Genomic DNA, 57,671 nt, shown 5'->3' with positions numbered 1-57,671 from the left:
CATTGAAAATACCTATAAAAAAGTAAATCAATTAAAAGATTTAATTACAATTTCAGGGTCAAATACTTTAATAGAAATTGACGGTGGAGTTACAAACAGAAACGCAAGACAATTAACAGAAGCTGGTGCAGATGTACTAGTAGCCGGAAGCTATGTTTTTAAAAGTGAAAATCCTACTGAGACAATTGCTGGTTTAAAATCGCTTTGTAATTAAGCATTTTTTCAATCTTAAAAAATAATTCAGGAAAATTTCTCTTTAAATCTTCAGGAGTTTCAAAAAAGTGCTCCATAATAACTGAGAGAAACTCTAATGCATTTGTATTTGCATAATCTCGAAAATAATTCGATCTAACTATTACAGTTGAATTGGCAGGGTTTTTCATGAACTTCAAAAGCTCAAGAAAAACCCTGTAAAATATCTTAGAACTTTTATCCTTGGACTTTTTTCCGTGAAATGTTAATGCATGCGTAAACTCATGAATACCCAAATTTAAGTTATCATTTGTAACTATTTCTCCCAATAGAAAATCTTCCCATGAGAAAACTATCATTTTCATTGCTGGATTGAATTCTCCTTTATGATATTTATTTGTTATCGTTGAATAATAAGTAGTCGGATAAATCAATATTTTATTAAAAGTAGAACAATTATAATTCCTCATACCAAAAGTCAACTTAATATAAGAGGACGCAATTAAAACTTTTACTTCTGGAGTTAATTCAAAACCATCTCTTACTATAAAATCATATCTTCTGAAAAAATTAACAAGTCGATGCTCAAAATACGATTGATACTGTAGTGACAAATTCTTGTAGAAGGCAACATCATTTAAAAATTCCTTCTTTTTTCGTGGTAATTTTTTCTTTCTAAAATATAAATGAACAAAAATTGGTTTATTAAAAATACTTACATAAATAGACTCGAAAATATTAGCAAAAATCGTAAGGCCACTTATAACAAATGTTGCTACTTTAAAATAAAAGTAAGATTTCATAATACGATTCTACTTTAATAATTAAGAATTCTCTTATCTAAAGATTTGGCCATGGAGAAACCCTTTTTATAACTAGTTCTAAAATCAATACCGGCAGCCTCTTTATTATTTAATCTTAAATGACATAAGCCTCTATTATACTCAGGTTTTCCATTAGTAACTTTATTTGATTGAATTACCATATCTAGTTTTTGAATTGCTTCTTTATATCTCTTCAATTTAATATCAGTAAGTGCAAGACTTAAACGAATATTCTCATTTTTAGGGGACATTTGAAGACCTTTATTAAACTCTAAATATGCATCATTGTATTTTTTCTGACTAAATAATTTACTTGCATTATTTAAAACGGATTGAAGCTTTAACTTTTTAATTTTAACACCATCTCTTCCTGAAATAATTTCTGTTTTTGATTTATTACCAAAAATTTTTAATCCTTGAACTCGCTCACTATCTGGTAAAACTACCTTCGCCGAATCAATTAGCTCAAAAGCTCTTTTAAGGTTCTTCGGATATTTCAAATAAAAATTAATCTTATCTATCCAGGCATCTTCATTTTTGGGTAGGAAACTATGATGCTTATTGATTAAGTCTAGTAACAATAATGTATCCTTTTCTTTAACATAATACTTCTTAAGAATTCTATATTGATTTATAAGCCCTGGTCTTTGATAAAACACTTTTTGAGCATAGTGTATAGAACTATCCTGATTTCGATACAATTTATTTGATCTAAAAATCATTGATTTAAAAGCATAGTGTTCTAAAGAATGTGGTGATTCTTTTATTGCTAAATCTAGATGATTCATAGCTTGTATATACTTACCTTCACTGTAGGCCAATACTGCCTTCGCGTAATCGATTGGTTGCCCCATGAAATTTAGGGTAGGAAAAGAAGGGTATAACTTATTCATTTGATCATATCCTATTTTATACTTATCCTCGAGAATATTTTTCCCTCGAATATTATTACTAACAATCATTTGATATTTAGCAGAAGTAAACATTTGATGATTCAAATAAATAAGAATAATTCCTAAACCAATTAATCCGTATTTTAAATACTTATGAATTGAAATTCTATCAGTTCTTTTTAATAAACTCAGTGCTATAACGATTAATAGAAATCCTAATATTTGAATTGGTGTTCGTTCGGATGGGAAGTTAATTAGTGAATCTAAACTATACGCTATAAATCCTGAAAATGTAACCAAAACTATAAGTTTTAAATCTTTATCTTTCTCTTTGAAAAAACTTATTATTAAAACATAATAAACTAATCCAAATAGACCAATAAACAATAAAAAACCTAAAACCCCTACTTCCGATAGCACTTGTAAAAAATCATTATGTACTCTTCTAGGATAAAAATGGTTGCCATTTTTATTACTTTTAATAAGTTCTTCCTTTTTAATTAATTTCCAATTACCCAAACCAACTCCTAAAACTGGATTGGATTGAAAACCATTCAATGCTGCTACCCAAAATTCTTTTCTTCCACTATCACTAGCAAAAGATATTTCAATATCTTCTCCCCTATATAAATCTTTCTTTTTTTTGGTAAAAACTAAATCAGCAAACTTATTGAACTTTCCTTTATGAATCTTATTAATAGATAAAGCACTTATAAGTGACAAAGAAAGAATTATCAATAAGGGAGTTAGATACTTTTTCAATTCTGAAATAGCTTTATGCTTATCAACATAAAACTTGCCAGTAATTAGGATTAAAAAAATAATTGGTAAGCTATAAATAGCAGTTCTTGCTCCAATAATTAGAATAGCAAACACAGAAATATAAATAACACATAGGCTCAAAAAATATTCAAATTTATTTCTAGCTCTAAAAAACACATAAAATGTAAAAGCTAATTTTACAATTAAACTAGCAGCTAAAATATTTCTATTTCCATAAGTAGGATTTAGCTCCAAAAACAGTTCTCCACTTCTTGGCTCACTTCCATTTAAAATTGCAAAATGGTGAATTACTTGAAGTGATTCAATCACTAAAAATCCAATGACCGTGTAAACAATAAACAGAAATAATTCTACTAGTTTATCCTTAACAATAAGGTATAAATTAAAAAACGCAATCAATGTATTTAAAAGTATGCAGATGAAAACAATACTTTCGGAAACAGATATTGATTTTACAATAGATAGACATGAGATAAATAAAAAGAGTAATGCTCCCAAAAAAGTAAATTTTGCAATTTTGTGATGAAAATCAACTTCTATAAAATTCTTGTAAAACTTAAGATAAACTAATGTTATTACATTAACAATCGATATATAATACCACTGTGTTATGGCTACATCAAAAGCGTTCATGTGAGGGAAAAATCCGACTGCCAAATACAGCAATATTATTACTTTATCAAGAAATAAAATTCTTTCTTCCTTAATGCCCTTTCGAATATGCAGCTTACGTATTTTAGAAACTGCTCTTTTCGAATTTTTATGATATACCTTTTTACTCATATTATGAATTTTGTGACCTACGGAGGATTAATGAATAAATCATAACGAAACATAAACAACATCTGAAACAATTAAATGAGAAGTTTATGAGAATTAGCAATACATATCAATAAGAGGTCAACATTTGTTTTATCTAATAAATTATACGTCAATTAATGTTTTTTTAAATTACCTACTCTAGATATGCCTAAATTCAAAAATAATTAAAAAACAACTATTATAATATTTAATATAGTCCACAAATGCGAATACAAATATTTATACTCCAGTATTTCTCAAATATCAGATTTTAATCTAATTGATTCCTAATTTTACTTAATATTATTTTGTTTTCATAAAGGCTAGAACTACCAACTTTAAAAATTAAACTATAAAAGATCTAAAAATGAAATAAGCCTTTTTTATTAATATTAGTTTTTACTTCACTTTTAATGACTCCATGTTTATAAGACAACAATATTGAATATGGAGAATTGACTCATGGTTAGAGTTTCTAGTAAATAACACAGACATGATCGGTTCAAAACAGCAATATAAATTCAGCTATTGATAATATTTGAGTTAATCTAAATATTGAGATAAAAGGTAATCAAATTTTGATTGAACATGAAAAAAGATGAAAAAAATTCGCTCATTAAAAAGCTACTTCGATTCCAAAAGAAACTCCTGTAAGTCACAAATTACTGAGGTGAATTGAAAATTTCTAAAAAATATTCAATTCTTTGAGGAACTGATCATTATCAAAGTAAATAAATACTCCTGTAAAAATCAATGAGCAATAAATTTAGCAAATAGCTTTAGAGCAAAAGAAAAAACAGAGAAATAGTTTAGAATTTACCGAAAACATCTTTGAAAAGAAAGCGACTTTGCCAAAGGATAAAGTATGGATAATATAATTCTTCAGTTGTGATTATTATCTTTCTCATATACATTATAAAAAACTGTTCAGAATATTTTTTATGTTTTAAAAATTAATTTGGAGTTAATTAATTTTTGCTTAATTTTATTTTTCAACCCGAAATATGAAATCACTAAATACAATAATCATCAGAGCCAACTGTAAGAAACTAGTTAATCAATATTAAAAATTCAATAATATTGAATTCAGCCCTGAAAAAAGACACGAATTAAGTAGATATATTTATAAGTTTTAATTCAACTTTCAACTCCAAAGAAGAATGGAGCAAATAATATCAAAACATTTTACTTGTTCATGATTTATTTTTCTTTATAAATTTAAATTTTATTTACAGTGCTAAAAATGGTAAAGTAACTATTACGATCTGATTGCAAAATGGGCAAAACTTAAAAGTATACTTTACAAAAGGTTTTAATTTTACAGAATTAAAAATGGATATTCAAAACAATAAAATAGTTCGCAAACCATTACTTTGATTGAATTGCAGACAATTGAAAAATATTCGAAAGATTCTTTCTTAAAAAGAGATAATAAGAATTTAAAAATATTTTCCTCATAAAACTAAACCGATACCGGTTTATAAAGGCTTACAAAAAAGAAAAACAAACATTATAATTGCTAATGGAACAGTTAAAGAGGTATTTTTGACTGCTATTAGGACTGAGCTTCAAAAATAAAAGCACTAGTCAAGTTATAAATGAATATGATTAAGATCAAAATAAATTTAATTTGTAAATTAAAAGTAGATTTTTCTAATTGATAAAAAAACAGAGTATCACATGAGATTTTTTTTGAAAATCATATTATTCTTTAGTGTTTTGGTACACTTAAGTTTTACGGTAAATCTAAATAACAAAAAGGAATTACCAGAGTGTACGGGAATAACTTTAAAAAGTAAGAATGGGGCTTTTATTCAAGCAAGAACCATGGAATGGGGTGCTTACGATATGCAACCCGAGCTATTGGTCTATCCTCGAAATTATACTTATCGAACAGAGTTACAAGATAAGATTATTGGTATGACATGGGTTGGAAAATATGGATTTGTAGGCATTAATGCACTTCAAGATCCTCGAGTTGCAGATGGTCTTAATGAAAAAGGACTTGCTGTTTCTGTTCTCTATTTACCTAGATATGCCTCATATCAATCATTTATTAAGGATAAAGCTGATTCATCAATAACCCCTGGTGAAATGGCCTTATTATTACTTTCTAGTTGTAAAACAACTCAAGACGTAAGAGATCTACTTCGAAAGGTGCGAGTAGTTCCAAAACCTGAAAAAGAAATAGGAGGAATTACCGCTCCATTACACTACATGGTTTCAGATAAAGATGGAAATAGTATAATTATAGAGTATACTAACGAACAACTACATATATATGATAATTCTGTTGGAGTTTTAACCAATAGCCCCGATTATCCTTGGCATTTAACCAATCTTAAAAACTACATTTCAATTGGTGTTGAAGAAATATCACCTGTAAAAATAGGTACACTCGAAATAACTCCAACAGGAGCAGGTAGTGGTATGTTGGGTTTACCAGGAGATTATACCCCTCCATCTCGATTTGTTAGAGCTACAGCGATGCGAAATTCTGTAACCGCTCTCGAAAATGGAGAGAGAGCAATTTCCGAAGCTTTTAGAATTTTAAATAATTTTGATATTCCTATTGGTACCATGGGCACTAAACACGATCCTTCAATTTTAGGGGACACTCAATACACAACAGCAGCGGACACAAAATCTTTAAAATACTATTATCGCACAATGAATAACCACAGGATTCGTGTATTAGATTTGAAAACTATAGACTTCGAAAGAAAAAGACTTGTAAGAAGAAATCTTGATGTCAGTAAAGCTCAAGATTATAAGACAATTACAATTGATAACAAAAAGGGTTAATGAATTTGAAATAATTTTGATTAAAAATTTCGAAATGAGAAACTAATGTAAACAGAACTTGCTATACATAGAAATTCTGTAATTAAACATTTAGTGCATTTCAAAAAATATTTAGAATGATACGAAATTATTGGAACGAAGAATGGAAGAAAATTAAATTCGACGCAGGAATTGCCGACAACGAAAAATTTAAAATATCAAATTACGGACGAATTATAAACTGTAAGGGTCAAAATGAATTTGAAGTAAAAAAAACATACATTAACGGCTATCAAAACTTACCACTCAAACAGAAGCGAAACGGCAAATCAACTAGCAGATATGTTCATAAACTCGTAGCTGAACATTTTCTAGATCAAAATGATGGGGTTTACGTGATACATTTAAATTATGATAAAACAGATAACCGATTAGAAAATTTAAAATGGGCCACTAAAAGAGAAAAAGAACTTCACCAATTTAACAACCCTAACTGGGAAAAAATCGTTGAAAACAGAAGTAAAAAAATAGGTAAACTTAACGAAGGAAAAGTAAAAATAATAAAACGACAATTAAAAAATAAAAGAAACAAAATAAGTAAGATTGCAAGACGTTTTGGTGTATCCGATACTCAAATTCATAGAATAAAGAGGGGTGAGAATTGGAGTTCTGTGAGCGAATAATTCATAAAATCAAACCCAAAACATCCGCAATTAAAAACACAAGCAAGCTCAATAACTTCATTTTTAGAAATGAAGAATGGAATAGTATTATGCTTTCGTTCTAAAATAAATTGATTCATAACCTGTTCTGAGAAAAATTTAATAATCTAACTTTTTAAAAAACTTCCCAGATAAATTTTCTGGGTAGTTTGTTAGGTCATTTTTATGCTCGTTTTTTTTCATCTAGCAAATAAAAAAAAGAAAACCAACAATAAATTGTTGGTTTTCAATATTTAATAAAAATTTTATTGTTTGCAAAAAATATATTGGTGACCTAGAGAGGATTCGAACCCCTAACCCTCAGAGCCGAAATCTGATATTCTATCCAGTTGAACTACTAGGCCGAAAACTATTCTAAGATAACTTTTGTTTTACAATTACAGAAATTGTTTTTCCGTCAGCTTGACCAGCTAATTTCTTAGATACAATCCCCATTACTTTTCCCATGTCTTTCATTCCTTCAGCACCAGTTTCAGCTATAACTTCAATAACAACTTTTGATATTTCATCTTCACTTAATGGTTCTGGTAAAAACCGTTCTAAAATCTGAGCTTCAGCTAATTCCGGATCTGCTAAATCTTGTCTATTTTGTTCAATATAAACTTGAGCACTATCTTTTCTCTGCTTCACTTGTTTTTGAATAATTTTCAATTCTTGCTCAGCAGTTAATTCACCAGCACCTGCTTCTGTTTTAGCTAATAAAAAAGCCGACTTTAAAGCTCTCAGAGCAGTTAAACCAACTGTATCTTTAGCCTTCATAGCCTCTTTCATTTTTTCTGTAATTTCCTTCTGTATGCTCATTTATGTAATTTCTTGTTCTGCTTTTCAAAAATACAAATAAAACAACCCTGATTCATCTAGATTTCAAATTTGTGTTTGCTATATATTAATCTACATTATCATGTAGAAACGAATTATTTGAGCGAAGCGGAAAATCATCCGAACTTGTATCCAATGGAGTTTCCGTTTTACTAATTTTAGTATTAGTATCTAAATCTACGCCTAACCTTTTATAAGCAGGTTGACGCTCAATATCATCAATATTCTTATTAACTTGATCAGAGAATTTATAATTAAATCCTTTCATCTTTTCCCTACGCTCCTTTGCTCTTCTCTGTAACTCTGTAATCGTTAAACTCAAAGGTGAAGCTTCATCACTTGAACTATCTTCACTTACAGTTCCCTCTGATTTTGTTCGAACCTCAAATTGTAATGCTTCCTCTTCCTTCGCCTCTACTTCGGGAACAGAACTTTTTCCTATTGTTGGTTGTATATCAAAGTCGTCAAGTACATATCTTTTCTCATAAACTGGTTTTACCTCTTCAGCAACTACCTCAATATTCCTGATAGCTTCAGTTGTTTTTAAAAGTTCATTTTCTATCGTTTGAGTTGACTTAATTTCTTCATACGAATTTAAGGGTAAATCAAATAATAAGTTTTGTTGAATCGCAGGAGTCACTTCTTTTCCCTGTGTAATTTCTTGCTTTTTTTTAACATTAGTTATTACAAATTCAGCTGCTGGAACCGCTGTAATATTTTCATACGAAACTTCTTCAAAATCAACTTCTATGTTTTTTATAGTTTCTGTAGTTTTCACAATATCTGACATTGGAAGAACTACTTTTTCCTCCTCATTCAAATCTAAAATATGAACAACTTTCTCTCCTGTTTTTTTAGTTGGTTTAGGCTGATCCAATGTTGGAGATTTTAAAACAGGTTTTTGATCGAAATCATAAGTAGCTTTTTGATCTTCTTCTAATGTATGAACAATCTTTTTTGTTTCTACATTATTAATAGTTTGTTGCTGATCTTGAGCAAAACCAGTTGCTACAACAGTTACAGAAATTCCTTCTTCTAGAGCTTCATCTTCACCAATACCCATAATGATATTTGCATCATACCCCGCTTCTGTTTGAATATAATCGTTAATCTCTCCGATTTCGTCTAAAGTAACCTCGTTTGAACCTGATACAATTAACAATAAGACATTCTTTGCTCCTGTAATTTTGTTATCATTTAATAACGGAGAATCAAGTGCTTTAATAATTGCATTCTTAGCACGATTATCTCCTGCTTCTCTTGCAGACCCCATAATAGCAGTTCCACTATTTGCTAATACTGTTTTTGCATCATGTAAATCAATATTTTGCTTATAGTGATGTGTAATTACTTCTGCTATTCCTTTCGCTGCAGTAGCTAAAACTTCATCTGCCTTCGAGAAACCAGATTTAAATCCTAAGTTTCCGTATACTTCGCGTAATTTATTATTATTGATAACTATTAAAGAGTCAACATTTCTTCGAAGTTCATCAATTCCTTTTTGAGCTTGTTTTGAGCGCATTCTTCCCTCAAATTGGAAAGGCATTGTTACAATTCCAACAGTTAGGATATCCATATCCTTCGCTATTTTTGCGATAATTGGAGCAGCACCAGTTCCGGTACCACCACCCATTCCAGCAGTAATAAACACCATTTTTGTGTGTGTATTTAACATCTGCTGAATTTCCTGGATACTTTCAGCAGCAGCTTGTGCTCCAACTTCAGGATTGGCTCCAGCACCTAAACCAGAAGTTAAGTGCGCTCCTAATTGAATTTTATTAGGTATTGGACTATTTTCTAATGCTTGGGAATCAGTATTACAGATTACAAAATCAACACCGTGAATTTGTTTATTATACATGTAATTTACTGCGTTGCTACCTCCACCTCCAACACCAATCACTTTTATTGTGTTTGATTGTGTTTTTGGCATATCAAATGAAATGTTATCAAATTCTGCGCTCATAATAACTCTTCTTTTTGTTTAAACTCTTTATCTCTTAATTAATTTTTTACTCTGCGTTGTCTAAAAACTCCTTAAATCTTTCTGTAAATTTCTCTAAGAAAGATTTACCTCGTTTCACAGTTTTCTCCTCTTGCTTTTCTTCCACAACTTCTTGTGATTCCTCTGCAGGATCTAAATCAGCATTCACTTCTTGTTTCTGAACAATTACTGGTTCCTCTTCGATAATTGTTGATTGTTTTTCTAAACCTTCCATTAAAAGTCCTACAGCAGTTGCGTAAGACGGGCTTGATAAAACATCATCACTATCACCAGCTAAATGTTCATTCGGATATCCGATTCTGGTATCCATTCCTGTAATATATTCGACTAACTGACGTAAATGCTTTAACTGAGATCCTCCTCCTGTTAAAACAATACCAGCTATCAATTTCCCTTTTTGGGTTTCGTGTCCGTAATTTTTTATTTCTAAATATACATGCTCAATAATTTCTTGAACTCTTGCATGAATTATCTTAGAAAGATTCTTGAGTGTAATTTCTTTAGGTTCTCTACCTCTTAATCCTGGAATGGAGACAATCTCTGTTTCTTTATTTTCTCCAGGCCAAGCCGACCCGAATTTTATTTTCAATAATTCAGCTTGTTTTTCAATAATAGAACATCCCTCCTTGATATCTTCAGTAATTACATTTCCCCCGAAAGGAATTACTGCTGTATGACGGATAATCCCATCTTTAAAAATTGCCAAATCTGTTGTTCCTCCACCAATATCAATTAAAGCAACACCTGCTTCTTTTTCTTCTTGACTTAAAACCGCTGATGCAGAAGCTAAAGGCTCTAATGTGATATCGCTTAAATTTAACCCAGCACTTTTAACACATCTTCCGATATTACGAATTGACGAAACTTGTCCTACCACTACATGAAAGTTTGCTTCTAGTCTGCCACCATACATACCGATTGGTTCTTTGATATCGGGCTGACTGTCAACTTTAAATTCTTGCGGCAACACATGGATAATTTCTTCACCTGGCAACATTACCAATTTGTGAACTTGGTTTACCAAATTCTCGATATCGCTTTCTTCAATTACTTCATCAGCATGTTCACGAGTGATATAATCACTGTGATGCAGGCTTCTTATATGTTGACCCGCAATACCTACAACTACTTCATTTATTCTTTGTCCCGAAACACTTTCTGCCTCATCAACTGCTTGTTGAATCGACTGTATTGTTTGAGTAATATTATTTACTACACCACGCTTTACACCCAAGCTTTTCGCTTTTCCAATACCAAGGACTTCAATTTTACCATATTCGTTCTTTCGTCCAATCATGGCAACAATTTTGGTCGTTCCGATATCTAAACCAACTGCGATTTTATTGTTTTCCATCTTGATTTTGTTTTGTGCAAACCACTTGGTTGCGGTACTTTAAATTAATTGTCTCGTATTTATTAATCGATTTGTCTTTTAACGATTTATTATAAAAAGCCTTTAACTTTTTAAACTTCACATTCACGTTGTCAAACTTTCCAAAATGAATGGTATAATCTCCACTTCGTACATGTAAGATGTACTCTTTAATATTCGTAACTCGAACACCTGTAATTTCCTTTTTAAGAAAATCATCTTTAGAAATAAATCGAATTAACTTCGTGATTTCTTCAATATTAGAAGATAAATTTTCTCCTTTTACCAATGGCACTCGCGCAGAATAATTTGTTGACAATGGAAATTCATATCCTTCATCATCAATATAAAACATCTGGTCACCAGAAATAATTCTGGCTATAGGTTCCTTTTGTGAAATATGAGTTTTAATTAATCCCCCTGGTGTGACAAAAACTTTCGCCTTATCTACATATGGATTCGCCAACACCTTTTCCTCTAGACTATGTAAATCTATGATTCTTTTTGCTTTGTTTATAACAGCTACCTCACTTTGTATTAACAATTTATTAACCGTCTCGTGTGTTAAAAATGAATTATCACCATCAGCAAAATTAACCTGAATAGAATACACATTTCTGTCTAAATTTCTATTTTTTGAAAAGCCGTATAATATCGACAAAACAAGCAGCAAAGAAACAAATATTGAAGAAATAATTATCTGTCTATTCATACTTTTTTTACACGATTTATCATTACTTCTTTTACTTCTTTCACTAACAGACCAATATCTCCGGCTCCCAACATCAAAACAACACTTGCATCTGACTCTTTCACATAATTTTTCATCTTTTCCTTAGACAACAAACACTTATTTTCAGATTTTATTTTACTCAGTAACCATTTTGATGTTACTCCTTCCATGGGTAATTCACGAGCAGGATAAATATCTAACAAAACCAAATCATCAAATTTTGACAACTCGTAGGCAAACTCTTCAATAAAATCTTTAGTTCTTGAATATAAATGAGGTTGAAAAACAGCCAAGACTTTCTTATCAGGATACATTTCCCTAACTGCTGACGCAACTACTTTTATCTCTGTCGGATGATGTGCATAATCATCTATTAAAACTAAATTATCTTCTTTTATTTTATATGAAAAACGTCTCTGAACTCCAGCAAACGTTTTTAACTGAGATTTAATATCTTCTAAAGAAACACCATAACAATTTGCCATCCCCAAAGCAGCCAAAGCGTTCATGATATTATGCCTTCCTGGTAAACTAAACTCAATATCAGTAATAATTCCTTGTGGAGTAGCAACATCAAAAAGATACGCACCATTACCCACTCTTAAATTGAAAGCTTTGTAATCAGCATCCTCATCAATAGCATAAGTTAACCCTTCTAATTCAAGTCCCTTAGCTACAATTAATTTCTCTGTGACTTTGTTAGAAAATTCTTTAAATGATTCTAACAAAGAATTATGTTCTCCATAGATATCTAGATGATCAGCATCCATAGAAGTTACACATGCAATATTCGGTGATAACTGCAAAAAAGAACGATCATATTCATCTGCTTCAACAACAGAAACTTCATCTTTTCCAAGAATCAAATTTGAATTATAATTCTCCGTAATTCCTCCTAAAAAAGAAGTTGCATTAAACGGCTGCATGATATGTCCTAAAATAGAACTTGTTGTTGTTTTTCCATGAGTACCAGCTACCGCTAAACAAAATGTATTCTCGGTAATTTTCCCTAAAACTTCCGCTCTTTTCAAAACATGGAAATCGTTTTGCAGGAAATAAGACAATTCTTTATGACTATTTGGAATAGCAGGCGTATAAACTACGATACTATTTTCTTTATTTAGAAAGTTTTGAGAAACCAAAGAGAGATTATCATCATAATGAATTTCAATTCCTAAATTTTCAAGTTCTTTTGTTAAAGGAGAAGGTGTTTTATCATAACCTGCTACTTTTTTATAGTTTTTAAAAAAATACCTTGCCAAAGCACTCATTCCGATACCACCGATACCGATAAAATAAACGTTATGTATATTTTTTAAATCCACTACTCTATCAATCTTTCAATTTCATTTACAATATGAGTTGTTGCGTTTGGAAGCGCCAACTCTTTTATATTCTCACTCAAACTTTCTTGTTTACCTTCGTCCTTTATCAGAGTTTCAAAAACTACTGAAAATGTATTTAAATCACTTTCTTTTAACAATAAAGCTCCATGTTTATCGACAATTGCCTTTGCATTTTTAGTTTGATGATCTTCTGCCACATTCGGAGAGGGAATAAATATGGTTGGTTTTCCTACAATACATAATTCCGACACAGAACTCGCTCCAGATCTTGAGATAATAAAATCCGTCGCAGCATAAGCTAAATCCATACGATTTAAAAACGGATACACTTGAATTCCTTCTACATCATTATACTGCTTGTACTCCTCATAATACAACTTTCCACATTGCCATAGCAATTGAATATTTTGTGCTTTTAAAAAGTCTGACTCTAATTCAATTAGTTGATTAATCCTTTTGGCTCCTAAACTTCCACCGATAATCAAAACAGTTTTCTTATTTCTATCAAGTTTAAAAAACTCTATCGCTTCTTCTCTTTTAGAATGAATCAACAACAAATCTTGTCGAACTGGATTCCCAGTTTTAATTATTTTCTCTTTCGGGAAAAACCTCTCTAAATTATCATAAGCAACGCAAATCTTATTAGTCTTTTTACTCAATAACTTATTGGTAATACCAGGAAAAGAATTCTGTTCTTGAACCAATGTTGGTATTCCCTTTTTATTTGCAACCATTAACGTTGGTCCACTGGCAAAACCGCCAGTACCAACAACTACATTTGGCTTAAATTTTCTTATAATTTTATAGGCATTCCACAAGCTACTAATTAACTTTATTGGAAATAATAAGTTCTTTAACGTTAGTTTTCTTTGAATCCCAGAAATCCACAAACCTTTGATCTTATATCCCGCCTGTGGAACCTTTTCCATCTCCATTTTGTCTTTCGCCCCCACGAACAAAATTTCCGCATGAGGATAACGCAGCTTAATTTCATTAGCTACAGCTATAGCAGGATAAATATGACCTCCTGTTCCTCCACCACTCATTATGACTCTTAAAGACTTTTCCATTTCTCTTTAATTATATAGTTTCATGCAATATATCAAGTGGATTATCATCCAAAATAGATTCTTCAGTTTCATTTTTAGAAGCACTCACACTTAAAATCATTCCTAAGGCAAAACAAGTCATCCAAATAGATGTACCCCCACTACTGATTAACGGTAAAGTTTGCCCAGTTACCGGAAACAAATTTACTGCTACCGCCATATTAATCATAGCTTGAAATACAATAGGCAAACCGACACCTATTGTTAACAGTGTAGCAAAAATTGTGGTAGCTTTTCTTGCTGAAATAACAATTCGAAACAGCAATAAAAAATAAATAAATAGTACAAATACCGCCCCTACCAAACCATACTCTTCAACAATAATTGCATAAATAAAATCCGACGAAGATTGAGGCAAGAAATTCTTTTGAACGCTTTTACCAGGACCTTTACCTGTAACTCCCCCAGTTGCTATTGCTATTTTTGCCTTTTCAACCTGATAATTCTCCTCACTCTCTCCCGATAAAAATCCTGAAATCCTTTTCTCCCAAGTATGAATTCTGTTTGGCATTAAATCAGGAAAAGCCTTTGCTACCAGAATAAACAATCCTAATGCTACAATTCCAATCCCAACTACATTGGCAATATATTTGATCGGATACCCCCCAATAAAAGTCAATAAAATAATCATGAAAAACAAAATTGCCGTTGTTGAAAAGTTTGCAGGAAGAATTAATATCAATACTAACCCTACTGGCAGCCACAACTGAATCACACTCTCTTTAAAAACAATCTGCTTCTCTTTATTTTTTGCTAAATATCTAGCTACATAAACCAACAGCACCAAACCAGCTAATGTTGACGTTTGAAAACCTACTCCAACAAAGGGAATACGAATCCATCTACTGGCGTTTGCTCCTCCAATAGTATTGCCTTGCGCAATTGTAAAAATTAGTAACAATATAACAATTGGCAGCATTAATACTGAACCTCCACTAAAATATCTATATGGTATTTTATGAACTCCATATAAAATAACAAAGCCCATAATCAATAGAGCTACGTGCTTGATTAAGTGCCCTGTAGTAGAACCATTCCCAACTACATACACAAGATTTGTACTAGCACTATACACAGGCATAAAAGACAATATTGCCAACATAGCAACAATTGCCCAAATAGTACGATCTCCTTTGATATGTTTAAATATCGTTTTCAATGCTTACTATAAACTTCTTACTGCACTTTTAAATTGACGTCCACGATCTTCGTAATCATCAAACAAATCAAAACTTGCACAAGCTGGAGACAACAATACTACATCGTTTTTCTCTGCTAACTTATGTGATACTTTTACCGCTTCTTCTGCTCCAGCAGTTTCCACAATAACCTCTACCACATTCTGGAACGTATTTATGATTTTCTGATTATCTAAACCTAAACAAATAATTGCCTTTACTTTTTCTCGAACTAAAGGCAACAAATCACTATAATCATTTCCTTTATCAACTCCACCGACAATCCATACTGTTGGTTTATCCATGCATTCTAGTGCGTAAAATGTAGCATTTACATTTGTCGCTTTACTATCATTTATGTAAGACACTCCTTCCACTTTGAGTACTTTCTCCAAGCGATGCTCAGCTCCTTCAAAACTCGACATACTTTCAGTAATTGATTGATTTCTTACTTTCAACAATTTAGCCGCCAACATTGAAGCCATTGCGTTCTTTGTATTGTGTTTTCCTTTAACTGTTAAATAGGATGTATTCATTATATACTCTTCTTCGTTTAATCTTATTACTATATTATTCTCCCTAAAAAATGCTCCATAATTCAATTCTTTTTTCATTGAAAAAGGAACTAATTTTGATTTTACTGGATTAGCTTTTAACCAATTCGTTATTACTTTATCGTCTAAATCGTAAATGAAAAAATCATTTAAAGTTTGATTTTTTACTATTCTAAATTTTGAAGTGATATATTTATTAAAATCGTAATCATATCGATCTAAATGATCAGGTGTTATATTTGTAATCATTGCGATATGAGAATTAAAATCCTCAACACCATCCAACTGAAAACTACTTAACTCTAACACATAATTTTCGTAGGAATTCTGAGCAACTTGTTTAGCGAAACTTTCACCAATATTCCCACCAATTCCAACATTACAACCAGTGTTTTTTAATAAATGATAGGTAAGCAATGTTGTTGTTGTTTTCCCATTAGAACCAGTTATCCCGATAATATTTGCATTTGTATATCTTCCTGCAAATTCGATTTCGGAAATAACTGAAATCCCCTCTGATCGTAACTCTTGAATCACCGGTACTTTATCAGGAATACCTGGACTTTTCATTACAACATCTGCTTTAAAAATCACTTCTCGAGTGTGTTGTTTTTCTTCAAAATTTATATTATACTGTAAAAGAACTTCTTTGTATTCTTGACTTATTTCTCCGAAATCAGAAACAAAGACATCAAACCCCTGTTTCTTTCCTAAAATAGCAGTACCAACACCACTTTCTCCACCACCTAAAACGACTAACTTTTTCATTATCTCAATTTCAATGTAACTATAGAAAATACTGCCAATAAAATTCCTATAATCCAAAAACGAGTCACAATTTTACTTTCGTGATAGTTCAATTTCTGATAATGATGATGTAGAGGAGCCATTTTAAAAATTCTTTTTCCTTCACCATACTTCTTCTTGGTATATTTAAAATATCCAACTTGCAATATCACCGACAAATTCTCAATAACAAATATTCCTGCAAGCAACGGAAGTAATAATTCTTTTCTGGTTGCTATTGCAATTACAGCAATGATTCCACCAATTGTTAAACTACCTGTATCTCCCATAAACACCTGTGCCGGATATGTATTATACCATAAGAAACCAATCAAAGCTCCTGCAAAAGCCAATACAAAAACAGTCATTTCTCCAGAATTTGGGATATACATTACATCCAGATAATCTGCAAAAACTATATTACCCGAAACCCATGCAAATAAGGCCAAAACCAGCACCATAATTGCAGAAGAACCCGCAGCTAAGCCATCGATTCCATCAGTTAAATTGGCTCCGTTCGAAATTCCTGTTACTATAAAAATGACAATTGGAATAAAAATTAACCAAGCATACTTCTCGTATCCATCTCCTAAAAAGCTAAGAGCCTTAGCATAATCTAACTCGTTATCTTTTAGAAAAGGAACTGTTGTTTTTGTAGATTTATGAGCCTCTCCAAACACCTGCCTTTTGCCGTTTTCTTGAATTACCTGTTGTTCAATCGGTAGCTGCTCTTTAATAGTAACTGACGGACTGAAATACAACATTGCCCCCACAATTAATCCAAGACCAACTTGACCAATTACTTTAAAAACACCTTTTAATCCAGCTTTATCTTTCTTGAAAACTTTGATATAATCATCAGTAAAACCGATGAATCCCATCCAAACGCTAGTTATCAAAAGAATCGTTACATAAATGTTATCTAATCTTGCTAATAACAATGCGGGGATTAAAGTCGCAGCAATAATAATAATACCTCCCATTGTCGGTGTTCCTGCTTTCTGCATTTGACCATCTAATCCTAAATCTCGAATTGTTTCACCAACCTGCAGTCTTCTTAAATAATTAATAACGCGCTTACCAAAGATTGTAGATAATAACAACGACAGAATGAAAGCAGCTGCAGACCTGAATGTAATGAACTGAAAAACACTTGCCCCAGTTAAATTAAATTCACTTTCTAAATACTCAAATAAATAATACAACATCCTCTAAACGATTACTAATTAAAACACATTTTTATTTCCTCCAAATCATCAAAATAACGTCTTTCGCCATTCACTTCTTGATAATTTTCATGTCCTTTTCCAGCAACTAAAATTATATCACCAGGCTGAGCCAATTTATAAGCCGTTTTGATCGCCTGTTTTCTATCTACAATAGATAATGTCTTTTTATAATTTTCAGGAGAAACTCCTTTTTCCATTTCATCAATAATGACTTGAGGGTCCTCTGTCCTTGGATTGTCAGAAGTAAAAATCGCTTGACTACTTAACTGAGAAGCAATATGCGCCATCTTTGGCCTTTTCAATTTATCTCGATCACCACCACAACCCACAACAGTAATTACATTTTCGTTACCTGTTCTAATTCCATTAATCGTTTCCAAGACATTCTTAAGAGCATCTGGTGTGTGTGCATAATCAACAATTGCTGTAATCTTGTCTTCTGACACCACGTATTGAAATCTTCCACTTACACTATTCAACTCGCTAATTCCTCTTAAAATTTCAAGATTATCAACACCTAATAAATCGGCCACACCGTAAATAGCTAATACATTATAAGCATTGAAATTCCCAATCAACTTTGTCCATATTTCAACACCGTTTATAGTTAAGAGTGAACCAGAGAAACTCTTTTCTAAGATTTTGGCTTTATAATCCCCTAGCGTTTTTAAGGCATATGACAACCTTTTCGCCTTGGTGTTTTGAACCATTATACTTCCGTTTTTATCGTCAATATTCGTTAACGCAAAAGCATCTTTAGATAATTGATCAAAAAAACGTTTCTTCACATCTCGATACTCAGCAAAAGTTTGATGATAATCTAAATGATCATGAGAAAGATTCGTAAATACACCACCAACAAAATCTAATCCCATTATTCGATTTTGATGAATTCCGTGAGAACTTACTTCCATAAAACAATATTCAATACCATCCTTAACCATTTCAGCTAAACTCCTATTAATAGTTAAAGAATCAGGAGTAGTATGGGTTGCCTTAAACTCACGATCGTTAATCATTATCTTAATAGTTGACAGCAACCCGACTCCTTTCCCTAAGCTCATGAACAACTCATACAAAAGACTTGCAATTGTTGTTTTTCCATTGGTACCAGTGATCCCAATTAACTTTATTTTTTTTGATGGATTATTGTAGAAATTTGCAGACATCATCGCAAGAGCCTCGCTTGAATCAACAACTTCTACATAAGTAATACTAGATTCCTTATTTTCCGGAACTCTTTCACAAACAACAACTGAAACATTATATTTGATTGCTTTTTCGATAAAGTCATGACCATCAACAGTCACTCCTTTTAAAGCCACGAAAATATCTTTTGGAGACAACTTTCTGCTATCAAACTGAATAGAATTCACATGAACATTTGTATCTCCGAAAACGGCATTGACTGGCACCTTATATAATATGTCTTTTAAAACTTTCAATTACGATAATTTTAAATGTATTGTTGTTCCTTTTTTAACTTTCACACCTCTTTCAATTGATTGCTCTGTCACTTTTCCCATTCCTGAAAAACTAACTTTCAATCCCATATTTTCTAGCAATGAAATTGCATCCATACCACTCATACCAATAACTTTTGGCATTATGGTCTTATATTTACTTACAACCGCGAAATACTTGTTATAGTCTTTATCAATTGTTTTACTAACAATAGAATCTGTGACCATTTGTACACTTGAAGGTTTTGAGGTATAAATCTTATGAGCAATTTCCTTGAATACTGGTGCCGCTACTTTAGCCCCATAATAACCTTTCATAACATCTGGCTCATGAATAACCACAATACATGAATATTTCGGATTTTTAACAGGGAAGAATCCCACAAAAGACGCTACATACTTCCTATTAGAATAATAACCACCTTCATATTCACCGTTTTTATTCTTAGTTCTTGGGATGTATTTTTTGGCTGTACCCGTTTTACCTGCCATAGAAAAGTTAGGAGAATAAATTCCTTTTGCCGTTCCTTTCTTAACAGTATTTTCCATAACACGAACCACCTTATTAATTGTTGTTTGAGAAGCAATTCGTTTCCTTAAAATTTTCTTATCAAATTTTTTGACCGTTTTTCCAGCCACTCTTAGTTCCTTTACAAAACGAGGCTTAATCAACTCACCATTATTTGCAACAGCGTTATAAAACATTAAAGTCTGCAACGGCGTCAACGAAACACCATAACCCCACGCCATCCATTCCAAACTAATAGGGCTCCATGTTTTTTCTTGAACAGAAGGAATGTAAGGCTTTCCTTCACCCATTATGTTTACTCCAGTTTGCTGATCTAAACCAAACTGCTTCATTCGTTTTAAAAACTTTTTTGGATTACTATCATAATGTTTTTGAATCGCTTTCACAATTCCAACATTTGAAGAAACTTCAAATACTCGAGCTAATGATATTTTACCATAACCACCCTTATCACTATCTTCAACCTTTCTGTTATTAATGTAAATCTTTCCTTTTTCAGTATCAACAACAGTTGAAGTATCGATAACTTTATCTTCCAAACCAGCCATTAAACTTGCTAGCTTAAAAGTAGACCCTGGTTCATGACTCTCCCAAACCGCATAATTTCTTTTTTCGTAATATTTACCAGTAGAAGTTCTTCCTAAATTTGAAATAGCCTTAATTTCCCCTGTAGCAGTTTCCATTACAACAGCACAACCATGATCAGCTTCATAATATTCCATTTCCCTTAATAAAGCGTGATGCGTTATATCCTGAATATTTACATCAATAGTGGTAATAACATCCTTACCGTCTTCAGGCTCTTGCTCATTAACGTCATTAATTGGTTTCCATTGACCTTTTGCAATTTTTTGCTTCATTCTCCATCCGTTTTTACCCAGCATAAACTTAGAAAACGCTCCTTCTATTCCTGCACCACCACGATGATCATTATAACCAATAGTTCTTTCTGCTATCTTACCAATCGGATGCTCTCTTACAGTTTTTTGTTCAGCAATAAAACCCCCACGATAAACTCCCAACTTAAATATTGGGAAACTCTTCATTCGCATATAATCGTTATACCCAATATTTCTTGCTATTAACAAGTACCTATTTCGAACTCTCTTCGCTTCCCTTAACTTTTTTTCGTAGTAACTTGAAGTCCTACCAAGCATTTTAGCAAGCTCTTTAGTTAAACCTGCAATATTTTCTTCGAAAACATTATCATCAACAGAAACCACATCCATTCTAATTGTATAACTAGAAATTGATGTTGCTAGTAAATTTCCGTCTGCAGCATACACATTTCCTTTATTAGCAAAAATGGTATCATTTTTAATCGTAGATTCTAACGCTTTTTTCTTATACTTATCTCCGTCTAAATATTGCAACTCAAAAACCTTGAAACCAACAACAAGCAGAAAAAGCGACATAACAGTCGCTACTATATAGAGTTTATTTAATATGTTTTTCTTAATTGCTGACAATAATCTATTCTTTAATTATCACTTTAATTTTTTGTGGCGGATCTTCTGCTGGACTTAAACCATTCGTTTTTACTTTTAATCGAATTGCACTTTCCAATTTCATACGCATCAAAATCGTACTTGTATCTACATACTCAGCCCTCAACTCTCTCTTCACCTCATTTAATTCAGCAATCTTTACCGCTTTCTCGTCAGCAGAATGAGAACTCCAAATCATTACCAATAACAAAACCACCACAAAGAAAATCACACGCCAGTTTTTCGCCGCAGATTCATCCGTTAGAAAACTACCTCTTAACAAATCATATATACCTCCAGAACTTGGACTCATACTATTTTAATGTTGCAATCCTCAATTTTGCACTTCGTGCTCTATTGTTTACTTTAATCTCATCTTGAGTAGGAACAATTAATTTCCCAATCTTCTTCATCGGCTCATTCGTATTACCATAAAAATCTTTTTCTGGTTCACCTTGAAATCTTCCCGTTCTAATAAACCTCTTCACTAATCTATCTTCTAATGAATGATATGAGATAACACTCAGTCTGCCCTCCTCATTTAACAACTCAGGAATCTGAATTAAGAATTCTTTTAACACTTCCAACTCCTCATTCACCTCAATCCTAATCGCCTGATAAATTTGAGCCAATATTTTATGTTCCTTTGCTTTCGGCAAAAATCTTTTCAAAACCTCTTTCAACTCAAAACTCGTATCGATACTTTTTTCTGACCTTGAGTTCACAATTTGTTTCGCAATCACTCGCGCATTTCTCAATTCCCCGTACAAATACAAAATATCCGCCAAATGCCCCTCCTCATACTCATTAATTACAACTTTTGCTGACAATCCTGAAGACTGATTCATTCGCATATCCAACTCACCATCGAAACGAGTAGAAAAACCTCTTTTAGCTTCATCAAATTGATAAGACGAAACACCCAAATCCGCCAAAACACCATCAACTTTTTGAACACCGTGAAATCGTAAAAACCTCTTGATATACCTAAAATTCTCACTGATTAATACAAAACGATCATCTTGCATTGTATTTTGCAAAGCATCAGCGTCTTGATCGAAAGCAAACAGCCTACCATTTTCCCCCAAACGACTTAGTATTTCTTTTGAATGACCTCCACCTCCGAATGTCACATCAACATAAACACCATCTTCCTTTATATTAAGCGCATCAACACTCTCTTCTAGTAAAACCGACTTATGATAACTACTCATCAATTTCTATATTTCCCATTACTTCCTCAGCTAATTCTGCAAAACCTGAAGCCGTATCTTCAATTACACTTTCATACTTCTTCTTATCCCAAATCTCAATAATATTTACAGCACTTGACAAAACAACTTGTTTTTCAATTCCCGCAAACACGCATAAATCTTTTGGTATCAAAACCCTCCCTGTAGAATCCATCTCTAACACCTTAACACCAGCAGTAAACCTTCTAATAAAATCATTATTCTTTTTAACGAAACGATTTAACTTATTTATTTTCGCCATCATTTCATTCCACTCCTGCATTGGGTACAACTCAAGACATGGCTGAAAAACTGAACGTTTTACAACAAAACCTTCATCTAAAACAGAACTTAGCTGCTTCTTTAACGAAGAAGCAACCATAAGCCTTCCTTTGGCGTCAGCTTTACACTCGTATGTTCCAATTAAATTTACCATTTTAGGACAAGCAATATCCAAAAATATAAATTTTTTACCACATTTTACCACATTTTACCACATTGTTAATAAGTTTCTACTTTGAACCAAAAAAACTGGTTATCTGATGTTTAAATAGCCACAAAAACCATAATTGAAAAGAAATTGATAGGTATCAAAAAAAGAATTACTTTTGCTCTGAGCCAAATCTTAGCGAATGACAGATTTTTTAAAGAGAGAAGATAAGTTTACCTATGCTGAAGCTGGAGAAGGAAAAGCGATTATTGTTCTTCATGGATTGATGGGTGCTTTGAGTAATTTTGACGCTACATTCAATCATTTTTCGAAAAAAGGATACAAAGTTTTAATTCCTGAATTACCACTTTACAGTCTACCTATACTGAAAACCAATGTTAAAAATTTAGCAAGATTCCTACATGACTTCATTGAATTTAAAAAATTAAAAGATGTTGTCTTATTAGGTAACTCTTTAGGTGGCCATATCGCTTTATACTATATCAAACATTATCCGCAAGACGTAACTGCACTTGTTCTAACTGGAAGTTCTGGTTTATATGAAAACTCTATGGGTAACAACTACCCAAGACGAGGAGATAAAGAATTTGTACGCACAAAAACTCAAGAAGTTTTTTATGATAAATCAATTGCTACAGACGAATTAGTTGATCAAGTATACGATGTAATTAATGACCGAAACACTTTAGTGAAAACTTTAGCGATTGCTAAAAGTGCGGTTCGTCACAACATGGCTAACGATTTACCGAACATGAATCAACCTACCTGTATTATTTGGGGGAAACAAGATACTGTTACTCCACCAGAAGTAGCTGAAGACTTCCATAAATTACTACCAGATAGTGATTTGTTTTGGGTAGAAAAATGCGGACATGCCGCAATGATGGAACATCCCGAAGAGTTCAATGAAATTCTTGAAAAATGGTTCACAAAACGAAATCTTTAATTTTTTTAGATTTACAACAACAATAATGAAGATTAAATCTGCTGAATTTGTAATGAGCAATAGTAACGTTATTAATGCTCCGAAAGACCATATTCCTGAATATGCTTTTATTGGAAGATCGAACGTTGGCAAATCTTCATTAATTAACATGTTAATGGAACGAAAGAAGCTTGCGAAAACTTCTGGGACTCCAGGAAAAACACAGTTAATTAATCACTTTAAAATAAATAACGAATGGTTTTTAGTAGACTTACCCGGATATGGGTACGCCAAAGTCTCTAAAAAGAAAAGAACTATTTTTCAATACTTCATCGAGAATTACTTTAAAGAACGAGAACAATTGGTTTGTGCTTTTGTATTAGTTGATTCTAGACATGATCCGCAGAAAATTGATTTGGAGTTCATGAGATTTCTAGGTGAGAATCAAATTCCCTTCGCGATTATTTTCACCAAAGCAGATAAATTACCTAGCTCTAAATTGAACAAACAAATAACTTCATATAAAAGAAAATTACTCGTTCATTGGGAAAGTTTACCTGTTAACTTTTTAACTTCTTCTACTTCAAAACTTGGAAGAGATGAGGTTTTAAACTTCATTGCTAGTGTGAATAAGGATGTTGCAGATGATTTTAAATAAATCGATATGCATTCTAATAAAGACAACCTATTAGTTCTTCACGAGGACAATCATATTATTATAATTAATAAAAGAGCTGGTGATATTGTACAAAGTGACAAAACTGGAGACAAACCCCTTAATGATGTAGTAAAAGAATATATCAAAGAAAAATACAATAAACCAGGAAATGTCTTTTTAGGTACGGTTCACAGACTTGATCGTCCGACATCAGGAATTGTTATTTTTGCTAGAACTTCAAAAGCACTTGAGAGGTTAAACAAAATGCTTCGAGAGAAAAGCATAAAAAAAACATACTTTGCAGTAGTTAAAGACAAACTTAAAAGGAGAGAAAATACATTAATAAACTTTCTTAAGAAAAACCCAAAAAACAACAAATCTAAAGCTTTCCCAAAGGAAATCAATGGAAGTAAAAAAGCTATTCTTCATTATAAAGTTATCAAAGAACTTACTAATTACAGTCTTTTAGAAATTGACTTAGAAACAGGAAGACATCATCAAATTAGATGTCAACTTTCCAATATAGGTCATCCTATTAAAGGAGATTTAAAATACGGATTTGCTCGTAGTAATAAAAATGGAAGTATTCATTTACACGCTCGAAAAATTTCATTCACTCATCCAGTAAACAAAAAACTTATTGAGGTAACCGCACCACTTCCAAAAAATGATCCAATTTGGGATGCATGCAACTAAATTCGTATATTTAGTACATTAAATCCTTTATTAATGAAAGCCTTAAAATATTTACTTGTTTTCACCATTCCGTTAACAGTTTATTTATCATTTACTTCAACAGGATGGTTAACATTTCTTCCTTTAATTTATGTTTTCGGAATCGTACCTTTATCTGATATACTATTGAAAGTTAACGCTGAAAACTTTGATAAGGAACAAGAAGATATTGAAAAAAACAATAAATTATACACCTATATATTGTACCTAACTCTTCCTGTACAAGTCGGTTTTTTGGTTTGGTTTCTTTTTATTGTTAATGAAACCACAACAACGCTAGAGTTAATTGGAAGAATATCGTCGATGGGAATTATGTGTGGAGTAATTGGTATTAATGTAGGTCATGAGCTTGGTCACAGAAATAATAGATTTGAAGAATTAATAGGTGAAATTTTACTAATGACTTCTTTGGAGACTCATTTCTTACCATATCATAACGCAGGACACCATTTTAACGTTGCAACACCAGAAGATGCCGCCACTGCAAGAAAAAACGAACCTCTTTATATATTTTGGATTCGATCTCAATTTATGAGTTACATTGAAGCATGGAAATTGGAGAATAAAAGGATGTTAAACTCGGAACGATCTTGGTTTCATCATCAAAATAGAATGTTAATTTACACTATCTGCCATTTTATTCTATTGGCAAGCATTTTTTATTTCTTTGGAATACTTACAACAATCTATTTTTTAATGACAGCAATTTTCGGAATTCTACTTTTAGAAACGGTCAACTACATTGAGCATTATGGATTACTAAGAACTAAAAATAAATTTGGAAGATACGAACGAGTTAAACATACTCATTCATGGAATTCAAATCACGTTATCGGAAAATTAGTTTTATTCAACTTATCTCGCCATTCGGATCATCATTACAACGGAAGTAAACATTATCAAATATTAAAATCATTACCTCAAAGTCCGCAAATGCCTACAGGTTACCCAGGAATGATGTTATTATCCCTTTTTCCTCCGATTTGGTTTAAAATAATGAATAAAAAACTTCAAGAAATTTAATTCATGACAATTCCACAAATTCTTGAGAAGCAAAGAACATTTTTTGCAACTCAACAAACAAAAGATATTTCCTACCGAAAGAAAAGTTTACAAAAATTACTGAAAGAAATTATCCGTAGAGAACGAGATATTTTAAAAGCACTACATGATGATTTTAGAAAATCTGAATACGAAGGTGTCATGACAGAAACTAGTATCGTAATTTCTGAAGTTAAGACAATGATTAAGAATGTTTCTTCCTGGGCAACACCAAAACGAGTTATGCCTGCTTTATTAAACTTTCCATCTTCTGCAAAAATATACTCAGAACCATACGGAACTACATTAATTATTGCTCCATGGAATTACCCATATCAACTAGCATTTTCTCCTTTAGCAGGTGCTATTGCCGCTGGTAATACTGTTGTTTTAAAACCATCTGAATTAACTCCAAATACTAGCACAATCTGTAAAGAGATTATAGAAAGAGTCTTTGACCCAAATCATGTAACGGTGGTAGAAGGTGGAATTCCAGAATCACAAGAATTACTAGCACAACGTTGGGATTACATTTTCTTTACTGGTAGTGTCCCTGTAGGAAGAATTGTAGCCAAAGCTGCTGCAGAATATCTAACACCAGTAACATTGGAGCTCGGCGGGAAAAGTCCTTGTATCATAGATGATTCAGCAAATATTAAACTAGCCGCAAAAAGAATCGTTTGGGGTAAATTTATCAACGGAGGTCAAACCTGCATCGCTCCAGACTATTTGCTGATTCATAAAAGAAATAAAGACGAATTCGTTAAAGCTTTTACTGAAGAAATCATCAAAGCTTATGGAGAAAATCCAGAAACATCAGATGACTTCCCGCGTATTGTAAATTCGAGAAATTTTGATCGTTTACATAAAATGTTGGAAAATGAATCTTTTCTAGCTGGTGGAAAAACCAATAGAGACCAATATTATATTTCTCCAACACTTTTAGATGAACCCAGCTTAGAAAGTGAAGTAATGAAAGGGGAAATATTTGGACCAATATTACCGTTGATTTCTTATGAAAAAGAAAAAGATTTACATTCGATAATTTCTAAATACGATAAACCTCTTGCTTTTTACGTATTTACAAATAAAAAATCTTTTGCAAAAAAACTCATTAAACAATATTCATTTGGAGGTGGAACCATAAATGATACAACTGTACATTTCGCTAATCATAATTTACCTTTCGGTGGGGTTGGTGAAAGTGGAATTGGTGGGTATCATGGTAAACATACTTTCGATACTTTTTCTCACAAAAAGGGAGTTGTTATAAGAGGTAATTGGCTCGATATACCAACACGTTACGCTCCTTATAAAGGTAAATTAAAACAATTAAGAACCTTAATGAAGTTAGGATAGAAATTATATAAGTGAAAAGAAACTACATTTGAAGCAATCAACTACGGAGAATCAATAAGAAATGATACTTTAATATAATTGATTTTAATATTATAAAAAAAGTTATTTCGACCAAGATCTAATCACTCACAATATCAGCAATGTTAATTGTGATAATTTTACAATTTCTATCTCGCAGAAAGAAATTAATAACTACTTTAAGTTGTAGCTAAAATATTACAAAAAAACAGTATAGAATCAGTAAATCTTCTAGTAAGAAAAGATATATCGAATAATTAAGGAAAAGCTAAATGAAATCATCCAAATAGTATTTCCCCTATAAATAAAAAAGAAAAATTCGCTAAAAGTACTATTTGTAATAAATTAAGCGACTTATTATAACCTCTTTGGAGTATTTGGATAATTGAATTATTACATAATGTTAACAATCGTTATCTCAAACTTACCTACATAGAAGATTGTAGTAAAATCATTCTTGTTATAGCATATGAAAACACAATTGTAAGCGCTTAAAATTTTATACTTAGTATTGCTACAGAGAGACACAAAGATTGCTAAATATTAGAAATACAAATACTTGACTTGTAAAAACAATTATTTACTTCTCTTTTGCAAATTATAATTAATCATTTCTTGCGGTAGATGAAAAGACGAAAATGTTTATGAGAAATATTTTAGAGTTTTTTTTGAAAAAGTCCGTCTTAAACTTATATAAAGCTAGTCAAAAAATATACTTTACTAAACTCTAAAATATCGAATACCAGCAACTAAACAACTACTATTCGATACTTTTCATGAAATAAATCTAGTCTTTTTACAAAAAAAAAACTATTTTTAGTTGAGTAAATGAATAACTAATAAGGAATACTACATATTTATAGAGTTAATTTTGAATTCACAAGCCATGAGTATTTTAAACAAAATATTAAACTTTGGAATTTCAGATAATTTAACATTAGAAGAACAAACAAAAACAAAACTTTCCAACAGAATACTATTTATAATTTTAGGTGTAAGTCCTTTTTTCATTGGTATAATTTTACAAATAGGCGGCAAGCTATTTACTAAAAGTATAGATTTTGTATCTACTATTATTATTGTTTTTATAATAGCTCTAATTGCCTCGTATAATAATTTCATAAAAACATCACGCCATTTATTAATGGTAGGATCTATTTTAGGTGTATTGTATTTTCTTATTCTTCTTGGTCCAGGCCTTGGGTTAGAACTCATGTTTCTAACTTTAATTGCTGTATCCTATCTTATTACGCCAACAAAGCAGAAATTCTTTCCTTTTCTATACCTTGGCATATGCATTATAGCAACTTTGATTAGTTTTTCAACATTATCAAGCTACTCCATTGAACTTAACGAAACCTATCGTTTTTGGATTAGTATTTCCTTCTCCATTTACGCTATTCTTTTACTATTTATCGTTCTTATTTTTTTCAATAATAGTATTTTAAAAGCAAAAAACATTGCTGAAGATACCGCTAAAAAGTGGGAAGATTTGATGGAAAATATGGCTGAAGGCTATAAGATTTTGGATTTTGATCGAACCTACATTTATGTAAATAAAAGTCTAGAAAAACAAAGTATGCGATCAAGAGAAGAACTACTGGGAAAGCGGTTTGAAGATTGTTGGCCAGACATTAAGGAAACGAAAATGTTTAAACTAATTTGTAATTGTTTAAAAAACCGGACTACTCATAAATTTGAAATGGATTTTAAATTTCCTTGTGGTAAAAAAAGCTGGTATGATATTAATATTCGACCAATTAGTGAGGGAGTATTAGTGCTCTCTAACGATATTACTAAAAGAAAAATTAACGAGATAAAATTACTTGAAAGGAAAGAAATATTTAAAAATAAATTTAACAACTCAATACTTGGTGCCCATACCTATGAGTTAAGAGATGATGGCGAATTATATTTCACAGGTTATAATAAAGCTGCAGATGAACTGCTAGGAATTGATAACTCTCAGTTTATAAATAAAAGAATGGATGAGGCATTTCCCGAGATCAAGGAAACCGACACAATAAATCGATTTAAAAATATTATCAAAAACGGGGAAAGTTGGAACAATGTTACAATAAACTATAAAGAGGATAATTTTAAAGGATCTTTTGAAAATTTCAATTTTCGTACAACAAATGGAAAAATGATTTCTATGTTTCACGATATTTCAGAAAGACTACATAATTTACATAAGCTTAAAAAAAGTGAACGATCTCTTCGCGAAAGTGAAGAACGATATAGTAAATTGTTCTCTCAATCCATGTATCCTATTTGGCTAACTAATAGAAAAGGTCAAATTGTTCAATGTAATGATGCTGCCCACAAATTATTAGGATATACGAAAGAAGAATTTGTAAATATTCACATTGATGATATTGATATTCAAGAAGACCATAAAGAACGTAGTAAAAAAATTAGTCTCTTAAAAGAAGGTGAAGTATGCAAATTTGAAACCCTTCATAAAACTAAAACTGGAGAGGTTTTAAACATTATGATTGAAAGTATTCCAATGAATATTAAAGATGAAAAATTTATATTTTCCTCTCTTTATAATATTACACCTTTAAGAAAAACTGAAATCGAGCTAAACGAAGCATTAAAAGTTAAAAATGTATTATTAAAAGAAGTTCATCATCGTGTAAAAAATAATTTACAAACAATAACAAGTTTACTCAATCAACAAAAAATGACGGCTCATGATGCTAATGTGATAAATGCTCTAAACATAAGTATTAGTCGTATTGAATCTATCGCTCTTATACATCAACATATCTACAAAGCTGAAAATATTGAAACTGTAAATATTAAAAACTACATTACAGAATTAGTTGGTAAACTATCGGAAAACTACAACACTGATTCAAAATATATCGAACAATTTATTGAAGTCGAAGAAATTTATTTCGATTTAGATATCATGTTACCAATTGCTATCGTCATAAACGAATTAGTTTCCAATGCTTTCAAATATGCTTTTAAAAATAGAGAAAATGGAAACATTGCTATAAAAATGATTAAAAAAAGAGGTAAAATACATCTTAACTTTAGTGACAATGGAATTGGATTTAATGAAAATTTTAATATCGAAAAATCTAAAACATTAGGGCTTTTATTGATTAAAAGTATTATCCAACGTCAACTTAAAGGAGAACTTGCTATAAAATCAATTCCGGGAAAAGGAGTTGAATACAGGATGAAATTTTAAATGTTTAATACAAAATGAGATTATTATGGCAGAAACTAGGATTTTGATAATTGAAGACAATGTAATTACCTTAAATGATATGAAATCGAATGTTACTCGGATGGGGTATGATTTTGTGGAAACGGCATTGTCTGGAGAGGAGGCAATAGCAATCGCAAAAACATTTAAACCACAATTAATTTTAGCTGATATAAATCTGGGAAAAGGAATAACTGGAATAGAAACTAGTCATGAAATAAATAAATCAAATGAAACACCTGTAATTTATATTACTGCATATGACGACGAAGAAACATTACAGAAAGCAGGTATTACTTCTCCCTATGCATATATCTTAAAACCTTTCAAAGAGCGAGAACTTCAAATTGCCATAGACATAGCAATTTACAAATTCAACATTCAAAAACAATTAAAAGACGCTAATAAACAATTAAACACAGAATTAAATCAAAAGGAAAATTTACTCAACCTCCTAAAAGAACTCAATAATCAATTAAAAACAAAAGAGGAATTATTAAACGATCGAGTTGATGTTCTTCTACTTAATAATTCGAATTACTTGGAACAAAATTCAACATTAATTCAAAGTCGTGGAGATTTAATAAAAGAATTACAAAATCAACAAAAGGAAAATAAACAGTTACGTGATAGGCTTACATCAAATATCAATAAGACTCGTCACAAACTGTCTGAGTGAGATTTCAAGTCATACAATAAATCATACTAACCCGATAATTCTCATAAAAATGAATTACTAGTTCTAATTATTTCTTCATACCGTAATAGAGATTCTTTTAAAACAAATTAATGCAACTTAATTGCATTAAAAGTATTATTCATATTTTTACAGTGTTTTTCCAACTATAAATTCTTCATATAAAATATATGGATACACTGCAAAACATCACACATTCGTCTATTGATACAAAATCCACAGTATTGAAGGATATACATGAAAAGGAAGTAAATATTTGCGTATACAACAGAAATATTAGTTTTCTTAAAAGAGATATACAAAAACTAATCTTATCTGATATAAAAATTAATTACAAGGGAGACTATGATATTATTTCACAGCACCTCAATTCAAACAAAACACTTAATAAAACCAAACTTATTTTGGAAGATATTACCATACTTCTTAAGTCGTTTAAGAGAATTTCTGGAAGTAGTAATCTTAGTATTCTTCTTTCTACAGTAAAAGATAACATGTGTAAAAGATTTCATGTTGACTGTAATTCTATTCGTATGCTATGTACTTATGCCGGAAAAGGAACCCAATGGTTACATAACAGCAATGTGAATAGAAAAGCTTTGCATTCTTTTAAAGATAATAACGCCATTGTAGTTAACAATAAAAATATAAATCAAGTTGCAACAGGAGCTGTCATTTTATTAAAAGGTCAAAACTATTCTAAAGAATATTCACAAGGAATTGTACATAGAAGTCCTCCAGTTGGTACTAACGACAATAATAGACTATTACTACGAATTGATTCTATTTAATAGTCATTAAAGTTTAATTTATAAAATCAGACATTTAATCTCATAATTGATATGATATCCAATTTCACTCTTGAACTTGAAGAAAGTGAGTCGTTATATCCACAATTCGACAAACGAAATGGCCTTTTACCGGTTGCTGTTCAAGAAACTAAATCTGGTCAAGTTTTAATGCTTGCTTCTGTCAATAAAGAAGCATTCCAAAAAACATTACGCACGAAAATAGCAACATTTTGGAGTACTTCTAGAAATGAATTATGGACTAAAGGCGAAACATCTGGTGACTTCCTCAAAATAGATAATATTTTAATTGACTGTGACCAAGATGCCCTAGTTTACCAAGTAACTCTTGTTGGTAATGGCGTTTGTCATACTTTTAATTCACAAGGAATTCATAGAAAAGCCTGCTTTTATAGAGAAATAGATCTCGAAAACAATAATCTGAAATTCATTGAAAAATAAACATCAATATTAAAACTCTACAAATGAAAACTAAAACAAAACTACCAGTTACTGTACTCAGTGGATTTTTAGGTTCAGGCAAAACTACACTTCTAAATCATATATTACACAATAAAAAAGGGTTAAAAGTTGCTGTAATAGTAAATGATATGGGTGAAATAAATGTTGATGCTGACTTAGTAAAAAGCGAAAATTCTTTATCACATACAGAAGAGAAATTAGTAGAAATGAGTAACGGTTGTATTTGTTGTACTCTTCGCGAAGACTTAATGATTGAAGTTGAAAGATTAGCACGTGAAAATAGATTCGATTACTTATTAATTGAAAGTACAGGAATAAGCGAACCTGTGCCTGTAGCTCAAACATTCTCCTTCACAGATGAAGATAGTAATATCGACCTTTCTAAATTTAGCTACATAGATACCATGGTTACAATAGTCGATGCATTTAATTTCTTTGATGATATCGACACCCCTGAAAAATTAAAAGATCGAACACTTTCGAATATTGAAGGAGATGAGCGAACCATAGCAGATCTATTAATTGATCAGGTTGAATTCGCTAACGTTATTCTTTTAAATAAAACGGATCTTGTCAGCGATGAACACTTACAGAATCTTAAAGAAACCATTCATAATTTAAATCCTTCAGCTCGAATTTTTGAGACAACCTACAGCAAAATTTCACTAGAAAAAATTATAAACACTGGGCTTTTTGATTTTGAAGAAGCTCAGCATAGTGCTGGGTGGATTGCAGAAATGCAAAAGGTAACACATACTCCCGAAACTGAAGAATACGGGATATCATCATTTGTTTACAAGGAACGTAAACCTTTTGATCCAATTCGTTTTTTAAAATTCGCTCATGAATTTCCTGATGAAATAATTAGAAGTAAAGGTATATTCTGGCTAGCTTCAAGGTCTAATCAGGCATTACATTGGGGGCAAGCAGGTGGATCTCTCAAAGTGAGTAATGCCGGTATCTGGTGGAGTAGTATGCCTGTAAAAAACAGAATTCGATTCGATGCGTACATTGAAAATAAAGAAACAATAGAAGAAAACTGGGATAAAAAATTTGGTGATAGAAAAATTGAAATTGTGTTTATAGGTCGCAAATTAAATAAAAAACAAATCATTTCAAGTTTAAATGATTGTATAGCAACTGAAGATGAATTATTAACTTTAGAATGGAGATTTGGATACGAAGATCAATGGCCAATTCAAAAAATTACAATGCCCATGAACTAATTCTATTATATTTAATTATTATTAATGATACATTATATCAAACAAAAGCATATGCTGTCATTAATCTCACAAGATAAAACTATAGCCATAAAATATGTATTTCGCTGAAATTCAAAAATTAAATTCATATTTTTTCCATCATATAATAAAAATATCTAAACCGACTGATTGGATTCGTACTGATTTATTTTATGTAAAAATTTCTATTAATAATAATTCCTGGAAAATACTAGTTGAGGATGAGTTTAACGATTTTTCATCAACGAACAAACTAGTTAATTGGTTCTTAATTTTATATAATCTAGAGCATTATATAAAAACCAATGACATCCTTGAGTGGTCAAAAGAAATAACTGTAGCTCCAGAAGACTTCTTGGAATATTATAGAAATTTAGATACAATATCAAAACAAATTGAGCATCAAATAGGAACTATTGATGCTCAAATCTCTTCTTATGATTACACATTAAGAACAGGTGTTTACAAAGAGTTGTTAAAAAGATAAACTTATTTTGGAAGTAAAATCAGTTTATTTTTCGATTGTTCAATTTCCTCTTGGTTCAATTTCATTTTAACAAACTCTCCGTTTACATATTTACTCGCCTGATTTTTATAATACGGACTAAATACGTTTCCTGATTGACCTGTTGGAAGTACGGCAACACTATTTTCTATATCAGAAAAATCAACAACTCTTCTTGTTGACGGTCCAGATTTTACCTTATAATAACCAGTGCTGTCTAAATTAAAAATTTGATTATTTAAAACTTCATTACCACCAACTGTTTCAAAAGGTCCTACATTGAAAATTTTTCGAAGAATCCCTCCTGCTTTACCAATTGCATGCTCATGCTCAACAGAGAAAACTCTATTCCAAGTCCAATTATCAACGTTCTCTCCCAATTGATTCTGAAGAAAAGAAATTGTGTTTTTGAAAACAGCATTTACAATATCACTTCGACTTTCAATATTTTTAGTTTTCAAGTTATCCCACCAAAATGACTCTTTTCGTTTTACTTGTTCTGCCAAAATCTTTTTAGCGGTTTGGGTATTTATAAACATATTAAAACTCTTACCCAGTTCATCTTGGTAAGTTGCTTTATAAAACTCAAATAACAAACGATTATAAATAGTTGCTTCAATACTATTCATTTTATAAGATCCATCCCATTTAGAAACTAATTCATAAGCTTTTTTTTCAGAAGGTGATAAATTATTTACATCTACATCAACCAACATATCTTTAATGATGGTTGAAGCTGTTGAGGAAGTGATATCAAAAATCATAGCTTTCATATCTTCTTTTGAAAACTTGTCTCTACTTTCTAATATATCAACTATTCTTTTCGCTCTATCTTGCGGTTGATAATACCCAGGATACAGTTTACCGCGTACTGTATCTATTTGTTGGTTAGCAGAATAAACATAATTCCAATCAGGATTTATTGCTTTCGGATTTTCATCAAAATTTATAAAACTGACAATTTCATCCTTACCTGTTGTACCATCCAAATATGTTTGCCTAAACAAACTATCTCTTACTTGATATAATTTCGCAGAAGAGAACCATCCTACATTTCCTCTTGCATCACCATACATAATATTCAAACCTGGCGCATGAACCTTGGCAGCACCACCTTTAAAACTTTCCAAAGAACTCGCATGTGATAAATCGTATGAAACATCTAACAACAACTTATTCGGAAGTTTGGTATAAATCCACTGCATTGCAATTGGACGAGAATCGTTGATGTGATCAATAATATCATTCATTATTGGTCCATGTCTACTAACTTTAATTTGATAGGTAATGTCTTGATCATCTTTTACTTTTATCTTTTTATCAACTAATTCATAAGATCTAAATCCATTTTCAGTCTTATACTCTAATGAATTATCCGGATTATTTTCCTCAATATAAAAATCGATATCATCATTGGCCAACATTGTTAAACCGTAGGCATATTCTCGGTTATGACCTAATAACGGAAACGGTGTTAATGCTAAATTGAAACCATACATTTCGTATGTCGGAGTTTTAATATGTGATTGGTACCAAACAGAAGGTTGAGAAAAACCTATATGAGGGTCGTTTGCCAAAATCACCTTACCATTTTCAGTTTTTTGTGGAGCTAACACCCAAGAATTACTTCCAATAAAAGGCGAAACAGGTAATTTTTCATAAATCTTATTCATAGCAGAAGCCATGGTCGCCTTAATTTCTTTATTTTTTTGGGTTCTGTTAATTGTTAAATTTTTCGAATATGAAGAAATAAGTTCTCGTAAATGATTTTCTCCGTATTTTTCTTTAACTTCTGTTAAAATAGGATCCGTTTTATGAGCAGCAGCAAAACTAAATGCCATGTAACCAAACACATTATATATATCTTTGATTGAATACTTCTCTTTCTCCACTCCTACTAGATAATATTCCAAAGGTGTCGGACCGTTTTCTATAAACTGATTCACACCATCCAAATATGCCATAGTCAATTTAAATGCTTCGGAATCAGTATTTAATTCAGTTATACTTTTTTCGGCCGCTTCTTCTATTCCTAAACCAGAAAAAAGTTTATCAACTCCTACGAGATCTTTTCCAAAAATCTCAGCTAACCTTCCTGCAGCCAATCTTCGTATCAATTCCATCTGCCACAAACGATCTTGCGCATGAACATATCCAAATGCCCGTAAAGCATCTTCATTATTTTCTGCAGTAATATGAGGAACTCCATTATCATCATAATACACTGTAACTTTCTCGTTTAACCCTGAAAGCTTTAGTTCTCCATTATAATTTGGAGATAAAGATTTTCCAATAAACCAATAAGCTAGAAATAATAGAAAAGATAATCCAATTAAAAAAAAGAGGGATTTTTTTAGTAGTTTCATTCTTAAATATGTTTTACCAAATATAAAGGTTTTAAATTTGTACTTTTGATAAAACTAACAGCAGGAGATGAAAAAAATTCACATGGTTGACTTACAAGGTCAATATCAAAAGATTAAGGAAACTGTAGATGTATCAATTCAAGAAGTTTTAAATTCTTCAGCCTACATTAATGGTCCTTATGTAAAAGAATTTCAAGCAGATTTAGAGAAATATTTAGATGTAAAACATGTAATACCATGTGCTAATGGAACCGATGCTTTACAAATTGCAATGATGGGGCTTGGTTTAAAACCAGGTGATGAAGTTATAACCGCAGATTTCACTTTTGCCGCTACTGTTGAAGTAATTGGACTATTAAACTTAACACCAGTTTTAGTTGATGTTGAACCAAACTCTTTTAACATTGACATTGAAGCATTAAAAAAAGCAATTACACCAAAAACCAAAGCTATTGTTCCTGTACATTTATTCGGACAAGTGGCTAATATGGAGGCTATCTTAGAAATTGCAAATGAGCATAATTTATTCGTCATAGAAGATAACGCTCAGGCAATTGGAGCGAATTACACGTTCAAAGATGAATCAAAACAAAAAGCTGGTACAATAGGAAATGTTGGAACGACATCTTTCTTTCCTTCGAAAAACTTAGGTTGTTATGGTGATGGTGGAGCAATCTTTACTAATGATGATGATTTAGCTCATATCATAAGAGGAATTGTAAACCACGGAATGTATAAAAGATATTATCATGATGTTGTTGGAGTAAATTCTAGATTAGATAGTATTCAAGCAGCTGTTTTAAAGGCTAAACTTCCTTTATTAGATGAGTATTGTAATGCCAGAAGAAATGCTGCTAGATTTTATAATAATGCATTCGCAGCTAATCCAAATATAATTACACCAACTTCATCGAGTTGTGGACAAATTTGTGCAACATGTGATTGTCATGTTTTCCACCAATATACCTTACAAATTACAAATGGTAAGAGAGATGAACTTCACAAACATTTATTAGATAATGGAATTGCTAATGCAATTTACTATCCTGTTCCTTTACATAAACAAAAAGCTTATGAAGATGAACGTTATAATGAAAATGATTTTACAGTTACTAATAAACTAGTACAGACGGTAATTTCTTTACCAATGCATACTGAATTAGATGAAGAACAATTAACATTCATCACTAAAACCATCAATGATTTCTTAGGTTAAAATGAATCAAAAAATTAGAACTGGTCAAATCATACATTTAGCCCAAATTATTGGGTTTTGTATTTTTAATTATGTCCTAGGAGATTTTAAAAACCTTGATAAATTTAATATCGATAGTTCTAATTTTGTGTTTTTTCTAATACCTATTCTTGCTTATTTCACTGGAATTTATTTATCAAACAAAAGATTGGAAAAAGTGACTCAGGAACAACCAACCTCAGAAAAACTTACAACCTATTTAAGTTCATTCGTTTTAAGATGGGCACCATTGGAAATAGCAGGATTCTTAATTCTAATTTTAAAACCAGAATTAATTAATTTAAATATCGGTGTTTTAATATTACTCATATTAATTAGACCAACAAAAGTAAACGCCAAAACTACTCTGAATTTAAAAGATTCAGAATTCAACAATTAACTATGAAAAAAATTTTAGTAACTGGTGGATTAGGTTTCATTGGTTCACACACTGTAGTAGAGCTACAAAACGAAGGATATGAAGTGGTTATAATAGATGATTTATCTAATTCAAAAATTGAAGTTTTAGATAATATTACAGAAATCACTGGAGTAAAACCTGAATTCTTCCAAATAGATTTACGAGTTAAAAAGGATGTCCAACATTTTTTTGAAACTAATAAAATCGATGGAATTATTCACTTCGCAGCCTTTAAAGCGGTGGGAGAAAGTGTACAAAAACCACTAGATTATTACGAGAACAACATCGGAAGTCTTGTTTATATTTTACAAGAAATGCGAGATCGTAACATCGATAATTTCATATTTAGCTCTTCATGCACAGTATATGGTCAAGCAGATGAGCTTCCTATTACGGAGAATGCTCCTATAAAACCTGCGGAATCCCCTTATGGAAACACGAAACAAATTGGTGAAGAAATAATTAGAGACACTTGTAAAGCGAATAACTTAAATGCAATTTCATTAAGATATTTCAATCCTATCGGGGCTCATGATTCAACTAAAATAGGTGAACTACCTATAGGAGTTCCTCAAAATTTAATTCCCTATGTAACGCAAACAGCTGCTGGAATTAGAAAACAACTTTCTGTTTTTGGAGATGATTATAATACGCCTGATGGAACCGCAATTCGTGATTATATTCATGTAGTAGATTTAGCAAAAGCACACATTTCTGCCTTAAAAAGATTAATTCAAAAAGAAAATAAAAAGAATTTTGAGTTTTTCAATGTAGGTACAGGCACAGGAAGTTCTGTTTTAGAAATTGTAACCGGTTTTGAAAAAGCTACGAATCAAAAATTAAACTATAAAATAGCTCCTCGTCGAGAAGGAGATATTACAGCCGCTTATGCGGATACTACTCTGGCTAATACTGAATTGAAATGGAAAACAGAAAAATCTATAGAAACAGCTTTAAAATCTGCCTGGGAATGGCAACAAAAACAATAATATATTAAGCAACTTGCTTGTCTTCAATAACATTTAACAAAAACTAGTAAAGGCTTCTTTACTAGTTTTTGTAATTTCAGCCCATAAATAAAAGCCAAAATGACTAAAAATATACTATTGGTATGTATTTCAGTATTTATACTGAGCTGTACCTCTACTTCTAAAGACAAAAAAGAAGTAGCTTTAAAAATTGATTATGAGAAAATAACATTAGATAATGGACTTGATGTTATTTTTCATGTAGATAAATCTGACCCTGTCGTAGCTGTTGAACTTATGGTTCATGTTGGTTCTGCCAGAGAAATAGAAGGTAGAACTGGATTTGCTCACTTGTTTGAACATCTATTGTTCCTAGAATCTGAAAACTTAGGAAAAGGTGGTCTTGATAAGATGAGTGCACGTATAGGAGGATCTGGAGCAAATGGTTCAACTTCAAGAGATAGAACTAATTATTTACAAACAGTTCCTAGTGATGCATTAGAAAAAATGATTTGGGCAGAAGCTGATAAATTAGGTTGGTTTATCAACACTGTTACCGAGCCAGTTTTAGCAAAAGAAAAACAAGTAGTTAAGAACGAAAAAAGACAAAGTGTTGATAACAGGCCTTACGGACACAGACAATATGTTATCGGTAAAAACTTATATCCAAAAGGTCATCCATATAATTGGCAAGTAATTGGTTCTTTAGAAGATTTACAGAATGCGACTTTAGATGATGTAAAAAATTTCTTTAAAAAATGGTACGTTCCAAATAACGCTACTTTAGTTTTAACAGGAGATATTAATGTTGCTAAAGCAAAAGAATGGGTTCATAAATATTTCGATGAAATTCCTAGAGGAGGAGAAATTACTCCAGTTCAAAAACGCCCAGGAATTGTGAATGAAACTAAGCATTTATTTTATGAAGATAACTTCGCAAGATTGCCTGAATTAACCTTAACATGGCCTACTGTTGAACAATATCATAAAGATTCTTATGCTCTTGACATTCTTACAGAATATTTAACTGTTGGCAAAAAAGCGCCATTAAATAAAGTTTTAGTTGATGATTTAAAACTAACTTCTGGAACAACAATGTTTAATTTTACATCGGAAATTGCTGGACAGGTTCAATTGATCGTCAGAGCATTTAATAATACCAAACTTGATGAGGTAAAAACTGGAATTGACAAAGCTTTTGATGACTTTGAACAAAATGGAATTCCTCAAAAAGATTTAGATCGTATTAAAGCAGGATTAGAAACTGATTTTTACAGTAGCTTATCTAGTGTCCTTGGAAAAGGATCTCGTTTAGCTTCATATAATACCTATACTGGAGACCCAGGTTATGTAACGAAAGAATTAAATGAAACCTTAGCAGTTACAACTGAAGATGTAATGAACGTTTTCAACAAATATATCAAAGGAAAAAACTTTATTGCTACTAGTTTTGTTCCTCGCGGTAATCAAGCTTTAGCTTTAACAAATTCAGAAGAAGCAAAAATTGAAGAAGAAAAAATTGTAATGGGAGCTGAAGAATCTTTTGATGCATCAATTGCCGCAGAATATGAAAAAACACCTTCATCTTTTGATCGTTCGGTTGAACCTGAATATGGTAAATCACCAGAAATAAAAACTCCAAATGTTTGGCAAGATAAATTAGATAACGGAATAAAAATCTTTGGTATTCAAAATAGTGAAGTTCCTTTAGTTGAATTCAACTTTGTAATTGAAGGAGGACAGCTTTTAGAAGACATGAATAAATTGGGTGTTGCTAACTTAACGGCTGGTTTATTAGAAAAAGGAACTAAAAATAGAACAGTTAGTGAATTAGAAGATGCTATAGCGCAATTAGGTGCTTCTGTATTTGTTTTTGCAACTAAAAATAACATAAGAATTTCAGGAACTACTTTAACCAGAAATTACGATGAAACTTTAGCTTTAGTAAAAGAAATGTTGTTAGAGCCAAGATGGGATGAAACAGAATTTGATTTATTAAAGAAACGCGCTATTACAAACTTAAGACAGCAAGAAGCTAGTCCTAGGTCAATTGCTGCAAATCAGTATAACACTTTATTATATGGTAAAGATAATATCCGTTCTAAAAATATTTTAGGAACAATTGCTTCTGTAGAAGCAATTACTATTGATGATATTAAAAACTACTATAATAATTATATTTCTCCTTCTGTTACTACAATGCATGTTGTTGGAGACATTGATCAAAGTAGTATTGTATCTTCTTTAAAAGAAATAAACGACGGATGGAAAGCCAAGGAAGTTTCTATTCCAAGTTTTCCTACTCCAGAACCACCAGAAAAATCAACAGTTTATTTCTACGACGTTCCTAACGCAAAACAATCTCAATTACGTTTTGGAACTCCAGCATTAGCATTTAATGATAAAGACTACTATCCAGCTACTGTTATGAATTATATTTTAGGTGGTGGTGGTTTCGCTTCTCAGTTAACTCAACAACTTAGAGAAGGTAAAGGTTATACTTACGGAGTTCGTTCTGGTTTCTCTGGAAATAAAGAAAAAGGAGCATTTACTATTTCTAGTGGAGTAAGAAGTAATGTAACTCTGGAAGCATCTCGATTAGTAAAACAAATTTTAGAAAACTACGCTAAAAACTATAACGAGAAAGATTTAGCAACTACTAAAGGATTCTTAATCAAATCAAATGCTCGTGCTTTTGAAACAATGAATGCTAAAATAAGAATGTTAGAAAACATTAGTACTTATAACTTATCTTCTGACTATGTAAAAAGTAGAGAGAAAATTGTTTCTGAAATGACAATTCCTCGTATTCAAGAATTAGCGAATCAATATATTGATCCAAACAAAATGATTTGGTTAGTTGTTGGAGATGCGGAAACGCAATTAAAAAGAATGAAAGAATTAGGGTTCGGAGAACCAGTTCTACTTAATAAGCTTCAAGAGAAAGTAAAGCAATAAAAAAACGCCCTAATAATTAGGGCGTTTTATATTTTATAATAATTTGGTTTTTTATTCAAAACTTGCTCCACTTGCAGCAACACTTCTATCAATTTTTCTCATTAAACCTTGTAATACTTTACCAGGACCAACTTCTACAAACTCATCACCACCATCAGCAATCATTTGCTGAACAGATTGCGTCCATTTAACAGCTCCTGTTAATTGTGCTACTAAATTATCTTTAATCTCAGTAGGATCTGTAACAGCCTTAGCAACTACATTTTGATATACCGGACAAATTGGAGTATTAAAAGTAGTTTCCTCAATTGCTTTTGCTAACTCTTCACGAGCAGGCTCCATTAAAGGTGAGTGAAATGCACCACCAACCGGTAAAACTAAGGCTCTTTTCGCTCCTTTCTCTTTTAAAATATCACAAGCTTTATTTACAGCCTCTACTTCTCCTGAAATTACGATTTGTCCAGGACAATTATAGTTTGCTGCAACAACTATTCCTCCTATGGAGTTACAAACTTCTTCAACTACTTCGTTTTCTAGTCCCAATACTGCTGCCATTGTCGATTCCTGTTGTTCACAAGCTTTTTGCATCGCCATTGCTCTTGTTGCCACCAACTTTAAACCGTCTTCAAACGATAAAGCATTACTAGCAACCAATGCAGAAAATTCACCTAATGAATGACCAGCTACCATTTCTGGTTTAAAATCTTCACCTAGTACTTTTGCTAAAATTACAGAATGTAAAAATATTGCAGGTTGTGTAACTTTTGTTTGCTTTAACTCTTCAGCAGTACCTTCAAACATTACGTCTGTTATGCTAAATCCCAAGATTGAATTCGCTTGTTCAAATAACTCTTGAGCTAAAGGAAATTTTTCATATAAATCCAATCCCATACCCGTGAATTGCGCTCCTTGGCCAGGAAAAATATATGCTTTCATATGTTTCTTTAATCATTTGTTTAATAATGCAAACATAATCAATTTTAATTTTGCTATTTTCGTTTTATGACCGAGAAAAACAAACTACTTGCCCAAAATATTTATTTAGTACTTGCTGGTTTATTTATTGCTTCGTTGGTGGCTTCCAACTTAATTTTTCAAAAATTTTTTTACTGGTATCCTTTTAATATTGAAATATACGGAGCCAAACTATTTGAAGTATCGGTAGGACTATTACCGTATCCGATTACATTTTTAATCACAGATATTTTATCCGAGATTTATGGAAAAAGGAAAGCTAACCAAGTTGTAATTACTGGGATTTTTGCTTCGTTATTTTCATTAGGAATTATTTATGTCGGTAAGTTTTCTCCAGCCACTCCATGGTCCCCTGTAGACGACAAAACTTTTAATTTAGTTTTTGGAGCAGCACCTCTAGCGGTTTTGGCTTCCATGTTAGCTTATTTATTTGCTCAGTTTGTTGATATACGAGTTTATCATTTCTGGAAAAACTATACGAATGGAAAACATTTGTGGTTGAGGAATAACTTTTCAACTTTTTCTTCTCAAATTATTGATACTTTAACTGTACTAGTTTTACTATGTTTTTTTGAAATTATTGCATGGAATAAATTTACAGGTTTACTAATTAGCGGTGTTATGTTCAAAGTTTTAGTTGCACTTCTGGACACACCTCTTCTATATCTATCTGTATATTGGTTCAGAAAGAGATTTAATTTAAATGAAGGAGAAGAGTTTAAAAACCTGATATAATTTTAATGGAATCAACAAAGTTATTCTATAACCTTTACACGAATACATTTCATATTGACAAAACAACAGCTGAATACTTAAATGTAATCAGCAATTTAATAGTCATAGCAATTTTAGGGTACTTAATTTACCGATTAGTGAAATTAGTCGGAAGTAAAATGATTCGTAAAATCGCCGCTAAAACTAAAACTGAATTTGACGATATTTTAATAAAAAATAAAGTATTTCTTAATCTTTCGAGGGTTGTTATTTTTATGATAACCTATGCGTTTCTAGAATATATATTCATCGACTTTCCAGAACTTTTAAATCATGGAAAAAAGATTATAAATGTATGTATTGTAATTAGTTTGATTTTACTGATAAAAAGTATTCTTTCTAGTATCAAAGATTATTTAAGAACCCTAACAATCTTTAAAGACAAACCTTTAGAAAGTTACGTTCAAATATTTATGGTTTTTTTATGGTTAGTTGGATTGATTGTTAGCATTTCTATTCTTTCTAATAGACCTTTAGCTCGTTTCTTTACAACACTTGGAGCGTTTTCTGCGGTATTACTGTTAATTTTTAAAGATGCTATTCTTGGTTTTGTAGCAAGCATTCAAATTTCAGTTTATGATACCGTGAGACTTCAAGATTGGATAACCATGGAAAAATATGGAGCAGATGGAAATATTATTGAAATAAATTTAACTTCTGTTATTGTTCAGAATTTTGATAATACCATTACGAGTATTCCTACTTATTCATTGATTTCTGATTCATTCAAGAACTGGAGAGCAATGAATAATTCTGGTGGTAGAAGAATTAAACGTGCTGTTTCCATTAAAATGAGCAGCATAAAATTTGTTTCTAAGGAAGATTTAGAAAAACTCAAGAAAATTGAACTCATTGGTTCTTATGTAAGGGATAAATCAAATGAAATTGAAAAGTTTAATCTGGATCATAACATAAATAAGAAAATTCTTATCAACGGAAGAAACCTTACTAATTTTGGAATATTTAGAAAGTATATAGATTTATATTTGGAACAACACCCCAAAATAAATAAAGAATTAACCTTAATGACACGGCAGTTAACACCAACTTCAAAAGGAATTCCTTTAGAGATATATGCGTTTAGCACGAACAAAGAGTGGGTAATTTACGAACGAATTATTGCCGATATTTTTGATCATATTTGTGCATCTGTTTCTTATTTTGATTTAGAAATTTTTGAATCGCCAACGGGAAACGATATAGCGCAAATTAATAGTTTCAAATAAAAATGAAATCATCTAATTCACTTTGGAATTTAACACTACGAAAGTTCAAGAAAAATAAAACTGGAGTTTTTAGTTTCTTTTATATTATTTTATGTGGATTAGTTGCATTGTTTTGTTATGCGCTTGCTCCTGACAATTCAAATTCAGCAAATCAGATGCATATTGAAATCCATTCTAAAGATCCAGGCTTTTCTACTAAAATGTTAACATTACCTAACGAGCAGAGTAAAGAATCTAATACTTGGATTTCAATTTTATTCAATGGAAAAAAAACATCTTCTAATGAAATTCCAATTCTATCTTATGAAGTTTCTGAAGAACTATTATCAATAAAAAAATATGACGGAACGACCAAAGATTTCAAACTAGAAATTTTTCAATACAGTCCAGAAAACTTTATCTCTGAGAAAACGTTTTTACTTGGAACAGATAAATTCGGGCGAGATTTAATCAGTCGAATTCTGATAGGTACAAGGATTTCTTTTTCAATAGGGTTTATCGCCGTTTTAATTTCATTACTTATTGGTATTCCAATTGGCGGGATTGCAGGCTATTTCGGTGGAAGAGTAGATGCATTTATTATGTGGCTTATCAACATCACTTGGTCTATTCCAACCTTATTACTAGTGATAGCAATTACGCTAACATTAGGAAAAGGCTTTTGGCAAGTTTTCATTGCAGTAGGACTAACCATGTGGGTTGAAGTTGCAAGAATCGTTAGAGGTCAAGTAATTACAACAAAACAACAACAATATATCGAAGCTGCGAAAGCTTTAGGTTATTCACATTCAAGAATAATTTTCAAACATATTTTACCGAATATTTTAGCGCCTATCATTGTTATTTCTGCTGCAAATTTTGCTGCTGCTATTTTAATAGAAAGTGGATTGAGTTTTCTAGGTATTGGTGCTCAACCTCCTACTCCATCTTGGGGAGCAATTATTAAAAATCATTACAACTATATTATACTAGGCAAACCCTTTTTAGCTTTAGCTCCAGGCTTTGCAATTATGAGTTTAGTTATGGCTTTTATGTTACTTGGAAATTCACTAAGAGATGCGTTGGATGTAAAAGCTTAAGTTCGTAATTTCGCTACTTCATTAAAAATAACTCATGAATTTCACAGTACAATTTACCACCAGGTGGGCTGATTTTGATGCTAATATACATATGCGTCATACAGCTTATAATGATTATGCGGCAGAAGCACGTTTACGTTTTTTTAATAAATTCGGAATTACTATTCATGACTTTACAAAAGAAAAAGTTGGCCCAATTTTATTTGAAGAAAATACAAAGTTTTTAAAAGAAATACATTTAGGAGAGGATATATCAGTGAATTTAAAAATTACTGGATTATCAGCTAAAGGAGAACGTTGGAAAATTCAACATGAAGTATTTAATAGTAAAGGAAAATTATCGGCTATTATTAATGTTTATGGAGCTTGGTTGGATTTAACAAAACGTAAATTAACCATTCCTCCAAGAAAGTTCCAGCAAATTTTCAACGATGCTGAACGTACGGAAAACTTTAAAGAAATACCTTTGAAAAGTGAATAAAAAAAGAATCATAGCTGCGCTTATATTAAGCGCAGTTTTAGTTTACAATTATTATATAGATCAAAAAACAGATACAACCTCTAAAAGAAACGAAGAAAATCAAGTTAAAAAAAAGAAAGGTTATTATACTTTCGACTTTCTTCCTAGCTCTACTACTAAACAAATCATTAAACATAATCATTTCTCCTTATCGTATAGTGAAAAACACGAACAGGCTGAGTGGGTTGCATATTCTTTACATAAAAATGACATAGTTTACACTAATTTTAAACGTCCATTTTTTATCGAAGATCCAAAAGTTAGGACTAAATCAGCGGATTGGAGAAATTACAAACATTCCGGCTATGATCGAGGGCATCTTTGTCCAGCTGCTGACAGAAAATCATCAAAAGAGGCTTTTGAAGAAACTTTTTACACATCAAATATTTCTCCTCAAAAACATGAATTCAATTCTGGAATTTGGAATAAATTAGAACAAAAAGTAAGGTATTGGGCAGAGAAATATAATCACCTGTATGTTTTTACTGGTGGAGTTTTGACTGATAGTAATTTAAAATCAATCGGTAAAGAAAAGGTAACTATACCTAAGTTCTTCTATAAAGTTTTATTAGATTATACTGACCCAGAAATTAAAGCTATAGCATTTCTTTTGCCCCATAAAGAGAGTAATAAACCTCTATCTAATTTTGTTATTTCTATTGATGAATTAGAACAAAAAACTGGAATTGATTTCTTTAAAGAACTTCCAGATAATATTGAGGACAAACTTGAATCATCAACAAATTATAAAAATTGGTGGTTTAGATAATTTTTAAGACAAAAAAAGATCATTCTAACGAATGATCTTTTTTTTATTTATGAATTTAATGTTATTTCTTATAACGTTTAACGCCTTCTTTTAACCAGTTGTAATAAGTTAATTTGTCTGTATACTGTTGTGGTGTATTTAAAACTTCTAACTCTGGACTTAATTGAACATAATATGGTTGTGAAGCGTTCTTAAAATTAACAGTTTGTAATGTTGCCCACTTTTCACCGTAGGTTCTAATCTTTTTTATTTTACCACTTGGTTTCACAAAATCAAATTGCTCATCTGTAGGTAGTACATTTTCATTATCATCTACATATAAAGAAATTAACACATAATCATCTTTTAACGTATTATATATTCTACTCTCACTCCAAACATTTTCTTCCATCTTTCTACAGTTTACACAAGCCCATCCAGTGAAGTCAACTAATACAGGCTTTCCAACTTCTTTAGCGTATGCCATTCCTTTATCAAAGTCTTTAAAACAATTTAGAGCTAAAGGACACTTGTTATTATCTAAATCATAAATGCTGTAGAACTGAGGTGGAGCAAAACCACTTAATAAAGATTGACTCCACATTGGCTTTTTAGTAACACCAGGTGCCAAATAAACTGCAAATCCTAATACCGCTAGACCTAAAATAATTCTTAAACCTGAAATTCTCTTAACTTTTGGTCCACCAGGGAATTTGATTACACCAAATAAGAATAGTGCAGCTAAAACTGTAATGAAAATCCAAATTCCAATAAATACTTCTCTTTTAAGGATATCCCAATTTCCAACTAAATCTGCATTTGACAAAAATTTAAAAGCCAATGCTAACTCGATAAATCCTAATAATACTGTAACAGCTTTCATCCAGAAACCTGATTTTGGTAAGGATTTTAATAAATTTGGGAATAATGCAAAGAAAGCAAAAGGTAAAGCTAACGCAACTCCAAAGCCTCCCATACCAGCAGTTAACTGCATTGGATCACCATCTGAGGTTAAAGAACCTGCTAATAATGAACCTAAAATTGGCCCAGTACATGAGAATGATACGATTGCTAATGTAATTGCCATAAAGAAAATTCCAAATATACCTCCAATACCTGATGCATTATCTGTTTTGCTACTCCAAGAACTTGGTAGTGTTATTGTATAGAAACCAAAAAAAGAACCAGCAAAGAAAATTAATACGATAAAGAAGAAAATATTTAACCACATGTTGGTCGAAATAGTATTCAATATTTCAGGATCTAAACTTTCCGCAAAATGGAATGGTAAACTTAATCCTACGTAAATGGCAGCGATGAAAAACCCATAGATTAATGAATTTGTAATTCCCTTTGATTTTTTTCCTGACTGCTTATTAAAAAATGAAACTGTCAATGGAATTAATGGGAATACACAAGGAGTTAAAAATGCAATTAAACCACCTAAAAAACCAAGAACGAAAATATTTAACAGATTACCTTTATTTTCTTCATTATCGGTTGAAGACTCAAGTAATGATTTATTTTTTAAATCTAACATTAAAGAATTTGTAATCTGCTCATCTTTTTTTGTAACTGTCGCCACAGACTCGACTATTTCTCCTCCATTTAAAGAAAAAGAAAAATCATCATCGTAAGGTAAACAAAACTCTTTACACACTTGTGCTTCGATATTTAAGGAAACCTGAGTTATGGTAGGATCATCTAATTTGATACGTTGAATTAATGTAGCTTCTTCTACAAAGAAAGTTTCATCCATTCCCCATATTTCGCTGTATTCTGTAGTTGTCTCACTTTCTTGAGCCTTTCCAACAACTGTAAAACCAGTTTCTCCCTCCGAAGGTTTAATACTCATTGGTAAAGATGCGTCTTTTGGATTGTACTGAGAATACAAGTGCCAATCATCTTCTATGTACACATTAAAAATTAAATCATACTCAGTGTCTGAGATTTTCTTAACTGAAGTCTCTACTTCTACAGGTTCATCTTGCGCATAGGCTGTAAAAGCGAATCCAAAAATAAATAAAAGTAAGGTAATAACTCTTTTCATTGTTTGTATTGTATTGGGGTTATTTTAAATACTAATTTGTAAAATATCGGATGTGAAGGAGTCGATAGAAAACCTTCTATCAAGTCTCATTCCTACTATCCAAATGATTTCATTTGTAGCATTGCAAAGTAACCAAGTTTGCTCCTTTCTAAACTTAGAAAGTTTTTCATCTTTAAAAAACTTGCTAACTTTTTTTTTGCCAATCATCCCAGTTGGATAGAAGAAGTCTCCCTCCTCCCATTTTCTTAAAATTATGGGGAAAGTTACTAAATTTTTGTTAACTAAAACATAATTTTTGGACACTGTCCATTTTTTATCTGTATTTTTAAAAGTTATTTTTATCGGATTAACAATTTCCGTTGTGTTTTCCTCGATATAATATATTGATTTTTCTTCCGGTTTTAGTTCAAGCTCTCTTAACAGCAAAAAGCCTCTATCCTTAAGTAGGATATGCGATTTTGAACGTATTATTTTTCCTGATTGAGCTTGTAAAAGATTATAAATATTATTCCATTCTGTAAAGTTATAACCTTTTAGTATTTCGTAGAGGAAAGCTTTTGGATCCGACAATTTTAACATTTTATCGATCTCTATTTTCACTAAATTATCTTCTTTTCTGATAATCTCTGTGGAAATTTCAACGACTTTCTCATCAATAATATTTCGGCTTCCACTCAAATGGTTAATTGTTTCTGTAAAATTCTTTAAAAGACTTGGGTTTATTGACTTTAATACAGGAATAACTTGATGTCTAATTTTATTTCTGGTATACTTCGTTTTTTCATTGGACTCATCTTCTCTCCATATGAAATTCGCGTTTTTTGCATACTCAATTATTGCTTCTTTTGAAAACGGTAGCAACGGTCTAATAATTTTTCCATTGTTCTCAGGAATTCCCAACAAACCGTCTAAACCTGAACCTCTTGATAGATTTATTAAGAAGGTTTCAAGGTTATCATCTGCATGATGAGCAGTTGCAATAAAATCAATATTATGATTTTCACATATTTCAAAAAACCAATTATATCGAAGATTTCTAGCTGCGATTTGAATTGATAACTTTTTATGTTTAGCTATTTCATTTGTATTAAATCTTTTCACATAAGTTTTTACATTCAACTCTTTACCTATCTTCCTAACCAATGACTCATCTAAATCACTCGCCTCACCTCTTAATTGAAAATTACAATGTGCTAAAACAATGTTCACTCCCAATGAATGAAGTAAATGAATTAAGGCAACACTATCTACACCTCCTGAGGCTGCGACTAAAACACTTTTATTTTTTACACAAGAAAATTTAAGTGAAAGATGTTCTTTGAATCGTTTTAGTAACACTATTAACCAAATTAATTATTTGCATTTAACCATGAAATAACATCTCCAATTATTTCCTGTTTACAAAAATCGTTGTGCAATTCATGATATCCTCCTTCGTATAATTTCAATGTAACGTTACCTGAATTATTGGCTGCAAATTCTTTTGAACCCTCGCAACTTATCAATTTATCATCGGTACCATGTAAAAGTAAAACAGGTTTATGTAAAAGATTTGCATTTTCGATAGCCCACGCGCCTCTTTCGATAAATGACAAGGAAAAGTTCGGGCTAACTCGATTATGTACCAACGAATCGTTTTCATATTTTTTTACTTCTTCTGGGTCTCTAGAGATATATGAGGAGTTTACCTCGTTATCTAAAGTTACAGAAGGTGCTATCTTTTGAATCAACTTACCAAAAAATAATTTCCAACCTGGTGGTTGAAACGCTAATTTCAAAAATGCACTTGTTGCAATTACTCCTTTAACTTGACTATCTCTTGATAACATATAATTAAGCACTGCGTTTCCTCCCATAGAATGACCGTATAAGAAAACATCCTTATTCTCAAATAATTCCTTCGTTTTTTGAATAAATTGGCCAATGCTATCTAAAACATATTCATAACCTGGATTGTGGCCTCTTTTACCTGTAGTTTTACCATGACCGAAATGATCGAAAGCAACTACTCCATAACCATTTTTAACAAGGTTTTCCGCAACTTCGGCGAACCTTCCTGAATGTTCTCCTAAACCATGTAAAATTAAGACTACTGACTTGACTTCTTCTATTCTCCAATATTGACCAAAGAAATTTGTTTTATGAAATTCGAAATTAAGAGTTTGATGAGTCATTCTTTAAAATTTTTAAGAGTTAGTTAGTACATATTTCATTGCTTTTGCTTTTAATAAGCATTCTTCGTATTCTTTGTCTGGCGAAGACTTGGCTGTAATTGCTCCCCCTACGGAATAAGAAATATACTTTTTTTCCTCGTTATATAGGATACTTCTGATAACAACATTAAAATCAAAATCTCCATTAGGAGCAAAATAACCTATACTTCCAGAATACAAGCCTCTTTTGGTTTCCTCTAATTCTTCAATAATTTTCATCGCAGAAATTTTAGGAGCACCTGTCATACTTCCCATTGGAAATGTATCTCGAATAACATCTACTGGATGAGTATCTTCTTCAATTTCAGAAACCACAGTAGAAATTAATTGATGAACTTGTTTAAATGAATATACCTTGCACAACTCCTCTACTTTAACAGTTCCTTTTTTAGCCGTTCTTGATAGGTCATTTCTAACCAAATCTACAATCATAACATTCTCCGAACGTTCTTTTTCATCACGTACTAAATCAAAAACTGCTTTTTCATCCTCAACAGAATCCACAAAACGTTTCGCTGTTCCCTTAATCGGTTGTGAAATAATTTTACAACCTTCTTTCCTAATATATCTTTCGGGTGATGCCGATAATAAATGTAGTTCATCATTCTTAAAGAATGTAGCGAATGGGGGTTTTGAAATTCTATTCAAATGCCTGTACGTTTCTGTTGGATTTATTTGTGCGTTTTCCACATAAAATTCTTGACAGAAATTCGCTTCATAAATATCACCTCTTTTAATATGATCAATTACCTTACGAACCTTTCTTCCATATTCATCTTTATGAATTCTAAGTTTTACTTTTAAACCTTCTGAATTATTTGAGTCTTCAGTATCAAATTCACCATTCATAATTTGTTCTAAGTCTTCTTCTATTTCATCATCAACCATTTTTAAATAAGACAACACCACTTCCTTTCCTTTAATAAAAACTATCTTTTGTGGTTGAAAAAAATATAAGTCAGGAAAGTTTAATCCATCAAAATTATTTGAGGATAAATTTTCTGTATCGTTTTTTAAATCATAGGAAAGATAACCGAAGAGGTAGTCTTTTGTGTAAGATTGATATTCCTTTAGCTTTTCAAAAGCTTCGAAATAATCTGTTTTAATAGAAGTAAATTCATCAACAGCTATAACCGCGTCATAACTTGAATAATTTTGCTCATAGTTATTACTATCTAGAAATAATACAGTTTCATATTGTTGTCCCCATGCCAATAATTGCCTTTTGAAGATCTCAATATTTTCAAGAAAAAAAGTTTGTTCTGTTCTTAAAGACATTAGACAAAAATAATACTATTTCTTATGTTGATAAACGAAACTGAATAATAATCGCTCTTATGAAATCTAAGAAATTTTTAGTCTACAATAATGCCAACAAATTCACATTAGATTATCACGACCGAACTACCATTAATTAGCCATGGAGGTTTTCCCTGAATAATTTAGGGTGAATTAGAGGTGTAAGAATGATTCAAACCACCTTTTAAGAATCAAGAAATACAACCTAAACAACTACATAACAGATATTTAACTTTAGATAAATTTAAATTATCATGAAAAAATCTTTAACTTTAAGAAAACGAACAGTATCATGAAAGCATCAACACCTACCCTACGTTTAATATTTTCGCTTTTCCTCGTACCTATTTATTTGATTAGTCAAGTAAATTATGACGAGGGAAGATTAATGATTAATGGCATTCAATTACTACAAGATAGTAATCAAACCAATACATATTACTACATTCCTGACTTTCCTCGCTTGGCCACCAAAGATGGTGGTGATTTCGAACTTATGTGTACAAAATATATTGGTCGGGAAGGAAACGCAAGTGGAGGACTTTTCCATACCTTAATTCAATTTGATCTTCCTGATGAAGTAATTAACGATCTAGAAAAAGAGCTTCGAGAAAAAAAAGGAGGAGCAAAAATTGCAGGTCCTGTTCCTATGAAACAGGTTTTAAAAGATGGTGAAGATGGAATAGCCAGTTTTAAAATTGTGTCTTCTATTTTAAATAATGTAGATGGTAAAAATTCTTTTACCCAAAATGTTATAACATCAGGGCACGCTCCTCTATATAAAAACTCAAAAGCTGCAATTGCTGCAAAACTCAACCAAGAAGGTGCAACATTGTTATGGGAATCTTTACAAGGAAAAACATCTGATATTTCTGTTGTATTAAATGGTTACTATGAGGCAAAAGTAAAAGGTTACAATGCTATTATTTCAGCTGACATGTCAACTGTATATGACCATTACAGCAAGATTTATAGTAATCAAAAAGGATATACAAAAAGACAAATGAGGAAAATTACTGATGAAATGGTACAACAGCAAAAACTCAATATTGACGTTTTCGATAGATCCAGTGGTTTAGAAATTAAAACGGATGATATGAGTAGTATCCTTTCATTGGTTACGGATAAACTTATCGAATTGATGTTTGATGCTGAAATGGGTTGGGCAAAACAACCTAACAAAGAAACAGTCGTTGAACAAGGCCAAATATTAGGTCGACAAAAACGTGGCTTTTTTAGCCGAGTATTTGGCGGAGCGAGAGACGAAAAATACGTTACAGACAATCAATTTGTTCTTAAAAAAAGAAATGACATTAAAGTGAACAAGTTCTATTTGAATTTGAGTAAATCAACAACTATTAAAGTTCCTGTCTATTCTTCTGGGAATATTAGTGGTTTATATGAAGTTTTCAAAGAGGACCCGTTAAACAAAGACAAATATTTCAGAGTTGTAAACTTAGACGATGTTGACTTTTCTAAACGTGAAATTATTTTTCAGCTTGATGGAGAATATGTTGATACATTTAGTGAAATTTTAAATTCAGTAACCGTTAGTTTCAGAAAACATTATGGAGAAGAACACAATGACGTTACCAAAGACATTATTATAAAACGATCTGATTTAGAAACTGGTAAAGACTATAAAAATATCTTCTATCCTAGATTAGGTATAAGAGATTCCGAGTGGTTAAACTATCAATATCAAATTAGCTGGAATTTAAAAGGAAACAATAGAATAATAAAACTTCCAAAGGCAGAAAACGAATGGATATCTGCCAATGATGCGTCCATTGCTCTAACTCCTCCTTTCAAAAAAAGAACAATTCAAATTGATGCGGACAGAACATTTTTTAAAGAAGCTAATGTACAGGCATGTTCGATTCGATTTTTTACAATCCTTAATGGTCAACCGAATCCACAAGAAACAATTGTTCTTAGAAAAAATGACACTGAAAGTACATCTAAAATAAACTTGTATCATGATGCAAATGAGCCTATTGCCTATCAAGTAAACTGGTATAAGAAAAGCGGAATGAAATCTGAGACTTTGAAATCGTTAGATAATAATTACTTATTTCTAATACCCCCTACTGAATAGAAAATAGCTGATAGAACCTATTTATCATGAAAAAATATAAGTTTTACATAGTAATTGTTTTTTTAATTGGTTGGTGTCTTATTTCTAATTCACAGTCTATTTTAATCGACAAAGGAATTAATGCAGATGGCCTTTGGTGTTTTCCTGTTCATAAAAAAGAGAATACTTACAGATATCTTCCACAAAGAGCAAGATTATCGCTACAAAACGACAGTATCCCTGAGTTCTCTTTCTTGCGATATATAACTGAAAAACCATCTGAAAACAACTCCCAAACAATCTCACAAGCTGAAGGTGGTGGAATTTTGAACTTCTTAGTTCTTTATGATACACCAAAGAAACTAATTACAAATGCAGAAAATTTCCTAAAGAAGAGATTCGAAAACGATGAAACTATTATTGAAGGTCCAATAATCTTCAATAGTGGTAAATACACTTTGGTTTCATCAATATTGAATCCTGCAGGAGAAAAGAAAAAATCAATCATAGGATCTGGAGCTGCTCCTATAATAGAGAACAGCAAAATCCCCTTATCCTTTAATGTCAATCCTTTAAAATCAAAATTGCTTTTAGAAAGCTTAAAAATGTCAACACCTGATGTATCATTAATTTTTGAATTAGGTTTCTCTGGATTAACTGAAAACTACGAAGCTGAACTAGAAATTGACTGGTCTGAGGTAAAAAAAAGTAATGCTTTTGACGCAGGAGGAAGCATTTATTTTGTTGGAGCTGATGTAAGTATTGGTTTTGATAAACTTCGAAAAGACAATGCTATCAAATTTACAAGTGTAGGTAGAAATGAGTCTATGGAAAGTTTGGTACAAACAGTTTACACCAAGCTTTTAGAACTAATGTTTAAACCAACTCCATTAGAGAAAGTCCCGAAAGAGCATCGAGGTGATTTAGAAAATGCTTTAAGTTCATTAATTGGCGTAAATGGTGTGATAGGAAGTAGAAATACAACAGGATTTGGTCTAAATGTTGGATATCAATATAAAGAACACAGGACAACAGGGAAAAGCAACATGGTTTTTAAAGGTAGAAGCCTTGTCAACAGAAATCATTATATAACGTTCAATGCAGGTAATTTATATAATAAATACGGTACAAATAAAGAGATCTTTAAAGATGTTCCTCTTTGGGATCCTGCTTTTCAACAACGGGATGTTTACGTTGGAATAGATGGAACAATCGAGAACGAATTTGATAAAATGTTAAATAGTGTCACCGTTAAACTAAACAAAAAACATGAATCTGGTGATGCCACATTAAAGGAAGTTTTACTAACAAAAAACACCTACAAAGATACAAATGGTAAAATAGCTTTGTCTTACTTAAACCTAGGAGATTCTGATCAAACCACTTGGTTAAACTATGAATATCAAACCATTTGGAAATTTATTGGAGGAGGGATATTCTCAGAGGACTGGAAACAAGCTTCCGCTTCAATGATAAATATTTATACACCCTTTGAGAGGAAAAAAATTGAAATCCTTGGAGATCTTGAAATTCTAAATTCTAAAAACGTTAGAGCAGTTGTAGTAAAAATTAATTATGATTTTTTTGGAGAGTCGAAATCTAAAACTTTAACAATCTATCCTAAGAAAGGCGTTGATAATAAATTCTTTGAAATTACACTTCCTAAAGGATCTGACCCTTTGGAATACTCAATTACTTGGTATGTGAAAGATAAAACACCTATTCGTAAAAATGGAACAGATGAATACGGTCTTCTTTTTATTGATGAATTTCCTGAATAAACCAACTCATT

At 31.4% G+C, this 57,671-nt stretch carries 47 protein-coding genes and 1 tRNA gene (1 of these 48 cut by a window edge); 25 read left to right on the top strand and 23 right to left on the bottom strand.

Annotated elements, in window-relative coordinates; all coding sequences use genetic code 11:
* Positions 1 to 214: the 3' end of a ribulose-phosphate 3-epimerase gene (rpe, locus tag BTO06_RS02335; protein ID WP_100923788.1), read on the top strand. It extends 443 nt beyond the left edge of the window; 214 of the gene's 657 nt are visible here — the last part of the coding sequence; the start codon falls outside the window, past its left edge; the stop codon is at positions 212 to 214.
* Here the strand turns inward: rpe and BTO06_RS02330 are convergent.
* On the bottom strand, positions 174 to 995 hold the full coding sequence (locus BTO06_RS02330) for a zinc-dependent peptidase (protein WP_100923787.1): 822 nt from the start codon (positions 993 to 995) through the stop codon (positions 174 to 176). The two genes, rpe and BTO06_RS02330, sit on opposite strands and share 41 nt — an antisense overlap.
* Positions 996 to 1,009: 14 nt before the next feature.
* The gene (locus tag BTO06_RS02325; RefSeq protein ID WP_100923786.1) at positions 1,010 to 3,475 is read right to left on the bottom strand and encodes an O-antigen ligase family protein; all 2,466 of its coding nucleotides are present in this window, start codon (positions 3,473 to 3,475) and stop codon (positions 1,010 to 1,012) included.
* Positions 3,476 to 5,173: 1,698 nt separating this feature from the next.
* Between BTO06_RS02325 and BTO06_RS02320 the strand changes: the two genes are divergently transcribed.
* Together BTO06_RS02320 and BTO06_RS02315 are read left to right on the top strand one after the other, a co-directional pair.
* Entirely contained in the window at positions 5,174 to 6,298 is a 1,125-nt protein-coding gene (locus BTO06_RS02320; RefSeq protein ID WP_100923785.1) for a linear amide C-N hydrolase, read from the top strand.
* Positions 6,299 to 6,414: 116 nt separating this feature from the next.
* Complete coding sequence (locus BTO06_RS02315) at positions 6,415 to 6,960, top strand: HNH endonuclease (protein WP_100923784.1); 546 nt, start codon at positions 6,415 to 6,417, stop codon at positions 6,958 to 6,960.
* A 306-nt stretch (positions 6,961 to 7,266) separates the two neighbouring features.
* Here the strand turns inward: BTO06_RS02315 and BTO06_RS02310 are convergent.
* The 15 genes from BTO06_RS02310 to mraZ form a co-directional block, all read right to left on the bottom strand.
* Positions 7,267 to 7,343 (bottom strand) — tRNA-Arg (locus BTO06_RS02310).
* Positions 7,344 to 7,353: 10 nt separating this feature from the next.
* On the bottom strand, positions 7,354 to 7,800 hold the full coding sequence (locus BTO06_RS02305; protein WP_100923783.1) for a GatB/YqeY domain-containing protein: 447 nt from the start codon (positions 7,798 to 7,800) through the stop codon (positions 7,354 to 7,356).
* Between the two features lie 85 nt (positions 7,801 to 7,885).
* Positions 7,886 to 9,784 carry a cell division protein FtsZ gene (gene ftsZ / locus BTO06_RS02300; protein WP_100923782.1) on the bottom strand — a complete coding sequence of 633 codons (1,899 nt, stop codon included), beginning with the start codon at positions 9,782 to 9,784 and terminating at the stop codon, positions 7,886 to 7,888.
* Positions 9,785 to 9,830: 46 nt separating this feature from the next.
* Complete coding sequence (gene ftsA / locus BTO06_RS02295; RefSeq protein ID WP_100923781.1) at positions 9,831 to 11,177, bottom strand: cell division protein FtsA; 1,347 nt, start codon at positions 11,175 to 11,177, stop codon at positions 9,831 to 9,833.
* On the bottom strand, positions 11,164 to 11,907 hold the full coding sequence (locus tag BTO06_RS02290; protein ID WP_157811712.1) for a cell division protein FtsQ/DivIB: 744 nt from the start codon (positions 11,905 to 11,907) through the stop codon (positions 11,164 to 11,166). The genes ftsA and BTO06_RS02290 overlap by 14 nt, the downstream gene beginning before the upstream one ends.
* Positions 11,904 to 13,253 carry a UDP-N-acetylmuramate--L-alanine ligase gene (gene murC, locus BTO06_RS02285; RefSeq protein WP_100923779.1) on the bottom strand — a complete coding sequence of 450 codons (1,350 nt, stop codon included), beginning with the start codon at positions 13,251 to 13,253 and terminating at the stop codon, positions 11,904 to 11,906. The genes BTO06_RS02290 and murC overlap by 4 nt, the downstream gene beginning before the upstream one ends.
* Positions 13,253 to 14,344 (bottom strand): undecaprenyldiphospho-muramoylpentapeptide beta-N-acetylglucosaminyltransferase, encoded by a 1,092-nt coding sequence (gene murG, locus BTO06_RS02280; protein WP_100923778.1) that lies wholly within the window; start codon positions 14,342 to 14,344, stop codon positions 13,253 to 13,255. Before murG ends, murC begins: the two co-directional genes overlap by 1 nt.
* Before the next feature lie 10 nt (positions 14,345 to 14,354).
* Positions 14,355 to 15,542, bottom strand: coding sequence for an FtsW/RodA/SpoVE family cell cycle protein (locus BTO06_RS02275; RefSeq protein ID WP_100923777.1), 1,188 nt, complete (start codon positions 15,540 to 15,542; stop codon positions 14,355 to 14,357).
* A 6-nt stretch (positions 15,543 to 15,548) separates the two neighbouring features.
* Entirely contained in the window at positions 15,549 to 16,883 is a 1,335-nt protein-coding gene (gene murD / locus BTO06_RS02270; RefSeq protein WP_100923776.1) for a UDP-N-acetylmuramoyl-L-alanine--D-glutamate ligase, read from the bottom strand.
* Positions 16,883 to 18,109: a phospho-N-acetylmuramoyl-pentapeptide-transferase gene (gene mraY, locus BTO06_RS02265; RefSeq protein ID WP_100923775.1), complete on the bottom strand. Its 1,227-nt coding sequence runs from the start codon at positions 18,107 to 18,109 to the stop codon at positions 16,883 to 16,885. Before mraY ends, murD begins: the two co-directional genes overlap by 1 nt.
* A 14-nt stretch (positions 18,110 to 18,123) precedes the next feature.
* A complete protein-coding gene (locus tag BTO06_RS02260; RefSeq protein WP_100923774.1) occupies positions 18,124 to 19,575 on the bottom strand; it encodes a UDP-N-acetylmuramoyl-L-alanyl-D-glutamate--2,6-diaminopimelate ligase in 1,452 nt (483 codons plus the stop codon).
* The gene (locus tag BTO06_RS02255; RefSeq protein ID WP_100923773.1) at positions 19,576 to 21,537 is read right to left on the bottom strand and encodes a penicillin-binding protein; all 1,962 of its coding nucleotides are present in this window, start codon (positions 21,535 to 21,537) and stop codon (positions 19,576 to 19,578) included. It lies immediately after the preceding gene.
* A gap of 58 nt (positions 21,538 to 21,595) precedes the next feature.
* A complete protein-coding gene (locus BTO06_RS02250) occupies positions 21,596 to 21,922 on the bottom strand; it encodes an FtsL-like putative cell division protein (RefSeq protein ID WP_100923772.1) in 327 nt (108 codons plus the stop codon).
* 1 nt (position 21,923) lies between these two features.
* On the bottom strand, positions 21,924 to 22,823 hold the full coding sequence (gene rsmH, locus BTO06_RS02245) for a 16S rRNA (cytosine(1402)-N(4))-methyltransferase RsmH (protein ID WP_100923771.1): 900 nt from the start codon (positions 22,821 to 22,823) through the stop codon (positions 21,924 to 21,926).
* A complete protein-coding gene (gene mraZ / locus BTO06_RS02240; RefSeq protein WP_100923770.1) occupies positions 22,816 to 23,277 on the bottom strand; it encodes a division/cell wall cluster transcriptional repressor MraZ in 462 nt (153 codons plus the stop codon). Before mraZ ends, rsmH begins: the two co-directional genes overlap by 8 nt.
* A gap of 196 nt (positions 23,278 to 23,473) precedes the next feature.
* Here mraZ and BTO06_RS02235 point away from each other — a divergent pair, with 196 nt between their 5' ends.
* The 11 genes from BTO06_RS02235 (at position 23,474) to BTO06_RS02185 (ending at position 34,953) form a co-directional block, all read left to right on the top strand.
* Positions 23,474 to 24,238 carry an alpha/beta fold hydrolase gene (locus BTO06_RS02235; protein ID WP_100923769.1) on the top strand — a complete coding sequence of 255 codons (765 nt, stop codon included), beginning with the start codon at positions 23,474 to 23,476 and terminating at the stop codon, positions 24,236 to 24,238.
* Positions 24,239 to 24,263: 25 nt separating this feature from the next.
* Entirely contained in the window at positions 24,264 to 24,875 is a 612-nt protein-coding gene (gene yihA / locus BTO06_RS02230) for a ribosome biogenesis GTP-binding protein YihA/YsxC (protein ID WP_100923768.1), read from the top strand.
* Between the two features lie 6 nt (positions 24,876 to 24,881).
* On the top strand, positions 24,882 to 25,571 hold the full coding sequence (locus BTO06_RS02225; protein ID WP_100923767.1) for an RluA family pseudouridine synthase: 690 nt from the start codon (positions 24,882 to 24,884) through the stop codon (positions 25,569 to 25,571).
* Between the two features lie 33 nt (positions 25,572 to 25,604).
* Positions 25,605 to 26,633, top strand: coding sequence for an alkane 1-monooxygenase (locus tag BTO06_RS02220; protein WP_100923766.1), 1,029 nt, complete (start codon positions 25,605 to 25,607; stop codon positions 26,631 to 26,633).
* 3 nt (positions 26,634 to 26,636) lie between these two features.
* Entirely contained in the window at positions 26,637 to 28,010 is a 1,374-nt protein-coding gene (locus tag BTO06_RS02215; protein WP_100923765.1) for an aldehyde dehydrogenase, read from the top strand.
* Between the two features lie 904 nt (positions 28,011 to 28,914).
* Entirely contained in the window at positions 28,915 to 31,236 is a 2,322-nt protein-coding gene (locus BTO06_RS02210) for a PAS domain S-box protein (protein WP_100923764.1), read from the top strand.
* Positions 31,237 to 31,261: 25 nt separating this feature from the next.
* Positions 31,262 to 31,933 carry a response regulator gene (locus BTO06_RS02205; RefSeq protein ID WP_100923763.1) on the top strand — a complete coding sequence of 224 codons (672 nt, stop codon included), beginning with the start codon at positions 31,262 to 31,264 and terminating at the stop codon, positions 31,931 to 31,933.
* 188 nt (positions 31,934 to 32,121) lie between these two features.
* Positions 32,122 to 32,742 (top strand): DUF1826 domain-containing protein, encoded by a 621-nt coding sequence (locus BTO06_RS02200; RefSeq protein ID WP_100923762.1) that lies wholly within the window; start codon positions 32,122 to 32,124, stop codon positions 32,740 to 32,742.
* 51 nt (positions 32,743 to 32,793) lie between these two features.
* Positions 32,794 to 33,201, top strand: coding sequence for a phosphoribosyl-AMP cyclohydrolase (locus BTO06_RS02195; protein WP_100923761.1), 408 nt, complete (start codon positions 32,794 to 32,796; stop codon positions 33,199 to 33,201).
* A 23-nt stretch (positions 33,202 to 33,224) separates the two neighbouring features.
* Positions 33,225 to 34,448, top strand: coding sequence for a GTP-binding protein (locus tag BTO06_RS02190; RefSeq protein ID WP_100923760.1), 1,224 nt, complete (start codon positions 33,225 to 33,227; stop codon positions 34,446 to 34,448).
* 94 nt (positions 34,449 to 34,542) lie between these two features.
* The gene (locus BTO06_RS02185; RefSeq protein ID WP_100923759.1) at positions 34,543 to 34,953 is read left to right on the top strand and encodes a hypothetical protein; all 411 of its coding nucleotides are present in this window, start codon (positions 34,543 to 34,545) and stop codon (positions 34,951 to 34,953) included.
* A 2-nt stretch (positions 34,954 to 34,955) separates the two neighbouring features.
* On the opposite strand, the gene BTO06_RS02180 is transcribed toward BTO06_RS02185, so the two are convergent.
* On the bottom strand, positions 34,956 to 37,337 hold the full coding sequence (locus tag BTO06_RS02180; protein ID WP_100923758.1) for a penicillin acylase family protein: 2,382 nt from the start codon (positions 37,335 to 37,337) through the stop codon (positions 34,956 to 34,958).
* Positions 37,338 to 37,404: 67 nt separating this feature from the next.
* On the opposite strand from BTO06_RS02180, the gene BTO06_RS02175 reads away from it, so the two are divergent.
* The 4 genes from BTO06_RS02175 (at position 37,405) to BTO06_RS02160 (ending at position 42,918) form a co-directional block, all read left to right on the top strand.
* Positions 37,405 to 38,553 carry a DegT/DnrJ/EryC1/StrS family aminotransferase gene (locus BTO06_RS02175; protein ID WP_100923757.1) on the top strand — a complete coding sequence of 383 codons (1,149 nt, stop codon included), beginning with the start codon at positions 37,405 to 37,407 and terminating at the stop codon, positions 38,551 to 38,553.
* 1 nt (position 38,554) lies between these two features.
* Positions 38,555 to 38,971: a hypothetical protein gene (locus BTO06_RS02170; RefSeq protein ID WP_100923756.1), complete on the top strand. Its 417-nt coding sequence runs from the start codon at positions 38,555 to 38,557 to the stop codon at positions 38,969 to 38,971.
* Positions 38,972 to 38,973: 2 nt separating this feature from the next.
* Positions 38,974 to 39,981 carry a UDP-glucose 4-epimerase GalE gene (galE, locus tag BTO06_RS02165; RefSeq protein ID WP_100923755.1) on the top strand — a complete coding sequence of 336 codons (1,008 nt, stop codon included), beginning with the start codon at positions 38,974 to 38,976 and terminating at the stop codon, positions 39,979 to 39,981.
* Positions 39,982 to 40,080: 99 nt separating this feature from the next.
* A complete protein-coding gene (locus tag BTO06_RS02160; protein WP_100923754.1) occupies positions 40,081 to 42,918 on the top strand; it encodes a M16 family metallopeptidase in 2,838 nt (945 codons plus the stop codon).
* A 51-nt stretch (positions 42,919 to 42,969) separates the two neighbouring features.
* Here the strand turns inward: BTO06_RS02160 and fabD are convergent, their stop codons facing one another.
* Positions 42,970 to 43,854 (bottom strand): ACP S-malonyltransferase, encoded by an 885-nt coding sequence (gene fabD, locus BTO06_RS02155; protein WP_100923753.1) that lies wholly within the window; start codon positions 43,852 to 43,854, stop codon positions 42,970 to 42,972.
* A 66-nt stretch (positions 43,855 to 43,920) separates the two neighbouring features.
* On the opposite strand from fabD, the gene BTO06_RS02150 reads away from it, so the two are divergent.
* From BTO06_RS02150 to BTO06_RS02130, 5 genes are read left to right on the top strand one after another with little or no spacing between them, the layout of a single operon-like run.
* Positions 43,921 to 44,628 (top strand): queuosine precursor transporter, encoded by a 708-nt coding sequence (locus BTO06_RS02150; protein WP_100923752.1) that lies wholly within the window; start codon positions 43,921 to 43,923, stop codon positions 44,626 to 44,628.
* Between the two features lie 5 nt (positions 44,629 to 44,633).
* The gene (locus tag BTO06_RS02145; RefSeq protein ID WP_100923751.1) at positions 44,634 to 45,893 is read left to right on the top strand and encodes a mechanosensitive ion channel family protein; all 1,260 of its coding nucleotides are present in this window, start codon (positions 44,634 to 44,636) and stop codon (positions 45,891 to 45,893) included.
* Positions 45,894 to 45,895: 2 nt separating this feature from the next.
* Positions 45,896 to 46,972 (top strand): ABC transporter permease, encoded by a 1,077-nt coding sequence (locus BTO06_RS02140; RefSeq protein WP_100923750.1) that lies wholly within the window; start codon positions 45,896 to 45,898, stop codon positions 46,970 to 46,972.
* A 34-nt stretch (positions 46,973 to 47,006) separates the two neighbouring features.
* Positions 47,007 to 47,453, top strand: a complete 447-nt coding sequence (locus BTO06_RS02135) for an acyl-CoA thioesterase (protein WP_100923749.1) — start codon at positions 47,007 to 47,009, stop codon at positions 47,451 to 47,453.
* Positions 47,446 to 48,261 (top strand): DNA/RNA non-specific endonuclease, encoded by an 816-nt coding sequence (locus BTO06_RS02130; RefSeq protein ID WP_100923748.1) that lies wholly within the window; start codon positions 47,446 to 47,448, stop codon positions 48,259 to 48,261. The genes BTO06_RS02135 and BTO06_RS02130 overlap by 8 nt, the downstream gene beginning before the upstream one ends.
* A 61-nt stretch (positions 48,262 to 48,322) precedes the next feature.
* Here BTO06_RS02130 and BTO06_RS02125 read toward each other — a convergent pair whose 3' ends face one another.
* From BTO06_RS02125 to BTO06_RS02110, 4 genes are read right to left on the bottom strand one after another with little or no spacing between them, the layout of a single operon-like run.
* The gene (locus BTO06_RS02125) at positions 48,323 to 50,290 is read right to left on the bottom strand and encodes a protein-disulfide reductase DsbD family protein (protein WP_100923747.1); all 1,968 of its coding nucleotides are present in this window, start codon (positions 50,288 to 50,290) and stop codon (positions 48,323 to 48,325) included.
* Positions 50,291 to 50,314: 24 nt separating this feature from the next.
* A complete protein-coding gene (gene tilS / locus BTO06_RS02120) occupies positions 50,315 to 51,628 on the bottom strand; it encodes a tRNA lysidine(34) synthetase TilS (RefSeq protein ID WP_100923746.1) in 1,314 nt (437 codons plus the stop codon).
* An 11-nt stretch (positions 51,629 to 51,639) separates the two neighbouring features.
* Positions 51,640 to 52,464 carry an alpha/beta hydrolase gene (locus BTO06_RS02115; protein ID WP_100923745.1) on the bottom strand — a complete coding sequence of 275 codons (825 nt, stop codon included), beginning with the start codon at positions 52,462 to 52,464 and terminating at the stop codon, positions 51,640 to 51,642.
* A gap of 12 nt (positions 52,465 to 52,476) precedes the next feature.
* On the bottom strand, positions 52,477 to 53,781 hold the full coding sequence (locus BTO06_RS02110; protein ID WP_100923744.1) for an anthranilate synthase component I family protein: 1,305 nt from the start codon (positions 53,779 to 53,781) through the stop codon (positions 52,477 to 52,479).
* Between the two features lie 313 nt (positions 53,782 to 54,094).
* On the opposite strand from BTO06_RS02110, the gene BTO06_RS02105 reads away from it, so the two are divergent.
* Positions 54,095 to 55,900 (top strand): hypothetical protein, encoded by a 1,806-nt coding sequence (locus BTO06_RS02105; RefSeq protein WP_157811711.1) that lies wholly within the window; start codon positions 54,095 to 54,097, stop codon positions 55,898 to 55,900.
* Positions 55,901 to 55,926: 26 nt separating this feature from the next.
* Positions 55,927 to 57,660 carry a hypothetical protein gene (locus BTO06_RS02100; protein WP_100923742.1) on the top strand — a complete coding sequence of 578 codons (1,734 nt, stop codon included), beginning with the start codon at positions 55,927 to 55,929 and terminating at the stop codon, positions 57,658 to 57,660.
* The last annotated feature ends 11 nt before the right edge of the window (positions 57,661 to 57,671 follow it).

The organism is Tenacibaculum sp. SZ-18 (assembly GCF_002813915.1).
Classification (GTDB): Bacteria; Bacteroidota; Bacteroidia; order Flavobacteriales; family Flavobacteriaceae; genus Polaribacter.
The sequence above is the reverse complement of the archived record's forward strand: the minus strand, read 5'-3'. Positions and strand labels throughout refer to the sequence as shown.

Excerpts from the sequence above, each read along its gene's own strand:
- BTO06_RS02140 (WP_100923750.1), top strand. The coding sequence starts at position 45,896 with ATGAAATCATCTAATTCACTTTGGAATTTAACACTACGAAAGTTCAAG.
- BTO06_RS02175 (WP_100923757.1), top strand. The coding sequence starts at position 37,405 with ATGAAAAAAATTCACATGGTTGACTTACAAGGTCAATATCAAAAGATT.
- BTO06_RS02110 (WP_100923744.1), bottom strand. The coding sequence starts at position 53,781 with ATGTCTTTAAGAACAGAACAAACTTTTTTTCTTGAAAATATTGAGATC.
- BTO06_RS02255 (WP_100923773.1), bottom strand. The coding sequence starts at position 21,537 with ATGTCGCTTTTTCTGCTTGTTGTTGGTTTCAAGGTTTTTGAGTTGCAA.
- BTO06_RS02220 (WP_100923766.1), top strand. The coding sequence starts at position 25,605 with ATGAAAGCCTTAAAATATTTACTTGTTTTCACCATTCCGTTAACAGTT.
- BTO06_RS02180 (WP_100923758.1), bottom strand. The coding sequence starts at position 37,337 with ATGAAACTACTAAAAAAATCCCTCTTTTTTTTAATTGGATTATCTTTT.
- BTO06_RS02290 (WP_157811712.1), bottom strand. The coding sequence starts at position 11,907 with ATGAATAGACAGATAATTATTTCTTCAATATTTGTTTCTTTGCTGCTT.
- BTO06_RS02115 (WP_100923745.1), bottom strand. The coding sequence starts at position 52,464 with ATGACTCATCAAACTCTTAATTTCGAATTTCATAAAACAAATTTCTTT.
- BTO06_RS02205 (WP_100923763.1), top strand. The coding sequence starts at position 31,262 with ATGGCAGAAACTAGGATTTTGATAATTGAAGACAATGTAATTACCTTA.
- galE (WP_100923755.1), top strand. The coding sequence starts at position 38,974 with ATGAAAAAAATTTTAGTAACTGGTGGATTAGGTTTCATTGGTTCACAC.
- BTO06_RS02190 (WP_100923760.1), top strand. The coding sequence starts at position 33,225 with ATGAAAACTAAAACAAAACTACCAGTTACTGTACTCAGTGGATTTTTA.
- yihA (WP_100923768.1), top strand. The coding sequence starts at position 24,264 with ATGAAGATTAAATCTGCTGAATTTGTAATGAGCAATAGTAACGTTATT.
- BTO06_RS02235 (WP_100923769.1), top strand. The coding sequence starts at position 23,474 with ATGACAGATTTTTTAAAGAGAGAAGATAAGTTTACCTATGCTGAAGCT.
- BTO06_RS02135 (WP_100923749.1), top strand. The coding sequence starts at position 47,007 with ATGAATTTCACAGTACAATTTACCACCAGGTGGGCTGATTTTGATGCT.
- ftsA (WP_100923781.1), bottom strand. The coding sequence starts at position 11,177 with ATGGAAAACAATAAAATCGCAGTTGGTTTAGATATCGGAACGACCAAA.
- murD (WP_100923776.1), bottom strand. The coding sequence starts at position 16,883 with ATGAAAAAGTTAGTCGTTTTAGGTGGTGGAGAAAGTGGTGTTGGTACT.
- ftsZ (WP_100923782.1), bottom strand. The coding sequence starts at position 9,784 with ATGAGCGCAGAATTTGATAACATTTCATTTGATATGCCAAAAACACAA.
- BTO06_RS02225 (WP_100923767.1), top strand. The coding sequence starts at position 24,882 with ATGCATTCTAATAAAGACAACCTATTAGTTCTTCACGAGGACAATCAT.
- BTO06_RS02320 (WP_100923785.1), top strand. The coding sequence starts at position 5,174 with ATGAGATTTTTTTTGAAAATCATATTATTCTTTAGTGTTTTGGTACAC.
- BTO06_RS02100 (WP_100923742.1), top strand. The coding sequence starts at position 55,927 with ATGAAAAAATATAAGTTTTACATAGTAATTGTTTTTTTAATTGGTTGG.
- fabD (WP_100923753.1), bottom strand. The coding sequence starts at position 43,854 with ATGAAAGCATATATTTTTCCTGGCCAAGGAGCGCAATTCACGGGTATG.
- BTO06_RS02195 (WP_100923761.1), top strand. The coding sequence starts at position 32,794 with ATGATATCCAATTTCACTCTTGAACTTGAAGAAAGTGAGTCGTTATAT.
- BTO06_RS02160 (WP_100923754.1), top strand. The coding sequence starts at position 40,081 with ATGACTAAAAATATACTATTGGTATGTATTTCAGTATTTATACTGAGC.
- BTO06_RS02250 (WP_100923772.1), bottom strand. The coding sequence starts at position 21,922 with ATGAGTCCAAGTTCTGGAGGTATATATGATTTGTTAAGAGGTAGTTTT.
- BTO06_RS02200 (WP_100923762.1), top strand. The coding sequence starts at position 32,122 with ATGGATACACTGCAAAACATCACACATTCGTCTATTGATACAAAATCC.
- BTO06_RS02170 (WP_100923756.1), top strand. The coding sequence starts at position 38,555 with ATGAATCAAAAAATTAGAACTGGTCAAATCATACATTTAGCCCAAATT.
- BTO06_RS02325 (WP_100923786.1), bottom strand. The coding sequence starts at position 3,475 with ATGAGTAAAAAGGTATATCATAAAAATTCGAAAAGAGCAGTTTCTAAA.
- rsmH (WP_100923771.1), bottom strand. The coding sequence starts at position 22,823 with ATGAGTAGTTATCATAAGTCGGTTTTACTAGAAGAGAGTGTTGATGCG.
- BTO06_RS02215 (WP_100923765.1), top strand. The coding sequence starts at position 26,637 with ATGACAATTCCACAAATTCTTGAGAAGCAAAGAACATTTTTTGCAACT.
- BTO06_RS02105 (WP_157811711.1), top strand. The coding sequence starts at position 54,095 with ATGAAAGCATCAACACCTACCCTACGTTTAATATTTTCGCTTTTCCTC.
- BTO06_RS02145 (WP_100923751.1), top strand. The coding sequence starts at position 44,634 with ATGGAATCAACAAAGTTATTCTATAACCTTTACACGAATACATTTCAT.
- BTO06_RS02185 (WP_100923759.1), top strand. The coding sequence starts at position 34,543 with ATGTATTTCGCTGAAATTCAAAAATTAAATTCATATTTTTTCCATCAT.
- BTO06_RS02150 (WP_100923752.1), top strand. The coding sequence starts at position 43,921 with ATGACCGAGAAAAACAAACTACTTGCCCAAAATATTTATTTAGTACTT.
- BTO06_RS02210 (WP_100923764.1), top strand. The coding sequence starts at position 28,915 with ATGAGTATTTTAAACAAAATATTAAACTTTGGAATTTCAGATAATTTA.
- murG (WP_100923778.1), bottom strand. The coding sequence starts at position 14,344 with ATGGAAAAGTCTTTAAGAGTCATAATGAGTGGTGGAGGAACAGGAGGT.
- BTO06_RS02315 (WP_100923784.1), top strand. The coding sequence starts at position 6,415 with ATGATACGAAATTATTGGAACGAAGAATGGAAGAAAATTAAATTCGAC.
- BTO06_RS02125 (WP_100923747.1), bottom strand. The coding sequence starts at position 50,290 with ATGAAAAGAGTTATTACCTTACTTTTATTTATTTTTGGATTCGCTTTT.
- BTO06_RS02305 (WP_100923783.1), bottom strand. The coding sequence starts at position 7,800 with ATGAGCATACAGAAGGAAATTACAGAAAAAATGAAAGAGGCTATGAAG.
- mraY (WP_100923775.1), bottom strand. The coding sequence starts at position 18,109 with ATGTTGTATTATTTATTTGAGTATTTAGAAAGTGAATTTAATTTAACT.
- BTO06_RS02330 (WP_100923787.1), bottom strand. The coding sequence starts at position 995 with ATGAAATCTTACTTTTATTTTAAAGTAGCAACATTTGTTATAAGTGGC.
- mraZ (WP_100923770.1), bottom strand. The coding sequence starts at position 23,277 with ATGGTAAATTTAATTGGAACATACGAGTGTAAAGCTGACGCCAAAGGA.